The 43,703-nt window shown below is 40.2% G+C and carries 43 protein-coding genes and 1 pseudogene; 21 read left to right on the top strand and 23 right to left on the bottom strand.

The window, feature by feature from the left end; genetic code table 11:
* Window positions 1-49 precede the first annotated feature (49 nt).
* Together V7K55_RS23350 and V7K55_RS23345 are read left to right on the top strand one after the other, a co-directional pair.
* On the top strand, window positions 50-961 hold the full coding sequence (locus V7K55_RS23350) for a calcium-binding protein (RefSeq protein ID WP_442949109.1): 912 nt from the start codon (window positions 50-52) through the stop codon (window positions 959-961).
* Between the two features lie 348 nt (window positions 962-1,309).
* Window positions 1,310-1,489, top strand: a complete 180-nt coding sequence (locus tag V7K55_RS23345) for a hypothetical protein (protein ID WP_334835049.1) — start codon at window positions 1,310-1,312, stop codon at window positions 1,487-1,489.
* Between the two features lie 20 nt (window positions 1,490-1,509).
* Here V7K55_RS23345 and V7K55_RS23340 read toward each other — a convergent pair whose 3' ends face one another.
* The gene (locus tag V7K55_RS23340) at window positions 1,510-2,802 is read right to left on the bottom strand and encodes a dicarboxylate/amino acid:cation symporter (protein ID WP_334835047.1); all 1,293 of its coding nucleotides are present in this window, start codon (window positions 2,800-2,802) and stop codon (window positions 1,510-1,512) included.
* Window positions 2,803-2,994: 192 nt separating this feature from the next.
* Here V7K55_RS23340 and V7K55_RS23335 point away from each other — a divergent pair, with 192 nt between their 5' ends.
* Together V7K55_RS23335 and V7K55_RS23330 are read left to right on the top strand one after the other, a co-directional pair.
* Window positions 2,995-5,625: a DNA polymerase III subunit alpha gene (locus V7K55_RS23335; protein ID WP_334835046.1), complete on the top strand. Its 2,631-nt coding sequence runs from the start codon at window positions 2,995-2,997 to the stop codon at window positions 5,623-5,625.
* A gap of 92 nt (window positions 5,626-5,717) precedes the next feature.
* Window positions 5,718-6,356 (top strand): FMN-binding negative transcriptional regulator, encoded by a 639-nt coding sequence (locus V7K55_RS23330; RefSeq protein ID WP_334835044.1) that lies wholly within the window; start codon window positions 5,718-5,720, stop codon window positions 6,354-6,356.
* Window positions 6,357-6,686: 330 nt separating this feature from the next.
* On the opposite strand, the gene V7K55_RS23325 is transcribed toward V7K55_RS23330, so the two are convergent.
* The 3 genes from V7K55_RS23325 to V7K55_RS23315 form a co-directional block, all read right to left on the bottom strand.
* A complete protein-coding gene (locus V7K55_RS23325; RefSeq protein ID WP_334835043.1) occupies window positions 6,687-7,658 on the bottom strand; it encodes a hypothetical protein in 972 nt (323 codons plus the stop codon).
* Complete coding sequence (locus V7K55_RS23320) at window positions 7,655-8,533, bottom strand: hypothetical protein (protein ID WP_334835042.1); 879 nt, start codon at window positions 8,531-8,533, stop codon at window positions 7,655-7,657. The genes V7K55_RS23325 and V7K55_RS23320 overlap by 4 nt, the downstream gene beginning before the upstream one ends.
* A gap of 136 nt (window positions 8,534-8,669) precedes the next feature.
* The gene (locus V7K55_RS23315) at window positions 8,670-9,128 is read right to left on the bottom strand and encodes a hypothetical protein (protein WP_334835041.1); all 459 of its coding nucleotides are present in this window, start codon (window positions 9,126-9,128) and stop codon (window positions 8,670-8,672) included.
* Between the two features lie 420 nt (window positions 9,129-9,548).
* Here V7K55_RS23315 and V7K55_RS23310 point away from each other — a divergent pair, with 420 nt between their 5' ends.
* The 4 genes from V7K55_RS23310 (at window position 9,549) to ftsH3 (ending at window position 13,706) form a co-directional block, all read left to right on the top strand.
* Window positions 9,549-10,334, top strand: a complete 786-nt coding sequence (locus tag V7K55_RS23310) for a hypothetical protein (RefSeq protein ID WP_334835040.1) — start codon at window positions 9,549-9,551, stop codon at window positions 10,332-10,334.
* A gap of 187 nt (window positions 10,335-10,521) precedes the next feature.
* Window positions 10,522-10,941: a GNAT family N-acetyltransferase gene (locus V7K55_RS23305; RefSeq protein ID WP_334835039.1), complete on the top strand. Its 420-nt coding sequence runs from the start codon at window positions 10,522-10,524 to the stop codon at window positions 10,939-10,941.
* Window positions 10,942-10,958: 17 nt separating this feature from the next.
* Window positions 10,959-11,753: an aminotransferase class IV gene (locus V7K55_RS23300; protein WP_334835038.1), complete on the top strand. Its 795-nt coding sequence runs from the start codon at window positions 10,959-10,961 to the stop codon at window positions 11,751-11,753.
* Window positions 11,754-11,864: 111 nt separating this feature from the next.
* On the top strand, window positions 11,865-13,706 hold the full coding sequence (gene ftsH3, locus V7K55_RS23295) for an ATP-dependent zinc metalloprotease FtsH3 (protein ID WP_334835037.1): 1,842 nt from the start codon (window positions 11,865-11,867) through the stop codon (window positions 13,704-13,706).
* 340 nt (window positions 13,707-14,046) lie between these two features.
* Here the strand turns inward: ftsH3 and V7K55_RS23290 are convergent, their stop codons facing one another.
* From V7K55_RS23290 to V7K55_RS23280, 3 genes are all read right to left on the bottom strand, one after another.
* Window positions 14,047-14,265, bottom strand: a complete 219-nt coding sequence (locus tag V7K55_RS23290) for a hypothetical protein (RefSeq protein ID WP_094330884.1) — start codon at window positions 14,263-14,265, stop codon at window positions 14,047-14,049.
* A 657-nt stretch (window positions 14,266-14,922) separates the two neighbouring features.
* Entirely contained in the window at window positions 14,923-15,573 is a 651-nt protein-coding gene (gene hisIE, locus V7K55_RS23285; RefSeq protein ID WP_334835036.1) for a bifunctional phosphoribosyl-AMP cyclohydrolase/phosphoribosyl-ATP diphosphatase HisIE, read from the bottom strand.
* A gap of 95 nt (window positions 15,574-15,668) precedes the next feature.
* Window positions 15,669-15,863, bottom strand: coding sequence for a ChaB family protein (locus V7K55_RS23280; RefSeq protein ID WP_094330867.1), 195 nt, complete (start codon window positions 15,861-15,863; stop codon window positions 15,669-15,671).
* Window positions 15,864-15,969: 106 nt separating this feature from the next.
* Here V7K55_RS23280 and hemL point away from each other — a divergent pair, with 106 nt between their 5' ends.
* Entirely contained in the window at window positions 15,970-17,268 is a 1,299-nt protein-coding gene (gene hemL / locus V7K55_RS23275; protein ID WP_334835035.1) for a glutamate-1-semialdehyde 2,1-aminomutase, read from the top strand.
* Between the two features lie 217 nt (window positions 17,269-17,485).
* Here the strand turns inward: hemL and V7K55_RS23270 are convergent, their stop codons facing one another.
* Window positions 17,486-17,629, bottom strand: a complete 144-nt coding sequence (locus V7K55_RS23270) for a metallothionein (protein WP_442940809.1) — start codon at window positions 17,627-17,629, stop codon at window positions 17,486-17,488.
* A 445-nt stretch (window positions 17,630-18,074) separates the two neighbouring features.
* Between V7K55_RS23270 and V7K55_RS23265 the strand changes: the two genes are divergently transcribed.
* Window positions 18,075-18,971: a polysaccharide deacetylase family protein gene (locus V7K55_RS23265; RefSeq protein ID WP_334835032.1), complete on the top strand. Its 897-nt coding sequence runs from the start codon at window positions 18,075-18,077 to the stop codon at window positions 18,969-18,971.
* Between the two features lie 297 nt (window positions 18,972-19,268).
* Here the strand turns inward: V7K55_RS23265 and V7K55_RS23260 are convergent, their stop codons facing one another.
* Window positions 19,269-20,099, bottom strand: coding sequence for a fasciclin domain-containing protein (locus tag V7K55_RS23260; protein ID WP_334835031.1), 831 nt, complete (start codon window positions 20,097-20,099; stop codon window positions 19,269-19,271).
* Window positions 20,100-20,825: 726 nt separating this feature from the next.
* Here V7K55_RS23260 and V7K55_RS23255 point away from each other — a divergent pair.
* The 4 genes from V7K55_RS23255 (at window position 20,826) to V7K55_RS23240 (ending at window position 26,271) form a co-directional block, all read left to right on the top strand.
* A complete protein-coding gene (locus V7K55_RS23255) occupies window positions 20,826-21,620 on the top strand; it encodes a glutathione S-transferase family protein (protein WP_334835030.1) in 795 nt (264 codons plus the stop codon).
* Between the two features lie 125 nt (window positions 21,621-21,745).
* A complete protein-coding gene (locus V7K55_RS23250) occupies window positions 21,746-23,476 on the top strand; it encodes an ATP-binding protein (protein WP_334835051.1) in 1,731 nt (576 codons plus the stop codon).
* 592 nt (window positions 23,477-24,068) lie between these two features.
* Entirely contained in the window at window positions 24,069-25,052 is a 984-nt protein-coding gene (locus V7K55_RS23245; protein ID WP_334835029.1) for an RNA polymerase sigma factor, RpoD/SigA family, read from the top strand.
* A 520-nt stretch (window positions 25,053-25,572) separates the two neighbouring features.
* Window positions 25,573-26,271 carry a hypothetical protein gene (locus V7K55_RS23240; protein ID WP_334835028.1) on the top strand — a complete coding sequence of 233 codons (699 nt, stop codon included), beginning with the start codon at window positions 25,573-25,575 and terminating at the stop codon, window positions 26,269-26,271.
* Between the two features lie 8 nt (window positions 26,272-26,279).
* Here V7K55_RS23240 and cobO read toward each other — a convergent pair whose 3' ends face one another.
* Window positions 26,280-26,957 carry a cob(I)yrinic acid a,c-diamide adenosyltransferase gene (gene cobO, locus V7K55_RS23235; RefSeq protein WP_334835027.1) on the bottom strand — a complete coding sequence of 226 codons (678 nt, stop codon included), beginning with the start codon at window positions 26,955-26,957 and terminating at the stop codon, window positions 26,280-26,282.
* Window positions 26,958-27,129: 172 nt separating this feature from the next.
* Between cobO and V7K55_RS23230 the strand changes: the two genes are divergently transcribed.
* The 3 genes from V7K55_RS23230 to V7K55_RS23220 all read left to right on the top strand — a co-directional run bounded on the left by V7K55_RS23230 (window position 27,130) and on the right by V7K55_RS23220 (window position 29,476).
* Window positions 27,130-27,318, top strand: coding sequence for a hypothetical protein (locus tag V7K55_RS23230; protein WP_334835026.1), 189 nt, complete (start codon window positions 27,130-27,132; stop codon window positions 27,316-27,318).
* Between the two features lie 156 nt (window positions 27,319-27,474).
* Window positions 27,475-27,705: a DUF6737 family protein gene (locus tag V7K55_RS23225; RefSeq protein WP_334835025.1), complete on the top strand. Its 231-nt coding sequence runs from the start codon at window positions 27,475-27,477 to the stop codon at window positions 27,703-27,705.
* Window positions 27,706-28,264: 559 nt separating this feature from the next.
* Complete coding sequence (locus V7K55_RS23220) at window positions 28,265-29,476, top strand: sensor domain-containing diguanylate cyclase (RefSeq protein WP_334835024.1); 1,212 nt, start codon at window positions 28,265-28,267, stop codon at window positions 29,474-29,476.
* Window positions 29,477-29,529: 53 nt separating this feature from the next.
* Here the strand turns inward: V7K55_RS23220 and V7K55_RS23215 are convergent, their stop codons facing one another.
* A complete protein-coding gene (locus V7K55_RS23215; protein WP_334835023.1) occupies window positions 29,530-30,120 on the bottom strand; it encodes a thioredoxin family protein in 591 nt (196 codons plus the stop codon).
* A 131-nt stretch (window positions 30,121-30,251) separates the two neighbouring features.
* On the opposite strand from V7K55_RS23215, the gene V7K55_RS23210 reads away from it, so the two are divergent.
* Window positions 30,252-30,809, top strand: a complete 558-nt coding sequence (locus V7K55_RS23210) for a hypothetical protein (RefSeq protein WP_334835022.1) — start codon at window positions 30,252-30,254, stop codon at window positions 30,807-30,809.
* On the opposite strand, the gene V7K55_RS23205 is transcribed toward V7K55_RS23210, so the two are convergent.
* The 3 genes from V7K55_RS23205 to V7K55_RS23195 form a co-directional block, all read right to left on the bottom strand.
* Entirely contained in the window at window positions 30,806-31,330 is a 525-nt protein-coding gene (locus tag V7K55_RS23205; RefSeq protein ID WP_334835021.1) for a hypothetical protein, read from the bottom strand. The two genes, V7K55_RS23210 and V7K55_RS23205, sit on opposite strands and share 4 nt — an antisense overlap.
* Window positions 31,331-31,341: 11 nt before the next feature.
* Window positions 31,342-31,965, bottom strand: coding sequence for an exopolysaccharide biosynthesis protein (locus tag V7K55_RS23200; protein ID WP_334835020.1), 624 nt, complete (start codon window positions 31,963-31,965; stop codon window positions 31,342-31,344).
* A gap of 76 nt (window positions 31,966-32,041) precedes the next feature.
* On the bottom strand, window positions 32,042-32,653 hold the full coding sequence (locus tag V7K55_RS23195; protein WP_334835019.1) for a DedA family protein: 612 nt from the start codon (window positions 32,651-32,653) through the stop codon (window positions 32,042-32,044).
* A 149-nt stretch (window positions 32,654-32,802) separates the two neighbouring features.
* Between V7K55_RS23195 and V7K55_RS23190 the strand changes: the two genes are divergently transcribed.
* A complete protein-coding gene (locus V7K55_RS23190) occupies window positions 32,803-33,585 on the top strand; it encodes an ABC transporter permease (RefSeq protein WP_334835018.1) in 783 nt (260 codons plus the stop codon).
* A gap of 29 nt (window positions 33,586-33,614) precedes the next feature.
* Window positions 33,615-34,355 carry a hypothetical protein gene (locus tag V7K55_RS23185; protein ID WP_334835017.1) on the top strand — a complete coding sequence of 247 codons (741 nt, stop codon included), beginning with the start codon at window positions 33,615-33,617 and terminating at the stop codon, window positions 34,353-34,355.
* Here V7K55_RS23185 and urtE read toward each other — a convergent pair.
* From urtE to V7K55_RS23140, 9 genes are all read right to left on the bottom strand, one after another.
* Window positions 34,318-35,016: an urea ABC transporter ATP-binding subunit UrtE gene (gene urtE / locus V7K55_RS23180; RefSeq protein ID WP_334835016.1), complete on the bottom strand. Its 699-nt coding sequence runs from the start codon at window positions 35,014-35,016 to the stop codon at window positions 34,318-34,320. The two genes, V7K55_RS23185 and urtE, sit on opposite strands and share 38 nt — an antisense overlap.
* Window positions 35,017-35,077: 61 nt before the next feature.
* A complete protein-coding gene (locus tag V7K55_RS23175; protein WP_334835015.1) occupies window positions 35,078-35,611 on the bottom strand; it encodes a hypothetical protein in 534 nt (177 codons plus the stop codon).
* Between the two features lie 5 nt (window positions 35,612-35,616).
* On the bottom strand, window positions 35,617-36,300 hold the full coding sequence (locus V7K55_RS23170; RefSeq protein ID WP_334835014.1) for a HEAT repeat domain-containing protein: 684 nt from the start codon (window positions 36,298-36,300) through the stop codon (window positions 35,617-35,619).
* Complete coding sequence (locus tag V7K55_RS23165; RefSeq protein WP_334835012.1) at window positions 36,297-37,007, bottom strand: hypothetical protein; 711 nt, start codon at window positions 37,005-37,007, stop codon at window positions 36,297-36,299. Before V7K55_RS23165 ends, V7K55_RS23170 begins: the two co-directional genes overlap by 4 nt.
* 398 nt (window positions 37,008-37,405) lie before the next feature.
* Window positions 37,406-38,152, bottom strand: coding sequence for an urea ABC transporter ATP-binding protein UrtD (gene urtD / locus V7K55_RS23160; protein ID WP_334835011.1), 747 nt, complete (start codon window positions 38,150-38,152; stop codon window positions 37,406-37,408).
* Window positions 38,127-39,245 (bottom strand): urea ABC transporter permease subunit UrtC, encoded by a 1,119-nt coding sequence (gene urtC / locus V7K55_RS23155; RefSeq protein WP_334835050.1) that lies wholly within the window; start codon window positions 39,243-39,245, stop codon window positions 38,127-38,129. Before urtC ends, urtD begins: the two co-directional genes overlap by 26 nt.
* Before the next feature lie 31 nt (window positions 39,246-39,276).
* Window positions 39,277-40,437 carry an ABC transporter permease subunit gene (locus V7K55_RS23150; RefSeq protein ID WP_334835010.1) on the bottom strand — a complete coding sequence of 387 codons (1,161 nt, stop codon included), beginning with the start codon at window positions 40,435-40,437 and terminating at the stop codon, window positions 39,277-39,279.
* Between the two features lie 125 nt (window positions 40,438-40,562).
* A complete protein-coding gene (gene urtA, locus V7K55_RS23145; protein WP_334835008.1) occupies window positions 40,563-41,879 on the bottom strand; it encodes an urea ABC transporter substrate-binding protein in 1,317 nt (438 codons plus the stop codon).
* 193 nt (window positions 41,880-42,072) lie between these two features.
* Window positions 42,073-43,218: an NAD(P)/FAD-dependent oxidoreductase gene (locus V7K55_RS23140; protein ID WP_334835007.1), complete on the bottom strand. Its 1,146-nt coding sequence runs from the start codon at window positions 43,216-43,218 to the stop codon at window positions 42,073-42,075.
* A 126-nt stretch (window positions 43,219-43,344) separates the two neighbouring features.
* On the opposite strand from V7K55_RS23140, the pseudogene V7K55_RS23135 reads away from it, so the two are divergent.
* Window positions 43,345-43,608: pseudogene (locus V7K55_RS23135) on the top strand (hypothetical protein); the annotation flags it as partial.
* Window positions 43,609-43,703: the final 95 nt, after the last annotated feature.

Below are 43,703 nucleotides of genomic sequence, written 5' to 3'. Positions count from 1 at the left end.
AACTTCTGACGAAGTTAAAAAATTTTTGGCTGGTGGTGGCATAGTTACTTTGAATCGACTCTGCATTTATATTATGCAGCTTAAATGCCGATTAGTTTACATCAATGGCGGTAATGGCAACGATGTGTTATCTGGCGATCTTGGTAGCGATATCCTCACAGGTGGCAAAGGCAAAGATAAATTTGTTTACAACTTAGGTGACGGTGTTGATACCATCACCGATTTTGGTGGTGTAGGCAAAGGCTCAAACCCATTGGCAGCAATCATCGCCGAAGTGGATACCCTAAAATTCCAAGGTTCAGGCTTAACTGCCCGAAATCTACTACTCACTCAAAATAGTAACAATCTAGAAATCAATTTTGAAGGGATGACTGGTGAAAAAGTTATCCTACAAAACTTTACTCTGGAAAAACTAGATAACCTATCAGCAGTTGGCAATATCCTGTTTGATGGGCAAACTACAATTACTGATGGCTTTGATGTCCTGAATGCTAACTCCACCCAAAGCACCATCTTCAACAAAAACACAGTCACCTTTCTGAATGACCTGAACAATAATATCAATGGTTTTGACAACTCATCTGATGTTATCAATGGTCAGGGTGGTGATGACCGCATCAATGGCAAGAGTGGTAACGATCTACTCCGCGGTGGAACTGGTAACGATAGCCTCATTGGTGATGCTGGTAATGACGTTATCGTTGGTGGTATAGGTAAGGATACTTTGACTGGCAGTAGCGGTGATGACATGTTCATTTATCAAGGCTTGAGCGATATCGGTGATACTATTACCGACTTCTCAAAGGGCGATGACTTGATTGGCTTGTCTGGTGGACTGACCTTCAATCAACTAAGTTTCACTAGTAACAAGATCGTAGTGACGGCTACCGATGAAATTTTGGCAACCCTGACTGGGATTAACACTACCACACTAACTGCTGCTAATTTCACTATCGTCTAATATCAAAGTCGGGGCGCAAAACCAAAACCTTGCGCCCCGAAAATAATTAATAATTAATGACAAAGGACAGCCTTCTATTGTGGTCGCTGCTATTCGCGTTCGCCAGTTAGCTTTAATTGCGCCAGCTTACTTATGTAGAGATGCGAAATTTCATTGAATCCAAGAAATGGTGGGTGTAATTTAAGTATTAAACCGGAAATAACATAAATTCACTTTGTGAAATTCCGCAATTTTTACCAGGACAATTGTAAAACCGCAGTGTAGTCTTTAACTAGAAAAACATATCGGGCTATTGCTAGACAAAATGCCAACTATGGCCACTAAACTTTTATAATATTTGTTGCTCTTATGACTCCAAAACACACCAAAATTAAATTTCCCCTTTGGCAATATCTGAACCAGCCTTTATTTAGTCGCGATACTAAATTAGTACTAAATCCCCAACGCTTTGCATTGATCTGGCATCTTCGACTTCTAGAACGCTGTTGGGCTAAAGAATGTGATGCCAAAGGGCCTCAACAGCATTAGCTACCTAAAAAGCCGTCAAACTAAGCCTCGTCTACAGAACGAGGCTTTTTGCCGTCAAGTAAAGCACTGACAGTCATATCCCCCATGACATTAATCATGGTGCGGCAGCGATCAAGAAACCAGTCTACAGTAACTAGCAAAGCGATGTACTGGGTAGGTAAGCCTACAGAAGTGAACACCAGTGTCATTGTCACCAGTCCCGCATTAGGAATATTTGCCGCACCTACAGAGGCAAAAATCGAGGTCAGGATGACAATTAATTGTTGTCCCAGATTTAGATGTTGTCCAATTAGTTGGGAAATAAACAACGCAGACATTGCTTCATAAAGGGCAGTGCCATCATTATTGAAATTAGCCCCGACTAATGCCCCCAAAGCAGCAGAAGATTCCCTTAAACCAACTTTTGTTTGCAAAACCTCAAAGGTTACAGGCATTGCCGCCGCCGAGGAAGAAGTTGAGAAAGCTGTCAAAAAAGCATCAGAACCACCAGCGAGGAATTTTAACGGAGGTACCCAAGAACCAAATTTTACTCTGGTGAGGTAGTAGCACGCTTGCAATGCCAGTGCTAATAGCACCGCTAGGATAAATGCACCCAAAGATTTAAATGGTGCAAATCCTTGCATAGCAACAGTTTTAGCAACAATTCCAAAGACGGCGAAAGGTACTAAGGCTATTACCCAGTTGAGGACGCGGACTACCGCTTCAAATAAAATCCCGATGACATCCTCTATCGGCTGGTATTCTTTTTTTCCTTGGGCGATTTGTTCAGATTTTAATGCCCGCAGGACGATGCCAAAACTCAGGGCAATAACAATTAGTTGGATGACATTATTATCAACTAATGGCTTGAGGACAGCTTCTGGTACAGCATCTTTTAGGATTCCCCAAGGATCGATACTCTGAGCAGTTATTTGTGTAGTTGTTGGGGTGGTTACATTGCCCCAAGTCCCTGGACGCAGCACATTTGCGACTAAAAGTCCTACTAAAATAGCTACGGTAGTGTTAGTTAAAAGTAGTACAGCCAGTCGTCGTCCGGCTGTACCGGGGATATTGGTAGTCATTAAGGTATGCAGCACCGCTACCAAAATCAGGGGCGTAGCTAGGGCGCGGAGAGCCTTTAACACTAAATCAGCCGGAATTGCTAAATTATTGATTAAGGTGGCGTTGCTGGGATTCGGATTCCCCGCACCGAGGGCAATTCCAACGCTGACTGCGGCTACAAGGGCGATGAGAATTTGTAACGTGAGAGGGATACGCTGCCACCAAGGGCGAGCTTTGGTTTCAGGCGAAGTAGTACTCTCTGTTTGATTCATTACTTAGATGCTGGTTAACTGCTGTAACTATTAAAACAACACTGATGACAATAATAATTTCGGAAAAGAACAGCTTTAATTTTAGGTAAAAACTGCTAATGTAATATTCCGTTGCTTTGCAAAATCCGGCTTGAAAGGGTATACCACAAGGTAGACCCCTAGAGATATCTTGGCTTGTGGTTGGAGATGCTTATGTCCTTTGTCCCTTTACATATTCACAGTGACTACAGTCTACTAGATGGAGCGAGTCAGCTACCAGAGTTAGTGGATCGAGCGATCGCACTGGGGATGAAAGCGATCGCTCTTACCGATCATGGTGTCATGTATGGTGCGGTTGAACTGATCAAAATCTGCCGTAGTCAAAATATTAAGCCGATTATCGGCAATGAAATGTATATTATCAACGGCGATATTGAGAAACAAGAACGCCGCCCCAAATATCATCAAGTCGTTTTAGCTAAAAATACCAAAGGTTACAAAAATTTAGTCAAATTAACCACAATCTCTCACCTTAAAGGTGTTCAAGGTAAAGGAATTTTTTCTCGTCCTTGTATTAATAAAGATTTATTAAAAGAATATCATGAAGGCTTGATTGTCACCAGCGCTTGTTTGGGTGGAGAAGTCCCCCAAGCGATTCTTAGTAATAGACCAGATGCCGCCCGAAAAGTTGCTCAGTGGTATAAAGATGTATTTGGTGATGATTATTATCTAGAAATTCAAGACCACGGTTTCCAAGAAGACCGGATTGTGAATGTAGAAATAGTCAAAATTGCGAGGGAACTAGGGATTAAAATTATTGCTACTAATGATTCACATTTTATTTCTTGTTTTGACGTTGAAGCCCATGACGCTTTGCTATGTATTCAAACTGGCAAGCTAATTATTGAAGATAAGCGGATGCGTTATAGCGGCACAGAGTATCTCAAATCTGGTGAGGAGATGCAGCAGCTATTTCGCGACCATTTGCCCAATGATGTGATTGTAGAAGCGATCGCAACTACTGAAGAAGTCGCTGATAAAGTCGAGCCTTACCATATCATGGGTGAGCCTCAGATTCCTACACCTCCCATTCCTTCTGGTCATACTGCTGACACTTACGCCGAAGATGTTGCGTGGAGTGGACTTTTAGAACGGTTAAATCGCAAATCTCGTCAAGAAGTCGATTCCGTCTATAAAGAAAGATTGGAATACGAACTGAAAATGATTCAGCAGATGGGTTTTTCCAAATACTTTTTAGTTGTATGGGATTACATTAAATTTGCTAGAGATAATAATATTCCTGTGGGGCCAGGTCGGGGTTCGGCGGCTGGTTCATTAGTTGCTTATGCAATGCGAATTACTAATATTGACCCTGTACATCATGGGTTACTATTTGAACGTTTCTTGAACCCAGAGCGGAAATCCATGCCTGATATTGATACGGATTTCTGTATTGAACAACGGGATAAAGTTATTGAATATGTCACTAATAAATATGGTGCAGATAGAGTTGCCCAAATTATTACTTTTAACCGCCTAACTTCTAAAGCGGTTTTGAAAGATGTCGCCAGAGTATTAAATATTCCCTACGGGGAAGCTGACAAAATGGCGAAAATGATCCCTGTGGTGCGGGGGAAACCAACGAAACTCAAGGTGATGGTTTCCGATAAAACTCCAGAACCAGAGTTTAAAGAAAAATATGATAAAGAACCTCATGTTCGCCATTGGCTTGATATGGCCATGCGAATTGAAGGAACTAACAAAACTTTTGGTGTTCATGCAGCAGGTGTGGTAATTTCTGCCGATCCACTTGATGAAATTGTGCCATTACAAAAGAATAATGATGGTTCAGTAATTACCCAGTATTTCATGGAAGACCTGGAATCAATGGGTTTGTTGAAAATGGATTTTTTGGGTTTACGGAATCTGACGCTAATTCAAAAAACCGTTGATTTGATTCAAGAAACTAGAGGATATCGGGTCGATCCTGATGAAATTCCCCGCCAGGAAAGAAAAGCCCAGAGGATATTAGCTAAAGGTGAACATAGCAGTTTACCAAAAGATGTGCAAAAAACTTATGAACTATTAGAAGCCGGTGAGTTAGAAGGGATATTTCAATTAGAATCTTCTGGGATGCGTCAGATTGTGCGCGATTTGAAGCCTTCTAATATAGAAGATATTTCTTCTATTTTAGCACTTTATCGACCAGGCCCATTAGATGCGGGGTTGATTCCTAAGTTTATTAACCGCAAACATGGGCGAGAAAAAATTGATTATCAAGACACTATTTTAGAACCAATATTAGATGAAACTTATGGAATTATGGTCTATCAAGAGCAAATCATGAAAATTGCTCAGGATATGGCTGGATATTCATTAGGACAAGCTGATTTGCTGCGGCGGGCGATGGGTAAAAAGAAAGTTTCGGAGATGCAAAAGCAGCGAGAAAAATTTGTGGATGGTGCTGCAAAAAATGGCGTTCATAAAAAAGTTGCAGATGAATTATTTGAGCAAATGTTGAAGTTTGCTGAATATTGTTTAAGCTATGACACGGAAATATTAACAGTAGAATATGGATTGTTGCCCATTGGGGAAATTGTAGAAAAACGCATTGAATGTAATGTGTACAGTGTTGATAATAATGGAAATATTTATACGCAACCTGTGGCACAGTGGCACGATCGCGGAGAACAAGAAGTATTTGAGTATCGTTTGGAAGATGGTTCGTTAATTCGAGCAACAAAAGACCATAAATTTATGACTGTTGAGGGTCAAATGTTGCCAATTGATGAAATATTTGAACGTGAATTGGATTTGATGCGAGTTGAGGGTTTACCGGAATGAGAGTAAGGGTAGTGAGAATTGGGTATTCTCTGCTTGCTATACGAATGAAAGTTAACGGGACTTTTATAAGTTGATAGTGAGGTTAAATCGCCATGTATAGACCAATCGCTTTTCAAGAAGATAATGTTGATAAATTGATCGCCTTTATGAGAGCCAATAGTTTCGCTACATTGGTATCGATTATAGACGATGTACCTTATGCTTCACACGTTCCTCTTGTGATTGCCACGCAAGGGGATGCTGTTAAATTAATTGGTCATTTGGCAAAGCAAAATCCTCAATCACAAGCCCTTGACACTGAATTACTTGCTATCTTCACCGGGGCACACGCTTACATTTCTCCTACCTTGTATGAAAAGCATGAGAGCGTACCGACATGGAACTACATTGCTGTTCATGCCTATGGTATTCCCAAAGTCATTACGCTCAATGACTCCCCAGAATCAATGAACCAAATGATAAACGAGATGATAGATACCTACGAAACTGACTATAAATCGCATTGGCACGGTTTATCTGACGGATTTCGTGAAGGTTTGATGAATGCTATTGTGGGATTTGAAATAACTGTTACGCGTTTGGAAGGCAAGTACAAACTTAGTCAAAACCGAAGCCAAGTTGAGCAGCACAATGTCTCAAGTACACTGCTACAAAGTTCAGATCCAGCTGCTCGTGCCGTCGGTGTAGAGATGAAACAAAACCTTGAAAAGAATGAGGATACAATACGATGAAAACTTGCAGTTTTGCAGTCCTTATTTATACAGCACTTCCGGCAGCTCTGAGGTACACCTTAAAGCTGAAAACCTTGGCATAATAGGGGAAAGGAGAAAAGCTGTATTGCATAATAGCCGGAAGCGCTGTAAAGAGGACGATATGTATATAGCTGAGTGTCCCGAAGTTGGTACGGTTGATCAGGGAGAGATAATCGAATAGGCAATTGCTAGCTTGAGAGAGGCAACGCAGCTTTACTTAGAGGAATTTCTTCTACCTGAAACATCACTCAAGAAGATTGGGCGATCGCCGGGCAATGTTGGCAACTTTTGCAAAAATAAAAATATAATTTACCCAAAAAATTTATAAATCCTTCTAACGACACAAATCAACATAAAAATAATTTTCCAAATTAATGGCCTGATAAAATTTAAAATGTACTCGGCAAGTTTTGGGGCGATAAGTGACGAGAATGACAATAATAAGGCATTAACATCCCTAAAGCTATGAATAGCGCCAACAACAACGATAGGGATAAGACAAATCAGCGTCCATGCTAACCAATTTATAAATTTGGAGTTAATGGAAGTACGTCTTTGAAGTTGATTGACAAGAACATAGCGAGTAGTAGCAAATAGTATAGTGAAGCCTATCCCAGCAAATATTGATAGTATCCAATTTGCTAGATGTAAATTGTAGACTACTAAACCAGCAGGAAACAGCGAAGCTACTTCCCAAACTATTAGATTTAGCTTAGTCCGAAAGCAACTTAGTATTTGTTCAGTCAGCCAATAATGAGCAGAGATAATTGTTGAGCAGTTGGAATTTTGCGTAAAATCAAACTTGATTTTGTGGAATATATCACCATGAATAAGTACGGTACTTTGCAAAATGATATCTTTCTCTTCATAAGCATCTGAAGCTGATTCAGCCTGTTTATAATAGGAATTAAAGGTAAGTCCAGACTGTAAGCTTACTTTGCTCCGTGCGGTTTTACTCAGAAAATATTTTATAATATTGACTATAACAACAACGTAAAAAAAATTACTAACCTGTTTTTTAGTAATTTCTTTTTTTCTGAACACAACATTATTGCCAAAACAGGCGTAATACCATAGAGGAATTATCAATTTCGGTGGGATGTACAGAGAAACACCTGTTTTTTGTGCTTGCTGAATCTGTTCTACAACTTGCTCATTGAGGTAAAAACTACACTGCGATCGCTCAACCTTGAGTTCAAAGCGATCGCCTTGAGGAACTTGGATAAATAGAGAGAGTACAACATCAGCTTGGTTATCTGTTTTTATTATGTTGGCGTTCATTGTCGAGCTAAATTTGCGATACCCTGTATCAAACTAATCAGAAAACTAAATGTTCCCCGCCACTGCTTTTCTCCAGAAATCACTCCTTGATTATGTGTATTAATAATTAAATTTTTAGCTTCTTCAGTTAAATTAAAAAGTTCTTTATGGTAACGAGTGATAATATCTCCATCTAACTGCATGACAGTTTGAGCATAAATAATATCAATTTTGGTACTTTGAACATTACTACTGTCAAGCGCAGCTTTTAGTTCAGACATTTTACGTAGGGTACGACCGAATTTATCATTATTTAAAAGTATTTGAATCTCTTTAAAAGTTTCAATCCAATCTTGTTGATTGTTTCCATCTTCGTCATCAAGAACGGGAGTTGGAGCAGGTAATATTGGTTCAGCTAGCTTCACATTCTCCCGATCGGCTTCAACTAGGTTTGGTTGATATTTCTTGGCATATTCCAGCCTCTGGCGATATCGTTTTACCCGATCATCCTGTGGGTTATAAAAACCTGAACCCTCCTCAAGAAGAAGATAAAAATATTCTCTTTCAAGTTGGTTGAATAGACTTTTATAACGCTTACGCAGTTCTTGAGCTTGAGAGCCTTCTTCTGGAATCCCTTTTGCCTCAAAGTAGTCTGGATCGTGTATAGAATAAATTTCTTGATATGCCTCCCAAGCATTAAATTTTGAAGCATTAATCCTGTCCACAACCATCGTATTCACTTCTAAAGCTGTGATGTCAGAAACTAATGTTTGTATAGACGATACTAAATTGTTTAACAAGCCTCTTGCTTGGTTTTGAATATCTTGAGGTTGAGTAGCATTTCGATTTCGAGTCTGAATACTATTTTGGCCTTTAATTTGAGTTTCATTAGACATAGTGTCATCCTCTCACAGTTTTGACTCATCTGACTGTAGCGTTGTTATGGATAGCTAGACACAAGCAAATTAACCTAACTATTTGGCGAAGTTGGTATAGTCACTTCAGTTTTAATAGGTAACTAACAAAGAATGCTTAAAGTTCTGACTTTTTGTGATGTTTCACCATTTCCATAAAAAATCCATACAATTTTTCTACACTTTCTATATTCTTGTGAATAATCTCCCGACCGTCTCGAATTTGAGTTAAATGAAATTCACGAATTTCTTTATAGGAACCACTATCGGTAAATTGACTACCAATTTCATTTTGGATATCGCCACTAACAAGATTAATTCGGGTATAGATTCGATTGCCTGGTTTTGCAGCTTCTATCTCATTTTGTGGCTGTTCCGATGACTCTGCTACCCAAGTAGTAATTTTTAAATCAATCGCTTCAACGATTACTGTTTTAATGGCATTAATAATATCGTCAACATCCATTCCTTTTTTATCAGCGTTGAGATTAGTAACTATTGTTTTAAAATCACTATTTTTTGGTTGAATGGATAGACTATTATTTTCCAAGTTGTTCGTAACTACAGTATCTAGCATAAGATTAAGGAGGAGAAAGGTCTAATTGCGAACAAAATCAAATTTTAAACCACGTCATAAATTTTACTGCCATTACTTAACAAAACTAAGTAATACCAAAGTAACTTAATAATTTAATAGCTTGTTACTCAATAAAAGTAAAGCTAGATTTCTAGAATCTAATTTCATCTCAAAAAAGAAAATAGTTTATTTTAGATGCTGTAAATCAGGAGGCGTAAATTACACCCGAAAAACTCAAGCTTAGATGTATAATAAAATACACGGAATAACAATATACTTGTTTTAAGTTTCTCTTAAGCTAAAGATATCCTGCTATAGTATCTGCTTTCCTGTGTAAGCTACTGTGACTATATAGCTGAGTAATTTTACAATAACTATATTATATACAATGAGTTGCTTGTGTTAGAGAAGACAAAAAATATGTTGTTGCCACGTAAAGCCATTGCTACACCTTTTGTAATTTGTGTGGGTATTTTAGGAGTTGCGTTGATTCAATTTCCCCAATTGCAAAAACTGATAGCTAGCAGACAATCTGTCTCTGTAGAGACTCTAGAAAAAGAAATAAAATCAGAAAGTCTCCGTCTTAATTTTCTCAAAAAAACGCCTAGTTTTGGTTATGATAATTTCATTGCAGATTTGGTATATCTCAATTTTTCCCAGTACTTCGGAGATGATGAAGTTCGGGATAAAACAGGTTATGGTTTAAGTCCAGAATATTTTGAAGTGATTCTAGAACGTGACCCGCGATTTTTAGCAGCGTATCGGAGTCTTTCTATCAGTACTTCATTATATGCTGCTATGCCAGAACGGGCGATCGCACTATCAAAGAAAGGCTTAAAATCACTATCTCCCTTCGTCCCCGAAAAGTCTTATTACGTATGGCGTTACAAAGGAGTTGATGAGTTACTATTTTTAGGCGACGCTAAAGCTTCCCAAAAGTCTTTTACAATGGCGGCAAATTGGGCTAGTAACTTCTCAGATCCAGAAAGTCAGCTTGTAGCTAATACTTCCCAAAAAACTGCGGAATTTTTGAGCCGAAATCCTAATAGTAAATATGCTCAGATTTCTACATGGGCAATGGTTTTAAATAATCAAGTTAATGAGAAAACTCGGAAACGAGCAATTAGGCAAATTGAAGCTTTGGGCGGAAAAGTAATTACAACTCCTGAAGGTAATAATAAAATTCTATTTCCACCTAAAGATTAAGTTGTTCTTTATATAGCGGTTCTCAGTTGAGTGAGGTACAAGAACCCCTCCCCGCAAGCGAGGAGGGGACTATGATGTACCTCATGTGATTAGTAAACGCTATAGCAGTTGACTGCAAATAAAATAAAATTATCTGAAATTGCGCTCATCTCTATCGCCTAGTAAAGTAATATGAGGAGTAATATTGATGTCAATACAATTGGCAAAATCTGACTTTAAAATATTAGGATGTTTTCCTGTTATTTCCCTGTTACGTCCTCACCTTGAAGAGGCTAAGTTTATAGAACAAGTTCGATATCAAATGAAAGAAGGATATCAACTTGCATTCTTGGAAATAGAGGAGCAAGCTGTTGCAGTGGCTGGATTTCGCATCTCTACGTGTTTAGCATTGGGAAAGTTTTTATATGTTGATGACTTAGTTGTTGATGAGTTGAAGCGATCTCAAGGTTATGGTAAACAGTTATTTCAATGGCTAATTGAATATGCTAAAAATCATGGCTGTGAACACCTCAGTCTTGATTCTGGGGTTCAACGATTTGGCGCTCACAGGTTTTATCTCATGGAGCGTATGAGTATTACAAGTCATCACTTTGGAATAGAGTTGTAGGAACAAGCAATCTGGTTGTGAAAAATGATATTTTTTGGTACAACGGTGAATTAATTCACTCCCAAACTTTAGAGTTAGATATTAACGATCCAGGGTTACTTTATGGAGCGACTGTTTTTACAACATTGCGGATTTATGAGAACTCCCTAGAGAGTAATTTAACTAATTGGCAAGCACACTGCGATCGCTTACTTTTCTCAATACAATCTTTTGGTTGGCAACAACCAGATTGGAATCGTGTGCATCAAGGCGCTGAAATTATCCTCACCCACTTCCCCCTTCTCAGAATTACCCTTTTCCCCGATGGACGGGAATGGATAACAGGTAGATTTTTACCACAAAATTTGACAGAAAAACAAAAAACTGGTGTTGTGTGTGCCGTCGCTGGCTCGGAATTTTATCGTTCTCTCCCCTCTCATAAAACTGGAAACTATTTGAGTGCTTGGTTGGCAAAAACTAGCTTAGATGCTGAAGAAGCAATATTAGTCGATGCTCAAGGAAATTGGCTAGAAACCAGTACAGGCAACCTTTGGGGATGGTGCGATCGCACTTGGTGGACACCACCAATCAAGGCAGGAATATTGCCGGGAATAGTGCGATCGCAACTTGTAAACTGGTTACAAAACCACCAACAGCCAGTGCGGGAAGAAGCTTGGACAGTGGAGCTAGTCGAGAGATTTGAAGCGATCGCCTACACTAATAGTATCGTCGAAATTATTCCCATTCATACCGTTAATCAGCCTTCAGGGTCGCTACAATATAATCCCTACCATCCTAGCTTTCAGCAAATCAGGGAGCTTTTTGTAGCATGATAGCTACGCCACGTTGTTACACTTAAGATAAGTTAACATAATTCTTAATAATGACCTTTCCGAGCAGAGACGGTAAGCGATGGCGCGAAACATACAGGAGGATAGACCTTAGTGAATAAAAGATGGAGAAATGCAGGGCTGTACGCGCTGCTGTTTATTGTCGTCATTGCGCTGGGAACAGCATTTTTTGACAAACAACCCCAAAGCAGAGAGACATGGCGATACAGTCGCTTTATTCAAGAAGTTCAACAAGGCAAAGTAGAAAAAGTCAGTTTGAGTGCAGATCGCTCTACAGCACTGGTTACACCCAAATATGACCCAAATAAAAAGATTGTTACCTTAGTCAACGATCCAGACCTGATCAATAATCTGACTTCAAAAGGCGTTGATATTTCTGTTCTGCCCCAAACCGATGAAGGATTTTGGTTTAAAGCACTAAGCAGCTTATTTTTCCCTGTATTGCTTTTGGTTGGCTTATTCTTCTTGCTCCGTCGCGCTCAAAGTGGCCCAGGTAGCCAAGCGATGAACTTTGGCAAATCCAAAGCCAGAGTGCAAATGGAACCACAAACTCAGGTGACATTTGGCGATGTCGCTGGTATTGACCAAGCCAAGTTGGAATTAAACGAAGTCGTAGACTTCCTGAAAAACGCCGATCGCTTTACCGCCGTTGGTGCAAAAATTCCTAAAGGTGTGCTGTTAGTTGGCCCTCCTGGTACAGGTAAAACCCTCCTTGCTCGTGCTGTAGCTGGTGAAGCAGGTGTACCCTTCTTCTCAATCTCCGGTTCGGAATTTGTCGAAATGTTCGTCGGTGTGGGTGCATCCCGCGTCCGCGATTTGTTTGAACAAGCTAAGACCAATGCTCCTTGTATCGTCTTCATTGATGAAATTGACGCAGTAGGTCGTCAACGGGGTGCCGGTTTAGGTGGTGGTAACGATGAGCGGGAACAAACCCTCAACCAGTTGCTCACTGAAATGGACGGTTTTGAAGGCAACACTGGCATCATCATTATTGCTGCTACCAACCGACCTGATGTCCTAGATGCAGCATTGTTGCGTCCTGGTCGCTTTGACCGTCAAGTTGTGGTAGACCGTCCCGACTATGCTGGACGCAGCGAAATTCTCAAGGTTCACGCCCGTGGCAAAACCCTGGCGAAAGATGTAGATTTGGATAAAATCGCCCGTCGTACCCCTGGATTTACTGGCGCAGATTTATCTAACCTACTGAATGAAGCCGCAATTTTGGCAGCCCGCCGGAATTTGACTGAGATTTCGATGGATGAAATCAACGACGCGATCGATCGCGTATTAGCTGGCCCAGAAAAGAAAGACCGGGTAATGAGCGAAAAGCGCAAAACCCTAGTAGCCTATCACGAAGCTGGTCACGCCTTAGTTGGTGCTTTAATGCCAGACTACGATCCAGTGCAGAAGATTAGCATCATTCCTCGTGGTCGCGCAGGTGGCTTAACTTGGTTTACCCCCAGCGAAGACCGGATGGACACTGGTTTATATAGCCGCGCTTATCTGGAAAATCAGATGGCTGTGGCTTTAGGTGGTCGGATTGCTGAAGAATTAATCTTTGGTGAAGAAGAAGTTACCACTGGTGCTTCTAATGACTTGCAGCAAGTAGCACGGGTTGCGCGTCAAATGATCACCAGATTTGGCATGAGCGATCGCTTAGGCCCAGTTGCTCTTGGTCGTCAGCAAGGTAACATGTTCCTGGGACGAGATATCATGTCAGAGCGTGATTTCTCTGAAGAAACCGCCGCCGCCATTGATGAAGAAGTCCGCAAACTTGTGGATGTAGCCTATACACGGGCTAAAGAAGTGTTACTAGGCAACCGCCACATCTTAGATCAAATCGCCCAAATGTTGGTTGATAAAGAAACAGTAGACGCTGAAGAGTTGCAAGAAATTCTATCGAATAACGATGTAACAACTGCTGCTTTTGCCTAATTTAATTAGTAGTGAGGAGTTAAGAACAATTCCCACCTCCTCATTATTAATAAAAGCCCAGTCTTGATGACCGGGCTTTTTATTTGGGGTTATATACCCCGAAGGTTTCGTTATAGAGTTTCAGTATAAATCGCTTGTCTGATAGAGACTACCATCTGAACATAATCAATTCCGGAAAATTAGAAAATTTTTTAGATACACCCAAATCAATGAAGCTAGAACTCTGACTTTAAAAGGAAAGCGTCGATGCATCCTGTGTAGCACCCCTTATAGCGATCAAAGGTGTTCTCCTTTAGATACTTTTCCGAATCTTTACTCAATATTCGGCTAGTTGCCGATCTTAAACTCTAGATGTCGGTTTCAAAAATAGCCACGCTACAAAGAACGTAGCCGCCGTGAATAGTTGCGTCAAATCCAAAGCCGATAGATAACCATCTGCAAATGAAGCAATACTGCGATCGGTAATACCGAATACCCAGGATGACAGTCCAAACAGCCAAATCCCATTCTTGAGATTTCCGACGAATTCCTTAGAGTCTGATGGTTTTTGGTCTTTCACGATCTTCTGTCCTGTTGGTGAGGAATTTGATGATTGATGCGAAATAGCTGCCATTAAGAATTTTTTCTGACTCCTGATGTCAAATTTACACTTCCTATTCTTAATATTAATAAATATTTCAGCTACTTGACTTCAATACCTAAAGGTACATCCTCTAACCTTGACATTCCTCCTTTGGTTCTGCCACCTTTGATAGAGGCTATGCTTTGAGTTCTCAGCATTCCAGTGTCGGGTTTGAATGCTGAAATTACATTATCTTTAAATAACTATATAAATATTTATTTTTACCTGGTATAAATTACTCCATAGGATAGATGCGTTATAAAAAATCGTAGTGACGCACAGATATGTGCCACTACCGCGCGATGAATTAGATTTCTGGATTAACCAAGTGGATAGTAGGACGACTCTGATAGAAATTTTGAACGACTTGGAGGACAACAACTGCAACAGGTAACAAACAAACCTTTAACAAAGATGTTTTCTATGTGTCTGCGCCATCTCAATAGGTGGGTACAAATGCTGTTCCTGGAGTTGGTAGTGTTGAACCCATAGTTAATACCCTTTGAATCTCGAAATATTAAATACTGGAGTCTAGACTAACCCATGACAAAATGACTCAGTTGGCAATCTAACTTGTCCAAGCACCATAATTCTTTATCGGCGACGTTCTTGGAGTTTGCGATACACAGATTTCAAATCAACTTTATGGTGAGCTAAAGCAACTAAAGTATGATATAGCAAATCAGCCACTTCACCTGCGATCGCATCTGCTTCATCATCTTTAAAAGCCATTACCACCTCGGCGGTTTCCTCACCGATCTTTTTCAAGATTGTATTATCGCCACCGGCAAATAACTTACAGGTATAAGAACCTTCAGTAGGATGATCGCGGCGATCGCATATTATTTGAAATAATTGCGACAATGTATCCCCTGGTGGTGGGACAATATTCCCTTCTATTTGGTGAAAGCAACTGCGCTCTCCAGTGTGGCAAGCAACATCTCCTAATTGCTCTACCCCTATGAGCAGCGCATCACTATCACAGTCATAACGGATACTCTGCACTTTTTGAATGTGTCCAGAAGTCGCCCCCTTGTGCCATAATTCTTGCCGGGAACGGCTCCAAAACCAAGTTTCTTCAGTTTCTAAAGTTTTTTGTAACGACTCCTGATTCATCCACGCCATCATCAGGACAGTACCATCCAAATAATCTTGGACAATTGCAGGCACTAGACCCCGTTCATCGTAGCGAATTTTTTCAACAGGGATGGCGTGATGCAGCGATCGCGAATCGTTAGAAGACATACCAGCTAGTTTGCTCTAATGAGAATAACTTATGGATTCACGATACCATTCTGAATAGAGCAACTGGTATGTTTTTTTGAATTTAACTATCTTATCTAGCTTGAAACAAGTGCATTCCGCTCCATAGCAGACTGCATTTTTACAGCACTCAACGCGACTTTATGAGCTTTTGATGCCTCACCATACCAATGGATGGCCGAGTTAAAAGCCGCTCGGTAAAGATCCTGGTATGCTTCAGATAATCGAGTTTGAATATCTAGAGGCAAGTCTTTGTTGGACTTGTATAACATATTGTTATTTTTTTGGTTCTATTAATTCTATAGGATAGAAATTCTAAGCAATTTTTGACCCTATCCTGAGATAGAGCTTTTTATTGCCCACTGTTAGGAGAGAACCTTGGTAAATACCACAATTAAAACAACAAAATCACAAGAAGTCTTCGCTGCTGCTCAAAAGCTCATGCCCGGAGGAGTCAGTTCTCCAGTTCGTGCCTTTAAATCTGTGGGCGGACAACCCATCGTTTTCGATCGTGTTAAAGGCGCATATATTTGGGATGTAGATGGCAACCAATATATAGACTATGTAGGCACTTGGGGCCCAGCTATTTGCGGTCATGCTCATCCAGAAGTAATTGCAGCCTTGCATGAAGCCTTAGAAAAAGGCACTAGTTTCGGCGCTCCCTCAGTGCTAGAAAATGTTTTGGCAGAAATGGTCATCGATGCCGTTCCTAGTATCGAAATGGTCAGATTTGTCAATTCTGGAACTGAAGCCTGTATGGGAGTTTTACGGCTAATGCGGGCTTTCACCAACCGAGACAAAATCATCAAGTTTGAAGGCTGTTACCACGGACACGCCGATGCGTTTCTAGTAAAGGCAGGTTCTGGTGTTGCTACACTTGGTTTGCCAGACTCACCGGGAGTACCTAAATTAGCAACTAGCACCACTCTAACTGCGCCTTTCAATGACTTAGAAGCCGTCAAAGCCTTGTTTGAAGAAAACCGTGACGAGATTGCTGGCGTTATTCTTGAGCCAGTTGTTGGTAATGCTGGATTTATTGCCCCTGACGCAGGTTTCCTTGAAGGATTACGGGAACTGACTCACGAGTATGGAGCCTTATTGGTGTTTGATGAAGTGATGACAGGCTTCCGCATTGCTTACGGTGGCGCTCAAGAAAAATTCGGGGTTACTCCCGATTTAACAACCTTGGGTAAGGTGATTGGTGGTGGTTTGCCAGTAGGAGCTTATGGCGGTCGGCGAGATATTATGTCAATGGTTGCCCCTGCTGGCCCCGTATATCAAGCTGGGACTCTTTCTGGTAATCCTTTAGCGATGACTGCTGGCATTAAGACTTTAGAATTGCTGCAAAAGCCAGGTACTTACGATTATCTTGAGCGGATAACTAAAAAGCTAGCAGATGGTTTGCTGCAAATTGCTAAAGAAACTGGTCATGCGGCTTGCGGCGGTCAAATCAGCGCAATGTTTGGCTTATTCTTTACCTCTGGCCCAGTTCATAACTACGAAGATGCGAAAAAGTCTGATACAGCCAAATTCGGACGCTTCCATCGAGGGATGTTAGAGCGTGGTGTTTACCTAGCACCCTCTCAATTTGAAGCTGGGTTCACGTCTTTTGCTCACACTGAAGAAGACATTGACCAAACTTTAGCAGTTGCACGCGATGTAATGTCTAGTCTATGATCAAAAGAGTGCTGAGTACTCAGTAAAGAGAACGCCTACAGCGTTGCTCACTGGGAATTATATTACTACTGTGAGCGATCGCTAGAAGTTGGAGTGTCAGCTTCCGATCATCGGAACTTCGGTCGTTGATATTCTATCTCACTGCCTAACTGTTCTTCCAGAAGGGTTAGGCAGTGAGAGCCACATCGCAATCTAAATTTCGGTAACTCAGCATTACTCAACAGCCACAGCCGGTGTGACTACAGCCTTTGATAGTTTTATGACCTTCAGCACAACCTTGAGAGCAATAGTATTTGCTGTCCTCTTTAATAGCATCCTCAACTGAAACGATACACAGGCAAGTTGAACAGGCACATTTCATTTGGGTTACAGTTGTCATAACTTTCTCCATTTTTTGTTGAGATTATTCTAATAATAATACAGATATGCCCTGTGCTTTCATCACTCAAGTAAGGTCACACCTTCGTCATAATTTCGCAATGGCTTCGTCAATGAGATATGCAATATTTAAACTACATTAACCATATTCATGTTAATAAGGCAAAATTAATTGCTTTTTATAGTTCTCTAAATTCCTCTCATCCCTCATAGTCTACAGAAAGAAGGCTCTCACCTTCAATGTGAGGGTTTTATTTATGATATTTAGATTACCCGACGGATAAGGTATTTTTTATGAGTCAGGGTTGGAGCTAACTTTAAAAGATATTACCAATCATGGCGTAATTTGCATGGCAATGTTTATAAGAAGATAAAAACTGTCGGAAGTGTTGTGAAAAAAACGGTTCGACCATTGAAGGAGCTATGAAGTGGAGGACAATAAGTCATTTTTTAGTGTGCAAAAAATATTGATGGCGTTGCTTGTCTTGAGTACTACTACGATGATGCTTATTAAGTCAAGCTCATCTGAGGCTCAAAGTACAGAAAATATAAATGTAAACAATCCACCAGCTAAGATTGGAATTCAACAGCAGATTGAAGAACTAAAAGCAATAATGCTGAAAAGTTGGCAGCAGCAAGCACAAACAAAGGGTCTTGCCTATGCTGTGCCACCAAGCTTTCAAGGGACAACAATTGATGCTGCAAAACTTACTCCCGAACAGAAAGTAATTGCTCTCACCTTTGATGATGGGCCATGGCCCGAGAGTACCGCGCAAGTACTGGATATTCTTAAACAAAATCAAGTCAAAGGGACATTTTTCCTCATTGGGCAAAATGTGAAGAATTATCCAAGCTTAGTAAAACGGGAGATTGCTGAAGGTCACGTAATTGGCAATCATACTTGGCATCATTGGTATCAATTCATGAATCCCCAAGCAGCCGCTTATGAAATTAACCACACAGCAGACCTGATTTATCAAGTTACAGGGATTAAAACAAATCTATTTCGACCACCAGGAGGAATTATGCACAATGGGGTGGCTGATTACGCCAGAAATAACAAATATGCCATTATTCGCTGGTCATCAGACTCTGTAGACTACTCGCGTCCTGCTGTACCAAAGTTAATTAATAATGTGTTCAGAAAAGCTAAACCCGGTGGGATTGTGTTGATGCATGATGGTGGTGGTAATCGCTCTAAAACCGTACAAGCTTTACCAGAAATCATTGCCAACTTTCGGAAACAAGGCTATAGCTTTGTTACTATCCCTGAACTTTTAGTAATGCAAGATAAAGACCAAAGGCTGATTGCACACAAAAAATAACACCACTTTTTTTGAGTACCGATACAGTTTTGTTAAGCATTTCTTTGTTTGCGGTAGTGACGAGATGCTCTGCGAATGCGTTTAAGTTAAAAAATAACTTTGACAAAGAGTTAAGCTATAAACCAAAGATATTATTTTACCCTTTTCCCTTTAACCAAGAAGTATTGGGTGTGATAGCCAATTTAACTTACCGTTATTACAAAAAGACCGTCCAAAATTAACACTTGGACGGAATTTTTATGTATTAATACTTTATGCCGACTTAATTCTGTTACTGATTGTACTAATATCTAAAAGCTACAAGTCAGGAGGCAAAATCACCTGGTCAATTGCGTGGATTACACCGTTAGAGCCTGTGATATCTGCTTGTGTCACTTTAGCATCATTGACAGTCACACCAGTAGCAGGATCAACTTTAATGTTGATTGTGCCACCTTCAAGGCTTTTAACTTCACCAGATTTTAAATCAGTTGACAATACCTTACCAGCTACTACATGGTAAGTTAGGATTTTGAGCAATACTTCCTTGTTGGCTGGTTTTAATAATTCTTGCAAAGCATCTGCTGGCAACTTAGCAAAAGCTGCATCAGTGGGTGCAAAAATAGTTAAATTATCTTTTCCTTGCAAAGCCCCGGTCAACCCTGCCGCTTTTAAAGCCTTGGTTAAGGTTTTAAAGGAAGCGTTTGATTCTGTCAAGGCTAACAAGTTTTTGCCTTGATTGTCGCTTGCCCCTGGCCCTGGTGGAGTTGTAGTAGGTTTCTCACTGGGTTGAGTTCCCGGGATAGTACCTGGTGTGGTGGGTGTTGGTTCAGCAGGTGTAGCGCTACCACCACGATTATAAGGAGGCTCGTTGAAAATACTTGGTCTGGGATTTGTTACGCCACTTTTCTGTGCTACTTGTTTGCGCTTGGTATTGCCCTTTTCTATTTCGGAAGCAGCTTCAGTAGGCGTGTATTGAGAGTTTACTTGAAGGCGTTGACCCTTGTTATAGGGGGCTTCGTTGAAAATACTGGGTTTAGAATTTAGTGCCTCTTTAGCTTCAGATGGTAAAGTAATAACGAGGCTGAAACTACTAAATCCTGCTATGCCTGCTAATGCGATCAGCAACTTGCTGTAATTTGTCTTCATAAATTTTGTTTGTCTTTTCGTCCACACGTTACATAAAGATTTATAACATTTTGCTATACAGAAAACCTAACTGAAGAGGGAACTAAAACTTTTCCTCAGAATAATTTTTGCGGGGAAGGTAAAATATCTAACTTCGGCTTACTCTGATAGGTTATGAAATATATTTAGCACATATTTTCTGTAATGAGTGTATTTTCTGCACCATACTGATAAAAACTGAAAAAGCCTCACTTGCTGTAACGAGGCGTGAAAATCCCACATTTACCTTACGTATACAAGGTGTGAATTAGAATAAGCTGTGAGAAATATTCTATTTGAAAGCCAATTTATATACAAATTTATCTGTAAATTAGTAGTCTATTAAAAAATACTGTATCCCTTACAGAACCGGCAATATCTCTGAATTAACCATTGATGATTCAGCAAAAATACAGAAATTAATTACTTAGACATATTAACGTAGTTTTACACTAACGGAAATTAAAGTAACTACTGAAGAGTTACAACTGGGCAGTTAGGTTTTTTTATGTATCCCTAATTAAATTATTTGATTATTTGATGTTTTATACAGAAAATAATCCCTTTTAAATCCATAACTTTGCTGAGAATCAAGCATAATCTCAATTAGGTAGACAAAAAGCAACTCAACTAATGTAAAGAAAAATTACTTTAACTAAAGATACAATTATAAAGTTTAAGAAGTTGACCAGTTATCAGGTATACAACATGCTGGAATTATACCAATGGGAACTATCTCAATACTCAGAGAAAGTGCGCCTAATTCTAGATTTTAAAGGACTAGATTACCGCAAAATAGAGGTTACGCCTGGGATTGGACAAGTAGAACTGTTCCGGCTGACTGGTCAGAAACAAGTCCCAGTATTAAAGGATCGGAATAAATATATTGCGGATTCTACGGAAATAGCTAAGTATTTAGACTTAGAGTATCCCGATCGCCCGATAATACCGCAAGATCCCAAAAAACGTGGTTTAACTTTATTGATTGAAGAATGGGCTGATGAATCTATAGGCATCAAAGGCCGCAAAGCACTATTTGCAGCCGTAAGTCAAGATCAAAATTTCCGCAAGTCTTTATTACCGACCTCAACACCAGACATATTTAAAAGTCTAGTTGGAGGAGTACCCACTGACTTACTGACAGTGTTGGGTTTTGGGGTAGGTTATAGTCCAGATGTGATCCAATCAGCGATCGCATCTTTAAAACAAGACTTAGAAGCGTTAACGTTATTATTGGCAGATAGTCCTTATTTAACTGGAGATGAGCCAACTTTAGCTGACTTGGCAGTAGCTGGCTTATCGATATTACTCAAGTTCCCCTCTGGCCCCTATCTAGATTTACCAGCTTCCATTAGAGGTAAAGGATTACCAATCTTTTCAGAGAATATAGATTATGAACCATTCTTTACCTGGCGCGATCGCATTTACGCTCAATTCCGTAAACCATTAATCAGTAGCACCTCAGCCGCAGGAGGTGCGCCAACTTCGATTCAGATTGATTAGATAATTGGGCATTGGGCATTGGGCATGGGACATTGGGTATGAGGCACAGGGTGGAGAATGACCAATGACCAATAACTAATGACCAATAACCAATGACCAATGACAAATGACAAATGACAAATCAGATGAATTCGGGACAGCCGTTAGGTTCGGTCATTCAAGGTTCTCTAACTGAAGGTTTAGAAGTACGATTGCATCCTGACATTTCTGTGGAAGATATGCGGGTTGGTAAGTTTCTTGTTGTGCAAGGGATGCGATCGCGCTTTTTTTGTATGCTGACAGATGTAGCATTAGGAGCAGCTAATGCCAGAATTATTGCAAATCCCCCCAGTTGGGAAGACACTTTTTTACGAGATGTTTTAGCCGGAAGTGGTACTTATGGTACTATCAACCTCGCGCCGATGTTGATGTTCACTCCCGAATCTGAAGAATCTTTCTCGCCAACAAATGGCAAATCGGCAAATCCCTTTATCCCATCGGTGACGGGTTTGGCTTCATTTGTGCCACAAACCAGCACGACAATGGAATTGTTACCTGTTAAAACTATTCCTAGCCACTTTAGTCAAGTTTACGATGCCAGTGTTGACGATTTTCGCCGCGTGTTTGGTTGGGAAGATGACCCCCAAAGGCGCAATTTTTCCATCGGGAAACCTTTGGATATGGATGTGCCAGTTTGTATCGATTTAAACCGCTTCGTGGAACGGAGTAATGGGGTTTTCGGAAAATCTGGTACTGGTAAATCCTTCCTAACGCGGTTACTTTTAGCTGGCGTTATCCGTAAAAGCGCGGCAGTCAATTTGATTTTTGATATGCACTCTGAGTATGGCTGGGAAGCCGTCGCAGAAGGAAAGAATGTAAGTACAGTTAAGGGATTGAAGCAGCTTTTCCCTAGTAAGGTGGAAGTTTATACCCTTGACCCCGAATCGACAAAGCGGCGGGGTGTGCGTGATGCTCAAGAACTTTATTTGAGTTACGAGCAAATTGAAGTTGAAGATATTAAGTTATGTAGCCGAGATTTAGGACTCTCTGATGCAGCCTTGGATAACGCCAACATTCTATATAGCGAGTTTGGCAAGTCTTGGATTGTCCAGCTGCTGAACATGACTAACGAAGAAATCGAGATGTTCTGCGACGAGAAGCGCGGACATAAAGGCTCGATTATGGCATTGCAGCGCAAACTCTTGCGGATGGACAGCTTGAAGTATATGCGAGCGGTTTGCCCCCAAAATTATATTAGTAAAATTGTGCAATGTCTGGAATCTGGGAAGAATGTTGTGATAGAATTTGGTTCCCAGTCTAATATGCTCTCTTATATGTTGGTGACGAATATGATCACCCGACGTATCCACGAGCATTACGTCAAAAAAGCAGATAAATTCCTGCAAAGCAAAAATCCTAGCGATCGCCCCACGCCGTTAATGATTACTATTGAAGAGGCGCACCGCTTCCTAGATCCAGGAGTGGTACAAAGCACTATCTTTGGCACTATTGCCCGCGAACTGCGGAAGTATTTCGTCACACTTTTGGTAGTAGATCAACGTCCATCAGGCATAGATAACGAAATTATGTCCCAGATTGGAACTCGCATTACCGCTTTGCTCAATGACGAAAAAGACATTGACGCGATTTTTACGGGTGTATCTGGTGGTAGCGGACTGCGATCGGTACTGGCAAAGTTAGACTCGAAGCAGCAAGCTTTAATTTTGGGTCATGCCGTTCCCATGCCGGTGGTGGTGCGTACCCGTCCCTACGACGCAACTTTTTACGAAGAAATTGGTGAGCCAGCCTGGGAAGAAAAACCTGATGCAGAAGTATTCGCTGCGGCTGAACTCGCTAAAGCTGACTTGGGATTTTAAATAGTTATTTGTCATTAGTCATTGGTCATTGGTCATTTTTCTTACCCTACGGTAAGTCATTGGTTTAATCTACATCAAGATTAATCTGCTACCGACCAATCCCCAATTCGTAACAACCCTCCATTCTCCCAGCAAATTAAGTTCGGTTATCCGGCTAGTTTTTGGCAACAGAAGAGGGGTCTTTGGGGTCACTATAGATATAGTAAGTAATTTCAAGGAAGCTGAAAAATTTTTACAAATGGCCAATTTTGAATTACAATTGAAAGCTTTATCTTAAGATACTTTACTATCTGCCTGATTTATCGTAAGATAAAGCTAAGTAGAACTCATACCGACTTCGGATTTACTAATCGCTGTGATTAACTGCCTAAAATAAGAATTCTCAAAAACAACCAGTGTGCTTATAAGAGATTAAAAAATTTAGGCAAGACAGGGGAACCTATCTTGGGGGTTTACCGTCTTAACAAAGTCTATATCAATTGATAATTGCTTTTAGTAACTCCCGATATTTCATGATAGATTTACTATCTTTATCCATGCATTTTAGTAAGAAAATATACAGTATATTTACGGTCTAGAGGACGACGCACCAATGCCTACTGTCAATACCCAAACGGAAAACCTCAACACCAGATTCACGGCTGATATGGTGCGAACCTATCTGCGAGAAATTGGTCGTGTACCACTGCTAACCCGCGAACAAGAGATTGTCTTTGGGAAGCAGGTTCAACAAATGATGACACTCATCGATGCCAAAGAGGTTTTGGCGAAGAAACTGCACCGCGAACCGGATATGTCAGAGTGGGCTGACGTGGTTCAATTATCAGAAACTGAAGTACAGCAAACTGTAGCGCAAGGTAAGCGGGCAAAGCAAAAAATGATCGAAGCGAATTTGCGCTTGGTCGTTGCTATTGCGAAAAAGTATCAAAAGCGGAATATGGAATTTCTGGATTTGATTCAGGAAGGAACACTAGGATTAGAGCGGGGTGTGGAGAAATTCGACCCAATGAGGGGTTATAAGTTCTCGACTTATGCTTACTGGTGGATTCGCCAAGCTATTACCCGCGCGATCGCACAACAAGGACGTACTATCCGCTTACCGATTCACATCACCGAAAAACTGAACAAAATCAAGAAAGTGCAGCGTGAGTTGGCTCAAACCTTGGGGCGATCGCCTACTCCAGCCGAAATTGCTAAAGAACTGGAACTAGAACCTGTTCAGATTCGCGAGTACCTGAACATGGCGCGTCAACCAGTATCTTTGGATGTTAAAGTTGGCGAGAATCAGGATACTGAGTTGCAAGAAATGCTCGAAGATGGCGGCCCGTCACCAGAGTATTACACCAACCAGGAATTCTTACGCCAAGATTTAAACAACCTACTAGCAGAACTAACCCCGCAACAGCGAGAAGTTTTAGCTCTACGCTTTGGTTTAGAAGATGGTAATGAAATGTCATTGGCGAAAGTGGGCGAGAGATTGAATCTTAGCCGCGAACGTGTCCGTCAACTAGAGCATCAGGCTTTGGCTCATCTGCGTCGCCGTCGCGCCAATGTCCAAGAATACATTGCTAGTTAAATATGGAGACGCGAAACCCCGCGTCTCTAGACTGTGATGCGCCTCCTGAATTCAGGGGGCGATTTTTTATCTAAGGCTGTATTTCTACGGCGATAAATCCGAGAAAATAGTATCAGTATTTTTATTTATTAAAAAGTAAAAAACAAGATTCCCCAAAACCGATATTGATTGAGAAGATTTAATTTCTGATTAACCTCACCCAATAGGATGAATCTAATAAATTAAGCTATGTTAAATAATGTAAAGTCAATTAAATTGCTTTGTAGTAAGGGCTTTAGTCCGTAAAATAGGGCTTCAGCCCTTACTACGAACCTTTAATTGTTTAGACTGCTCTACTTTCCCTAACTGGTGGTAATCTAAGATTGTTGAGCTAGATTAAATCAAAACTTTAGTTTTTGACAGTTTTATTTTTTGGACAATAGTAATATAAGTCGTGAACAAAGTCTTTGACAATTAAGACTTGGTTATAGTTTAAGTAAGTTCTAAAAAACTTAGTTGATTTTTTAACAGGAGAAGTAGGGTGCTTAACAACCTTTATCAGTTCTTATCTCCCCGCCAGTGGGGAATTTCCCTAGCGGGCTTAGGCTTACTTCTCGGTTTGGGCTTTATAGGCAAGCAGACTCAAGTTGTATCGGTTACACATTCTTCATTATCATCGGCTCAGTTTCAGAAAACCTCCGAAAACTCCCTTTTGTCGCAGCTAAGAAGAGTTAGAGAAGAAAGAAGTCAACAGAGAGCGGCTGCTGGAGAGAGAGGGGTTTTTATGCATAAGAGCGGAAAAACACTCCCTACAACCACAGCACTGGTTCCAGATTCTCAGGGCGCTACAGGCGCAGAAGTTTTACCAAAAGTGAATTTTCCTGTAAAAGATGGGGTTTATCTCTATGGTCAATCCCCAAAATCAAACCAGCTTGGTCAAGGTTACATTATATTTCAAAAGCAGCAGGACAAGATAACTGGTGCGTTGTATATGCCTCATTCAGAGTTTAATTGTTTTCAGGGTACACTTAGCCAATCAGGAGAGTTGGCGATGACGGTTAATAGTTCGTCAAATGAAGCCAATTCTGCTCAGTCAAACGAGGTAGCTGCAAACAATAGACTACCTCAAGTCAGTGAAGATGAGTTCAGCAGTTATCCTTACTCACTGGCTCTGCAAGACTTTTATCAGTTAAATTCCATCACAGCTAGCGATCGCCGCACATTGCAAATGTGTAAATAATCTTTAAGTTAATACTCAATTCCTGGTTGCGCTTTAACGCCTTGATCGCGGAAAGGGTGCTTAACTAAAGTCATTTCGGTTACGAGATCAGCCCGCTCAATTAAACCAGCAGGTGCGCCTCTGCCTGTAAGAATAACGTGCTTGTTAGCTGGTTTTTGCGCCAAACCCGCTAAAACTTCCTCTAATGGTAAGTAAGCCATTTTGAGGGCGATATTGATTTCGTCTAATAACACCAGATGAAAGTCTGGGTTGCGAATATATTCTAATGATTTTTCCCAGGCGGCGCTAGCTTTGTCAAGATCGCGATCGCGGTCTTGAGTTTCCCAAGTGAAGCCTTCACCCATTGCATGAAATTCTATTTGGTCTTCCCAAGAACTGAAAACCCTTTTTTCTGAAGGTTCCCAACTTCCCTTGATGAATTGAACGATCGCTACTTTATACCCGTGACCTAGCGATCGTAACACCATCCCTAAAGCCGCAGTAGTTTTACCTTTACCGTTACCAGTATTTACAATAATTAATCCTTTTTCGGGTACGGCTTCTGCTATGCGCTTGTCTTGTACTTCTTTGCGTCGCTGCATCTTCTTGCGGTACTGCTCATCAGTCAGAGATGAAGACATTACCTCATCAATCAAGCGTCCAATTTCTTTGTCTTGGTTTAATTCTTGTGGTGTATCGTTTTTCATCAACTTCTTCTAGAAATAATTGTTAAAACTTTTGCCAATGAATCGAAATTCTATTTATAATTTGATTCCAGCTAAATCACATAATTGAATATGTCCAGTAAGATTTTATAGAAAGATATTTATCCGGTGTTAGCTTTTTTTACATGATTTGCAGACAAGTATATAAAACTATATGATATACAAGCTGAACTTAAAATTTGAATTTAATATTACTATTTTAAATAATTTAATATGTTCATTAAAGCACTTTACCAGTATATTCCGATCGCAAGTAGTTGAAGGTGAAGCTTTCAATAGCGAATTACCAACCATCTTGAAAAACAGAGCCGAGAAGCTGGAAGCAGAACCAGTGAACCTTTAACCTGACTGTAAATCAGCACTGTTATATATATTTCTCACAAATTTTACCAAAACCTTGATAATATTGATAGCGATCGCATTCAAATTCGGAAGCCAAGTAGCTAGTTTACGCTAAAAATAGTTAAAGAAAAATTTGGAGTTTTATTAAATAAAATTAATGTCTGAACAAAAGCCTATAAGTCCTTGGAATTACAAACCTTGGTGGTGTCAGCCCTGGTCTATAGTTTTGACGGGTGTAACACTAATTAGTGGTAGCTGGTTGCTATTTAAAACTATCTGGCTAACAGTTCTTGTTTCTATCCCTGTAGTGACATGGATGGGATTTTTTGTGTTGTTTTGGCCACAACTAATGATTCGTAGTGGGATTTTGGAGTCGGATAAAGACTAATCTTAGCCTGATATGTTAATGGAAATTCCTCCAGAGAGAGAAAATTATCCTCAGCACATTGCAATGCTACACTCAGGAACTACGGGACTTCCAACTAAAAAAATATCCTATCGCTTTGTAGGCAGGGAGCAGGGGGAGGAATAATCGTGTTAAGTCTAGAAATTGGGATAATTTATTTTTTGGAGTTACCTACGAACCTGGTCTTCCCATCTCTGCGTTTCTTCATCTCTGTGATTCTACGGCTGTAACGTTGCTGCTTCTGCCAATGTCACAGAGAATGCTGCTAGTTAGACTGAAAATGCCCCTGAGATACTGATTGCAGAATCAGATACAGCTGTTATTGACGCAGATTCTGCCAACTTCCACACTGGCAAATTAACCCTTTGCATCTATACAAGTTGGTAGTATTAAAAATATCAAGTTTTTACAGCAACACTGACAGTATAATAAGTTTTGATAATTTTTGGTCGATCTCGATTATTTTTAACCTGGCTTTGGGCACAAGACCTTGTAAGCATCTACATACTCAGGGAATTTGCACAGTGAAAGTTAGGGTGATATGAACAATAGAGCAAACCAAAGGCATGAAGAACATCATGCAATACAATATTTCTGTATATTGAACCAAATGTTGATTTTTGTTGCAGAGATGTTTATATCACACAGCCTTGATGCTGGAAAGTTAACCCTGCGGTTATTGCAAAATTTCCAGCGTACCAAACTTTTCAGGCTTTGGCTCAGATACTCATCTGTGAAAATGCCAGTTGCTCCTCTACCTGAAAATGAAGCAGAAAGGCTCAAAGCATTAGCAGATTACAATATTCTAGATACCCTACCCGAACAAGCATTTGATGACCTAACTGCTCTGGCTGCTTACATTTGTAAGACTCCAATTGCTCTAATTAGCTTAGTGGATGGCGATCGCCAATGGTTTAAATCTAAAATTGGACTAAAAGTTCGGGAAACACCCAGAGAGTCGGCTTTTTGCTCTCAGACCATTCTGCAACCAGAGGATATATTAGTGGTTTCCAACGCCATGAAGGACGATCGCTTTGCTAACAATCCCTTGGTCAAAGGTAATCCCAAAATTCGTTTTTATGCTGGTGCGCCACTAGTTACGCCCGATGGTTTGTCTGTCGGAACGCTATGTGTCATGGATACCGTTCCTCGTCAGCTAAGTTACCAGCAGTTAGATGCACTGCGCCGCCTAAGTCGGCAAGCGATCGCTCAGATGGAACTTATTCAGGAAGTTCGCAACCGCAAACAATCAGAGATAGAAGGAAGGAAGTTATCGCTGACCGACGATCTAACAGGTTTGCATAATCGACGTGGTTTCTTCATGATGGCTGAACAACAGTTAAAAATTGCTCACCGGATGAGATTGTTGTGCTGGGTTATTTTCATTGATTTAGATGGGTTAAAACAGGTTAACGATACCCTTGGTCATGAGATAGGAGATGCCTTGATTATTGATGCTGGTCAATTACTCAAGCAAACTTTTCGGAACTCGGATATTGTTGCTCGCTTGGGTGGAGATGAGTTCATTGTTTTCATCTCCAGCTACTTTAAGGATGCAGATAGCATTCAAGAGTATCTACAAGTAAATATTGCCAACTTTAATCAACAGCAAAACCGTAGCTATGAACTTTCGATGAGTATGGGGATAGAGTGTTACTCACCAGAAAGCAATATGTCACTAGAACAATTAATCGCTAAGTCTGACGAATTAATGTACGCTCATAAGCGTCTCAAGCGGCAATCTGTTGTTTAATGTTGGGAATTGGGACATTGCTAAGACTTATGCAAAACATCTTATAAAATTTACTAATTCACCACTTGACTACCATGACTACGGGGATCATCTTGATTAGTTGTTGGTGCGACTGGGGCTGAAAATTTGGAAACTTTACCGCTAGCTTGAGCATAAGGCAGAGATGAACCTGTAACCAAAGCCTCTAAATTGCTAGCCATAATTGTGCGGGGCTGATCGCCGATCGCTTGGGCGATGGTTTCTCCTTGCTGACTCAAAAATACAAAATGGGGAATCCCATCTACCCGATATTTCAACATCTCTGGCAGCCACTTGGTATTATCTACATTCAGCATGACAAAATTCATCTTGTCAGCATACTCTGTTTCCAGTTGAATGATATCTGGTGCCATTTTCTGACAGACAGCACACCAATCAGCATAAAATTCTACTAGAGATGGTTTGCCGTTGCTGACGGCTGCTTCTAGCGGTGTGGACGATTCGCTTAACTTGGCGAGGGTTGCCGAGGTCGTTTCAGTTCGCAATCCTAAGACGAGGGAAACGCTCAGTGCGATCGCTACCATTACAATTAAGAAGTTTCTCAAACGCTTCCCAAATGGAGATTCAGGCTTATTTGGGGAATTAACAGGTGAATCAGTACTCATAACAGAATTATTAAAACTTATTAAGTAATTTCTTCTTTAGTCTAGCTGACTCCAAGCGCTCTTTAATACGTAATTTGATCCTCAAAATGGGTATTACAAATAAAGATTTTAGATAAGATAGGTTATCAAAGATGATTTTAAGCTTGAGAAATATCAGTGCTGTGTGTGGCGTATTTTTATTAGTCAGCATTAGCAGCTTTCAAAAGTCAGCAATAGCCAATATAAACAATCAGTCCCAACTGATAGTACAGCAGAGTAAAACCCAGCTAAATCCAGTTTTTAAATCTATCCTGCCCAAATTAAAGCAAAAGACTCAGATTCGGATTCTGTTACCGAAGTTTATTCCTGAGTCGGATGGGGAAAATCCAATTTACGCAAATATAGAAACTGCTACGCCAAAAAACTACGAGATTTCACTAGCTTTCACTCCCGATTGTTATGGTGCTTCTGCTTGTCGTTTGGGCGCGGTTACGGCTGAAGCTGTAACCCGCAAAACACCTGGTCTGACTGGGAAACGTGTGTCCTTAGCGAAGGGATTCACTGGCTATTTTGTAGATTTTACTTGTGGTGCTGGTTGCTCAGATGCTACCTTGACTTGGAGACAAAAGGGTGTGCAATATGTTGTTGGTTTGAAAGCTGGCGATCGCACTTCTTTAATAAAAATGGCTAATTCTGCGATTAATCCCTAACTAACATCAGAGTTTGATTGTACTTCCCAACGAAACAGCCGTGGCAATTGAGAAACATCTATGGCGTAGTTAACAATCCACAGTACTAATTCAAAAATCAATAAATATCGTACCCATACCGACTCGCTTTTTGAATCCAAAAGTGTCAAACCCTCATATAACTGCCAGAAGCGGTAAGGCAAGTATATATAAGGAACCATTACCCACACGACATTTTGCAACTGCCTGAGTGTTACTCTCTCAGAGATGATTTGCAACCCTAGTACAATAAAATACCAACCAAGCACAGTCAAGACAGTGTGATCGCCCCACCATACACCCCATAATAGCATCACTACTAATGGCAGCAATCCTCCTAGCACTTGCACTGAGCCGAACCAAATTTTATACCAATCGGGAAATGGTAAAGGTAGAGTATAAGGCTTTGCGTGTTTCCATCCCCAATTCACAACCACAATAAAAAGTGTGGCGATGAGGAAAAAGAGGAGATTTTCTAGGAACAGATACAGGTTGATAGCCATATTTTTGCAATTTAACGACCTAGCCAAGTCTTGATAATGTCGAGAAGACTAGAACCTCCCCAAATCAACGCTAATAGTATGGAAGTAGTCAAAACTGCCCCCATCACACACATTACCAAACCACCCAGGCTAATAGCGCCATCATCTTCCGATAAGCCAAAGCTGGTTACGAAAACTCCCATTGCTGGCAGGGTATTAGTTCCTGGAATCGGAATCATCATGGAAATTCCCATCAAAGCGATCGCTATACCAATGGTCACTCTACCGGGTAAAGTAGTACAGATATAGCTTAGACGAGGACGAGCGATCGCTTCAATTCTTTTTAACCAAGGAATCCCTGCCTTCAAAAACCCCTGAACTGTTTTGAGTTGGATAGGATGATTCATCATCCGCTTGGGTAGCCAGGGGGTTTTAGCACCAGCGATTAACTGTATCGCTAACAGAAAAATTAGGATGCCGAAAGGAACTGAATATCCCGGTGCTGGAACAGGCAAAGCGGAAGGTAGAGATAGGATAATCAGCAAAAATCCAAAAATTCTTTCTTGCGCTAACAATAGAATCTCTGCCAAAGTCACTTTTGCTGGCCGTTCTTCTTCAAAAAAATAGCGTTGTAGTTCGTTAGATAGTTTAGCCATACATCACCAATATTTAGCAATATTAAGTAAACAAATATACCTAATATCTATACACAATCCAAATCCAAAAAATAATTTAACTTTTGTTGGCTCTATTTTCTTGGATTACATGAATCATTGATGGCACTAAAGAAATAACTATAATTAATCCAATGATTGGTAACAAATACTTATCTACCTGTTCAGATGGCAAAGATTTTCCTAAGAAAAATCCTAAGATAGTGATGCCGAATGTCCAAAGAAAGCCACCAATTAAGTTGTAAGAAAGAAATGTCCGATAATGCATTGCACCAATCCCAGCCACAATCGGCGCAAAAGTGCGAATAATTGGTGTAAACCTCGCCAAAACTAGCGTTTTCTTGCCATGCTTGTCATAAAAATTCTGGGTTTTTACCAGGTGTTTTTTATGAAACAACCATGAATCTTCTTTCTGAAATAACTTTCTGCCAAATCTGTATCCTGTAGCATAGCCAACATTATCACCAAGGACTGCACAAACAAAAGAACCAAAAATCAGAACCCAGATGTTAAATACGGGTTCTGGAACAGATGCGAGGAATCCAGCAGTAAATAGTAAACTATCTCCCGGCAGAAAAAAACCAATTAGCAAGCCAGATTCCGCAAAGATAATTGCCCATACCCCAAAGTAGCCAATTTTTGTAATTAGGTCTGGTAAATTTAAATGCATAGAATTTTTTAGCTTTCAACAATATATCCACCACATCTTAACGTTTAGCAATTTTCCTGAATAAAAAGTAATATTAAAATTACGTAAATTTCTTGTGTAATCTTTAGAAAGATAGTGACAGATGGCACATTTTGGGTTATAGGTGCAAAATGGGAAGATATTTGAAAGTACTAAGATTATTTTGGGGTGCTGCGATCGCAGCTGAGTTGGAATATCGTGTTAACTTTTTCATTGCTGTCCTCACCAGCTTAGGAAATCTTGCGGGTAGCCTCTTTGGACTATTTTTGTTTTACCGCACTGGCTATACTTTTAGTGGCTGGTCATGGGAAGCAGCTTTAGTAGTTTTAGGAATTTTTACCTTACTACAAGGATTTTCTGCGACTTTTTTAGCGTCGAACTTGAATCGCATTGTCCGCCATGTCCAGGAAGGCACTTTAGATTTTATCTTATTAAAGCCTATCCCCAGTCAGTTCTGGCTTTCCACTCATACCCTTTCACCTTGGGGACTACCAGATATTCTTTTTGGTTGTATTATTATTGGCTATGCAGGTAAACGCCTTGGTGTAGGGATAAACGGCTATCTACTTGGTATAGTGCCGTTGTTGTTCAGCTTCGTAATTTTATACAGCCTGTGGTTTCTGCTGGGATCGATGAGTATTTGGTTCGTAAAAGTATACAATACTACCGAAGTACTGCGTGGTTTGCTGGAAGCTGGACGATATCCCATCGCAGCATATCCCACTGCTTACCGCTTTTTCTTCACTTTTGTGATGCCAGTAGCTTTTTTAACTACAATACCAGCGCAAGCGTTGCTGGGTCGAAGTGAAATTAGCTGGTTGATAGGTGCGGTAATATTAGCATTAGCATTGTTTTTCGCTTCTACTTGGTTTTGGCGGTTTGCGTTGCGGTCTTATACGAGTGCTTCGAGTTAGAGAGATTTCAACCTCGGTAATAATGTTTTATGGAATCCCAAATAGACATAGATTTGCCTAACGGAGTTTTACAACGCTTGCAAAATGTAAAAGATTTTGTCAGTGAAAATGTTAGCTCTTTAAGTAACTCAGCACAGCAAGCTGGGGAATCTTTGAAGGCAACAGCAACTACAACAACTGATAAAGCAATTGATACAGTTACAACAAGCTTAGAGCAAACTTGGCAAACTGCTGATAAATTTAAAAGTACAACATCGGGAGCAGTTAAAGATGCAATGACATCTTCTGTAAGCGATTGGCTGACACAACACCCGATATTTTTTCGGTTAGTGCAAATACTCGGTTGGGCGACTAATCACCCAATTATTAGTATAGTGATTTTGCTGTTTGCACTTGCTTTAATCTGGAGCATCATCAAAGCAATTGTCCGCTTGATTGAAACAGCTAGTTGGTCAATACTCCAAGTTCCGTTAAAATTGCTTCTGGCTTTGATTAAAGTTAGTTTTCTATCCTTAGCTAAAGTTGGCAGTTTTGGTGTTCAAAAAATTACGGCTGCTAAAACAACTGATATCCTACCAGCTTTACCACCGGAAAATTTTCAACCAAATAAACAACAACGATTAGCAGAAATTTCTAGTCGGTTGGAAGTAATTCAAAAGGAACACCATGAGCTTTTACAAGAAGCAGCAGACTTGATTGCTTCTGACACAATTGATATAGAAATATCCCAAATCAAACAGCTAAGAATCGTTGAATCACATCTTGGCTGAGTTCAGATGTGGAACCGGAGGCGACAATACCGCCTTTTTGCATGGCGTAATAGTAATCAGCCTGACGGACAAAGTGCAAATGTTGCTCTACCAATAAAACAGAAATGCCTGTGGTTTCGACGATGCGACGGACTGCGGCTTCAATTTCGAGGATGATGGAGGGTTGAATACCTTCAGTGGGTTCATCTAAGACGAGTAATTGAGGTTCTCCCATTAAAGCACGTGCGATCGCTAATTGTTGCTGCTGTCCCCCACTCAAATCGCCACCCATCCGAGAAAGCATGGTTTTTAAGACTGGGAATAAGCTAAAAACTTCCTCTGGAATTTCTGCTTTTTTAACTAGCTTGCGTCTAGCTTCTAACCCCAGCAGCAAATTTTCTTTGACTGTCAACCGGGGGATAATTTCTCGCCCTTGGGGAACATAACCGATTCCCAACTTTGCCCTTTGGTCAGGAGATTTTGAGTTAATTAATTCTCCATCTAACTTAATTGTACCGCTACGGGGTTTGAGTAAACCCATAATTGTTTTGAGTAATGTAGATTTCCCCACGCCATTGCGTCCAATCAGGCAAATCATTTGCCCAGATGGTACGCTTAAATCTACATTGCGGAGAATATGGCTTTCACCGTAGTAAACGTTGAGGTTAGAAATTTGTAGCATTAGTTCATGCAAAGACGCAGAGAGGGAGATTGATTAAGCGTTGAGCGAATTACGATAACAACTAATTGCTATTAAACGTTGAATTAGACTGAATAAGTTTATCAATTTTTTCTTTATCTTTCGGATTTAAGGATATTTTAGCTTTGTTTATGTACCCTTTCTGAATGCTGTCTGCTAAAAAATTAGTAACCTCTCGGACTAAAAAACGCTTTACTTCCCCTCTATCTAGCACCTGTTTAGCCAAATCTACCAATCTAAAAGCAGAAAGTTCTATAAGGTCAAGATGGCAATTATTAACTGTTTCATCAGGGGTCTCACCTTTTGTCTGCTCACTTTTAATTCTAATATCTTTGAGAATTGTTTCCTGAAATAGAACATAGTCAAAGTTTGCAATTCTATCGCAATTTGCTGCGAGGGCTGCTACTACACGCTCTAAATTTGAGCAATTATCCTCAACACGATAAACAGATAATTTATTTCCTGTTGTAGCTAAGTCACCTAAAGGATCAGATTGAAACTCTCCTGGTAATAACCAACCAATAGTTTCAGTTTTATACCATTTATTTTTACGCACCTTTCTCAGTAAAAATGACACTAACTCTACCTTTTAAGTTGTGCTAATACTTGTTTCATATCTTCCCGAAGTTCCATAACTTTTTCTTGTTCTATAGCTTGCTCAAGATAAGTAATAGCATGAGGATCGTTTAAATATGACAACCCCAAAATAGCTCCATCTCGCACTCTCGAAGATGGGCAGTTAAGACTCCGCTCTAAAAGCCATAGTCGAAACTTATAAGACTCAGGGTGATTAATTTCACCTAGCCACCGTAAAGCTTCAGATGCGACTTCAGGACTAATTTTTTCATAGACAATAAAACAAGTGATGGCTTCTATCGCATCATTTCCATACTTTTGGATGCAAGAAACCAAACCTCTTGAAAAATTACTTTCACAACCGTCTTCAAAATACTCTTCTTTGCCAGCTATGAATAAAGTCTCTAGTTCTGAATAGATAATTTCTGAGCAACGATTATTTAATTCATGCTGAGTAGAATTCTCTGAATACTTTAGATAGATAAGCGTATTTTGCTCTATTTTAGGATCTTTAGTCGCTCCTGTCGCTTTTTGAATAAAAGTAAATTGTTTTGCTTTACTGGTTAAATTAATAGTAGATTTTGTTGAAGAAATAACTATATTTGCTGACTTTATCCTATCTGAGTAAGTAGCTATTGTTATATCTGTTGAATTATCGTAACCCGTCAAAGTGCTAGTATCGTAATTCATAAAATATCTCCTTGGAGAGCAATTTCTTTTGCATATTCAACCAATTGAGCAAAGATTTCTGGTAACTTATCTTTAGACAGTTCACCAGAGAAATCTGTAGTAGTGTTGATATCTAACTCTAGACGAATAGCAACATTGGATGGAGTTGAAGAAGAAGTGTAACTCCCTGTATTTGTCAATTGAAATGTAGTGAAAGTCATTACACTCCAAGTAGAAAGACGATTAATCTTTAAATCAGGGATATCATCAACATTTCTAGGGCGATTGATTCGGTAATTAAAATCTTCTGCATTTTTAAGGTCAAGTTTATTCAATGGAAAATAGGCCGGTAGATATTCGTATGCTTGTTTTACATCCTCAAAAGGAAGTAATAGGTTAGCACCAAAAGCTATTCTTTGCAGATTGGGGGTTATATTGAGCCAGCGATTCATCAGTTCTGTAAAAGAGTTTACTGATTCTGAAAACGATACAACAGACAGAAACTCAAAAGTAGTTGGAGCGACCCCTAGAGCCAGTAACCAATCAATTCGGGAAGGCTGAACAGCAAGAATTAAACTTCCTTGTGTATTCCCGTCTCCAAATGAACCTTCATCCTGCTGTACTCCTGTTCTTGGCTGAGAACTTCTAACTTCTGGAGGAGAGCCGCAAATCTCTTCCCACCAGTTTTGTTGGGTAATCGTAGATCCTGGACTAAGGAACGCTGTCATCCTTAGACTTTCGGTTTTCCATTTCGTAAGGTCAAAACGATCAGCAATGTTTGCTTCAGACATATAAACATTAAATACTCAAGGCTTTAGCATTCACAAGCGCCTACACTTTCCTATAGTCACTACCTCTAATGTAACTTGCTGCGAACGCTAGGTAAAGAAGCTAATTGAATATTTACTAAGCAAACAGGAATCTCAAACAAAATTTTTACAAGCAGAAAGTAGAATAGATTACACGTGGAACGTCTTTAACTCTACCTAGAAAATATATACCACACTCTCCTGGCGATACTGACCCAGGACATAAAGACGTTAGTACTCGGCAAATAAAAAGTGCGTTAGCCCAGTTTAACGTTCGCGTAGCGTCTCCGACAGGAGAAGAGAAGTTATCGAATTTTTTATTCTTCCTGTTTTCCCAGATATACTTCAATAACACGAGAGTCATTTTGCACTTCTTCAAAATTCCCTTCACACAGTACGGAACCTTCATGTAAGACTGTTACTTTCTTAGCAATTTGACGCACAAATTCCATGTCGTGTTCAATTACTAAGATTGAATGACTTTGCGCTAGTACTAAAAGTAATTCACCGATGTTATAGGTTTCTTCGTCTGTTAAACCCGCAACCGGTTCATCAACAAGTAATAAATCAGGTGATTGTGCTACTAACATCCCAATTTCTAAACGTTGCTTTTCTCCGTGGGAAAGTAAACCTGCTCTGATGTCAGCCTTCAGAGTTAAACCGATGGTTTCTAACAATCCTTTAATATTATTCTTTTCAACAGCATTAGAACGCTCAAACAGAGTAGAAAAGACATTTTTCTTCTTGTTAATGGTAATTTCTAAATTTTCACGAGGCGTTAAATTTAAGTAAATTCGAGGTGTTTGGAACTTGCGCCCAATTCCCAATCGCGCAATTTTGTATTCAGGTAAAGAACGCAGATTTCTTCCTTTGAATAAAACTCGCCCAACGGTTGGTTGCACTTTTCCGGTAATCACATCTAGAAATGTTGTTTTTCCCGCACCATTGGGGCCAATTACTACGCGCAATTCACCCACATCCATGCTAAAGTTAAGCTGATTTAACGCCTTAAAACCGTCAAAACTAACAGTTACGTTTTCAGTTTCCAATATTTTCGCGTTCATGTTGCACTTCGGGGTCTTCTTCCAAGGTGGGATATGTAGAAATTTCTTGACGGCGGTTGAAAAGAGAAATATTCTGGCTACGCAACCATCCCACTATGCCGTCAGGAAGGACTGTGACAACTATCAAAAATAGTGCGCCTTGGAAAAATAGCCAGATTTCTGCAAATTGTTCGCTTAAAAAAGTCCGGGCATAATTGACTAACAAAGTTCCGACAATTGCGCCAATTAAAGTAGCGCGTCCGCCTACAGCTACCCAAATCACCATTTCAATGGAAAAGGCAATATCCATTGCTCTGGGTGAGACAGAACCACTCTGAATGGTGTAGAATGCTCCTGCTATACCTGCGATCGCACCTGAAACTGCAAACACTACCACCTTAAAATCTGTAGGGTCATAGCCAGAAAATCTTACCCGACTTTCATCATCACGAATCGCTATCAACAATCTGCCAAAGCGTCCAGTTGTCAACCAGCGACAAATACCGTAGGTGATTGCGAGAAACACTACCGTTAGGGTGTAGAAAACAAACTGCGTTTTCGCATCACTGACCGTTGCCCCAAACAAAGTTGTAAAATCTATCAGTCCATTCGTACCGTTGAAAAGCTGTTGTTGACCGTTAAAGAAGTTGAAAAATACAATAGTTCCCGCTTGAGTCAAGATAGAAAAATAAACTCCCTTGAGGCGATTACGGAAAACCAAATATCCCAATAATCCCGCCAATAAACCTGGAATTAGTACCACACCAGCTATTGTCAACGGAAACGAATAAAAAGGTTTCCAAAACGCGGGAAGTTCTGTAACCCCATAAAGTCCCATAAAATCAGGTAATTCACCAGTCGGGACTTGCAGTTTTAGGTACATTGCGATCGCATATCCACCCAAACCAAAGAAAATACCATGTCCCAAACTTAATAAACCAGTATACCCCCAAATCAAATCGATACCCAAAGCCACGATCGCCAGCGACAAAAATCGCCCCAACAAATTCAGGCGAAACTCCGACAGTAGCAGTGGCATAACAATTATAAGGAAGAGTGCGATCGCAACCACCACCCCCACCTCAATTAATAACCCTCCTCCCCTCCTCCTCATTCTCTGCGTCCTCTGCGTCTCTGCGGTTCGTTTAAACATCAACAGTACGTCCCTTCTGCGGAAAAATCCCCCCAGGCTTCCACTGTAAAAACACAATAATCAGTGCAAATACCATCACCTTCGCCATACTCGTCGTTGCAAAAAAAGTAAAGAAATCAGCCAAAGGCTTCACAGGAGTAAACAACAAAGCCAGAGTCCCAGAACCAATTAAAAAATTAGCTGTACCAATACCTAAAGCAGCCACAATCGTCCCGGCTAAATTACCCACACCTCCAACGACAACAACCATAAAAGTATCAATAATATAGTTTTGTCCCGTATTTGGCCCCACCGAACCGAGTAAACTAATCGCACATCCAGCCACACCAGCTAAACCAGAACCTAGTGCAAAAGTAATCGCATCAACCTTTTGAGTTGGGATACCCAAACAAGCACTCATACTCCGGTTTTGTGTCACAGCCCGAATTCTTAAACCCCAGCTTGAACGTTGTAAAAATAAATAAATTCCTGCTACACAGATTATTGTTAAAGCGATAATAAATAACCTAGCAAAAGGCAATTGCACACCACCCAAAGACATCCCTGCTTGTAACCAAGTAGGTGCTGTTACATCCACATTTTGAGCGCCAAACCAAGGTTGAGTCACTGCTAACTTATAAGTTTGACTCAATAAATTTACCGTTGTGATTGTCACCCCCAGCGATAGGAAAAATATCACCGTCACAATCCAGTTACGAACTCTTCCCAAATCAGTGCGGGAATTTAAAATCCATAAACCCCCAAAAAATAACAGAGAAAATATAGCTATGCCAATTATCAAAACCCAATTTACGCTGCGAACAAACTGCTGAAAAATCAAACTTACTCCCCAAGTTGCTAAGAGAGTTTCTAATGGTCGTCCATAGAGATAACGAATCACGCCTCTTTCTAGAATTAATCCCACAGTTGCTGTGAAAATAAAAGCGATAATCAAAGCTAAAAATATATAGACTTCAAACCATACTCCACCCAATTGCTTACAGACATTTTGCACAACATAAGTTGTATAAGCCCCAAACATCATCAACTCACCATGTGCCATATTGATGACACCCATCAATCCAAATATAATGGCTAATCCCAATGCAGCAATTAATAATACAGCGCCAATACTAATGCCATTAAATACAGCTTCTAAAAAACCTGTTAACACTTTTTCCCCTAATCAGCGTTATTTAGAATTATCTTATGGTGCGTTAGGCTAAAGCCATAACACACCCTACTATTTCTGAGAGTTCGTAATCGGTAATTAATTACGAATTACGAATTACGAATTATTTAAACTTTCTTGTATTTACCACCTTTAGCAGGGTCAGACCAATCACAAGCAAATCCTTTAGTCTCTTTTACAAATTGATTCCAAGGAACTGGTTCAACTGCTGTCGGAGTAGCATAGACAATATCAAATAAACCATCTTGTCTAACTTGACCAATCCGCACAATTTTAGAGATGTGATGATTAGCACCCATTGTCACCTTACCTTCAGGTGCATCTAGAGTTTGACCATAAGCCGCAGCAGTTACTTTCGCTATGTCTGTAGTCCCAGCTTTTTCTACTGCTTGCTTCCACAAATAAACTGCAATATATGCTGCTTCCATTGGGTCATTTGTTACCCGATTTTCACCGTACTCTTTCTTGAAAGCTGCAACAAACTTCTTATTAGCAGGTGTGTCTACTGTTTGGAAATAGTTCCAAGCTGCATAATGACCTTTGAGATATTCTACACCAATGGCTTTGACTTCTTCTTCAGCAATACTTACAGACATAGAGGGATATTTATCTGGTGTCAATCCAGCCCCTTTTAATTGTTTGAAGAAAGCAACATTACTATCACCATTTAGGGTGTTATAAATCACGCCACCATTGGGCAAACTTTGTTTTATTTTAGTAATGATAGGTGTAACTTCTGTGTTGCCAAGAGGTAAATAATCCTCACCAACTGTTTTCCCGCCTAAAGCTTCTAATTGAGCTTTAATAATTGTGTTAGCAGTGCGGGGAAAAACATAGTCAGAGCCAACTAAAAAGAATTCTTTACCCTTATTTTTTAACAACCAATCAACAGATGGCTCAATTTGTTGATTTGGTGCAGCACCAGTGTAGAAAATATTTTTAGAACACTCTTGTCCTTCATATTGTACAGGATACCAGAGCATGTGATTTTTGCTCTCGAATACTGGCTTCACATTTTTACGGCTAGCAGAAGTCCAGCAACCAAAAACTACAGCAACTTTATCTTGATCGATTAGCTTAGTTGCCTTTTCTCTAAAAGTATCCCAGTTAGAAGCACCATCCTCGGTAACTGCTTCAATTTGTTTACCTAAGATACCACCAGCAGCGTTAATTTCCTTGATTGCTAATTTTTCAGCATCGACAACGCTTTTTTCACTAATAGCCATCGTACCACTCAGAGAGTGCAAAATACCTACTTTGATGGTGTTACCAGAAGTAGCCGCAGCAGGAGTTCCAGCAGGAGACGTAACTGGACTCTCTGTAACAGTTGGGGAATTATTCGCACAAGCTTTGATAAAAAAGCTGCTTCCAAAAGTTAGAGAACCGTAGATTAAAAACTTGCGTCTGTTAAATTGTCTTCTCATATCTTGATAAATTTTCCTCTTGATGAATCAACTAACTTCATAGAAAGTTGACAATATCAAACTTTAAAATGTGATGATAGTGCGATAGTTTACTAGCAAAAAGTTACTGCTTATACAAAATGTCTGATTTTTGTAATAAAAAAATAACTTTGCAATGTTAATCTTTGTTAAGCTTGGTCTTCTGAAATTATTGTCAATGATGAATAGATAGCTGGAGAATAATTTCATCTTTTTTGCCAGAAGCAAAGTTAGCAAAGCGCTTTGCTAAAGGTGGTATAATCACCAAAGGACTGCTGAATCCCCAGAAGAAATGAATGCTGTCAAATCCTGGGATAGTACCAATCAACGGCTGGCGATCGCTACTAAATGCCACCAAGCAATGATGCCAAGTTCCTGGTAAATTCTCTAAAGCTGGTAAAACTTGACCAACACTCCTTCGCAGCCACTTTTCACTATCTTCTGAGTTTACCTTGGCATGAGGATCTGCGATCGCACGGCTAATTTGACCAATGCGGATACTACCATCTTGAAATTGAATCGCACCCGCATCTAAAATCGGTGGTACTAACTCATTACCTAGTCCATCCCACAAATTATCAACTTGAGTAGATTCAGCTTCTAGTTGAAACCGTTGCTGATTCGCTGGCATAACTAAGGTGCGTAACTCCACATCCACAGGTGGGGTTTCAATGATTTCTGCGTGGGTAAAATACAGCTTGATGGGAATACCAGCAGATTTTAGTAGTTGGCGGCTGAGTCCACCTGCACAGATGACAACGTTCGCGCTGTGGAAAGTTGCAGTTGTGGTTTTTACACCATCTTGCAGTACTTGTAATACTTGGGTAATCTGCATTTCACCGCCAGCCCGCAGAAAAGCTTGGATGTAAGCTAGTGCTGTTTTTTCTGGGTGAATATGACCGTGTTTAACAGTTAAAGCACCAGATATCGCTTCTGGATTTAGCAGTGGTTCCAACTCACAAGCTTCTTGGATACTGAGTAAACGAGGTGGGATGGCAGAATCATTATATGATGCAGCCGTTGCTTCTGGGTCATTAGCGGCTGAAATAGTCAGTAATAAATCTAATTCCCGAAACTGGATATCAGCGTCTAACTCTTGAGATAGGATATGGTAACGCGCGATCGCATCTTCGCACAATTGCCGAGTTAGTGGCGTATTCCCCGACCAATAAGCAAGCCCACCATAACTATAGCGAGTTGCATTCTGTGGTGTTTGGTATTGCTCCAATAAAAGTACAGCAAAACCTGTTTTGACTAATTCATAAGCGAGTGCAGCACCCGCAATTCCACCGCCAACCACAATCCAGTCATAGGTTTTCATATATGAATTACGAATTACTAAAGAGTCTATCGCTTGCTGTAGATCCAGATTCTCTCATTGAAATTGCGATCGCGATTCATTAATAAAATAAAGATGCACTAATCACCGAAAAACACTAAACTCATCATGCTAAATTACGATCCATTAGCTTGTTTGCCCTCATCTGAGGAACTACCAGACTCTGATGATACCCCTGTGGATAATGAATTACAAGATTTGATTCCCGGTTTACTTAAAGCTACCCTAGCGATGGCTTGGCCAGAACGTATGGATTGGTTTTTTGGCGTAGATATGGGTGTTTATTACGATCCAGATTTACCGCCAATCGTGCCAGATGGATTTTTGAGTTTGGGCGTAGAGCGATTTTATGATGAAAACCTCCGTCCGAGTGGGAGCAATGCGATTTTGTGAGGTGCTTAAAATTCGGGTACTAAATCACCTATTTAGGGCTGCGATCGCAGCCAAATAACTGTTTTTATTGAGAA

Origin of the sequence: Nostoc sp., assembly GCF_036919895.1 — a bacterium.
Lineage (GTDB): Bacteria > Cyanobacteriota > Cyanobacteriia > Cyanobacteriales > Nostocaceae > Nostoc.
This window is presented reverse-complemented; position numbering and strand designations above follow the sequence as displayed.

What these genes read in the sequence shown, in the direction of transcription:
- V7K55_RS23345 (WP_334835049.1), top strand. Translation starts at nt 1,310, where the DNA reads ATGACTCCAAAACACACCAAAATTAAATTTCCCCTTTGGCAATATCTG.
- V7K55_RS23340 (WP_334835047.1), bottom strand. Translation starts at nt 2,802, where the DNA reads ATGAATCAAACAGAGAGTACTACTTCGCCTGAAACCAAAGCTCGCCCT.
- V7K55_RS23335 (WP_334835046.1), top strand. Translation starts at nt 2,995, where the DNA reads ATGTCCTTTGTCCCTTTACATATTCACAGTGACTACAGTCTACTAGAT.
- V7K55_RS23330 (WP_334835044.1), top strand. Translation starts at nt 5,718, where the DNA reads ATGTATAGACCAATCGCTTTTCAAGAAGATAATGTTGATAAATTGATC.
- V7K55_RS23325 (WP_334835043.1), bottom strand. Translation starts at nt 7,658, where the DNA reads ATGAACGCCAACATAATAAAAACAGATAACCAAGCTGATGTTGTACTC.
- V7K55_RS23320 (WP_334835042.1), bottom strand. Translation starts at nt 8,533, where the DNA reads ATGTCTAATGAAACTCAAATTAAAGGCCAAAATAGTATTCAGACTCGA.
- V7K55_RS23315 (WP_334835041.1), bottom strand. Translation starts at nt 9,128, where the DNA reads ATGCTAGATACTGTAGTTACGAACAACTTGGAAAATAATAGTCTATCC.
- V7K55_RS23310 (WP_334835040.1), top strand. Translation starts at nt 9,549, where the DNA reads ATGTTGTTGCCACGTAAAGCCATTGCTACACCTTTTGTAATTTGTGTG.
- V7K55_RS23305 (WP_334835039.1), top strand. Translation starts at nt 10,522, where the DNA reads ATGTCAATACAATTGGCAAAATCTGACTTTAAAATATTAGGATGTTTT.
- hisIE (WP_334835036.1), bottom strand. Translation starts at nt 15,573, where the DNA reads ATGTCTTCTAACGATTCGCGATCGCTGCATCACGCCATCCCTGTTGAA.
- V7K55_RS23280 (WP_094330867.1), bottom strand. Translation starts at nt 15,863, where the DNA reads ATGTTATACAAGTCCAACAAAGACTTGCCTCTAGATATTCAAACTCGA.
- V7K55_RS23270 (WP_442940809.1), bottom strand. Translation starts at nt 17,629, where the DNA reads ATGAAATGTGCCTGTTCAACTTGCCTGTGTATCGTTTCAGTTGAGGAT.
- V7K55_RS23260 (WP_334835031.1), bottom strand. Translation starts at nt 20,099, where the DNA reads ATGAAGACAAATTACAGCAAGTTGCTGATCGCATTAGCAGGCATAGCA.
- V7K55_RS23255 (WP_334835030.1), top strand. Translation starts at nt 20,826, where the DNA reads ATGCTGGAATTATACCAATGGGAACTATCTCAATACTCAGAGAAAGTG.
- V7K55_RS23250 (WP_334835051.1), top strand. Translation starts at nt 21,746, where the DNA reads ATGAATTCGGGACAGCCGTTAGGTTCGGTCATTCAAGGTTCTCTAACT.
- V7K55_RS23245 (WP_334835029.1), top strand. Translation starts at nt 24,069, where the DNA reads ATGCCTACTGTCAATACCCAAACGGAAAACCTCAACACCAGATTCACG.
- cobO (WP_334835027.1), bottom strand. Translation starts at nt 26,957, where the DNA reads ATGAAAAACGATACACCACAAGAATTAAACCAAGACAAAGAAATTGGA.
- V7K55_RS23230 (WP_334835026.1), top strand. Translation starts at nt 27,130, where the DNA reads ATGATATACAAGCTGAACTTAAAATTTGAATTTAATATTACTATTTTA.
- V7K55_RS23225 (WP_334835025.1), top strand. Translation starts at nt 27,475, where the DNA reads ATGTCTGAACAAAAGCCTATAAGTCCTTGGAATTACAAACCTTGGTGG.
- V7K55_RS23220 (WP_334835024.1), top strand. Translation starts at nt 28,265, where the DNA reads ATGAACAATAGAGCAAACCAAAGGCATGAAGAACATCATGCAATACAA.
- V7K55_RS23215 (WP_334835023.1), bottom strand. Translation starts at nt 30,120, where the DNA reads ATGAGTACTGATTCACCTGTTAATTCCCCAAATAAGCCTGAATCTCCA.
- V7K55_RS23210 (WP_334835022.1), top strand. Translation starts at nt 30,252, where the DNA reads ATGATTTTAAGCTTGAGAAATATCAGTGCTGTGTGTGGCGTATTTTTA.
- V7K55_RS23205 (WP_334835021.1), bottom strand. Translation starts at nt 31,330, where the DNA reads ATGGCTATCAACCTGTATCTGTTCCTAGAAAATCTCCTCTTTTTCCTC.
- V7K55_RS23200 (WP_334835020.1), bottom strand. Translation starts at nt 31,965, where the DNA reads ATGGCTAAACTATCTAACGAACTACAACGCTATTTTTTTGAAGAAGAA.
- V7K55_RS23195 (WP_334835019.1), bottom strand. Translation starts at nt 32,653, where the DNA reads ATGCATTTAAATTTACCAGACCTAATTACAAAAATTGGCTACTTTGGG.
- V7K55_RS23190 (WP_334835018.1), top strand. Translation starts at nt 32,803, where the DNA reads ATGGGAAGATATTTGAAAGTACTAAGATTATTTTGGGGTGCTGCGATC.
- V7K55_RS23185 (WP_334835017.1), top strand. Translation starts at nt 33,615, where the DNA reads ATGGAATCCCAAATAGACATAGATTTGCCTAACGGAGTTTTACAACGC.
- urtE (WP_334835016.1), bottom strand. Translation starts at nt 35,016, where the DNA reads ATGCTACAAATTTCTAACCTCAACGTTTACTACGGTGAAAGCCATATT.
- V7K55_RS23170 (WP_334835014.1), bottom strand. Translation starts at nt 36,300, where the DNA reads ATGAATTACGATACTAGCACTTTGACGGGTTACGATAATTCAACAGAT.
- V7K55_RS23165 (WP_334835012.1), bottom strand. Translation starts at nt 37,007, where the DNA reads ATGACAGCGTTCCTTAGTCCAGGATCTACGATTACCCAACAAAACTGG.
- urtD (WP_334835011.1), bottom strand. Translation starts at nt 38,152, where the DNA reads ATGAACGCGAAAATATTGGAAACTGAAAACGTAACTGTTAGTTTTGAC.
- urtC (WP_334835050.1), bottom strand. Translation starts at nt 39,245, where the DNA reads ATGAGGAGGAGGGGAGGAGGGTTATTAATTGAGGTGGGGGTGGTGGTT.
- urtA (WP_334835008.1), bottom strand. Translation starts at nt 41,879, where the DNA reads ATGAGAAGACAATTTAACAGACGCAAGTTTTTAATCTACGGTTCTCTA.
- V7K55_RS23140 (WP_334835007.1), bottom strand. Translation starts at nt 43,218, where the DNA reads ATGAAAACCTATGACTGGATTGTGGTTGGCGGTGGAATTGCGGGTGCT.